Below are 56,394 nucleotides of genomic sequence, written 5' to 3' on the forward strand. Positions count from 1 at the left end.
GGGTGGGGTGGGGGCGGGGGCGTACGTCGCGGGTGCGGGGCGCCGTCGGCGGCGGCGCCGTCCGGTGGCGGGGAGGAGGAGGTCGAGCAGCAGAAGCAGGGGCAGCCAGGCCCGGCGGGCGGTACGGTGACGCACGTTCATCGGCTCCGTGAGGTCGGTCGGTGGCCATGCCCCCGGGCCGGTGCGACGGTCGCGGGGGTTCGCTTTGGGTAGCGAAGCCCTCACAGAGTGGAGTGGTCGCGGCTAGGCTCGCCAGAGGTACGGATGTGCCGGATGCCTTGTCACGTGGGAGTCGCACGGATGAACAACGTCTACGGCACCTGGCTCAAGCAGCAGCGTGAGGCGGCCGGGCTGACACAACAGCAGTTGGCCGACCTGGCTCTCATGTCGCGCACGCACATCGCCCATATCGAGGCGGGGCGCCGACTGCCGTCCCGCGAGGACGCGCGGCGCCTGGACGCGGCCCTGAACACGGGGAATGTACTGGTCAGTTTCCTGCCGGAGGAGGAGCCAGCGGTCGCCGACTATTTCGAGGCTGCACGGCTCCTGGAGCAGCAGGCGGTCATGATCCGCGAGTTCGCCATGTCATTCGTACCGGGCATCCTCCAAACGGAAGCGTACGCACGAGCGATCACGGCCACGTCATTCCCTCCCGTGAGCGAGAAGGAATGTGACGCGCTCGTTGTCACACGGCTGGAACGGGCAAGAATCCTGAACGATGCGGTCACTCCGGTCGTGTGGGCACTGATCGACGAAGCGGTACTACGACGTGTCGCGGGAGGGCGCGCGGTGATGGCGGAACAGGTCGCTCACCTCGTGCACCTGACGGACACGGGCAGGGTGCGTGTGCATGTCCTGCCGTTCGCCGCCGGCCGCCATCCCCTGATGGAGGGCATGCTCTCGCTGCTGGAGTTCGAAGACCAACCGTCCGTGGCCTATACGGAAGGGATTGGGATGGGGAAGCTCCACGACTCTCCGTCCATGGTTCGGACGCTGGAGAGTCGTTACGCTCTGGCTTTGAGCGACGCGTTGCCGCTGCGAGAGTCGCTGGCCCTGCTCAAGAGCATTGCGAGGGACCTGGAAGGTCATGGCTGATCACCTCATACCGAACGCTTCCGCCCTACGAGGCTGGCGACGGTCTTCCTACAGCAACGGCGAAGGCGGCAGCTGTCTGGAAATCGTCGACGGGTGGGCCTACGGCGTCCCCGTTCGAGACTCAAAGGTGGCCGACGGGCCCGCCCTGGTCTTCCGGCCGTCGGAGTGGACGGCGTTCGTCGGGGCCGTGAGGGACGGAGGGCTGCCCGCTCAGCAGTAAAGGCGGGTCAGCAGTTGATGCCCGCCCAGGCACAGGTAGGCCCGGTCGACCGCAAAGGAGCATGCACGCCATGACTGACAAGACGACGCGGAACGCAACGGCACTGAAGGGATGGCGGAAGTCCTCCTACAGCAATGATCAGGCCGGGAGTTGCCTCGAAATACTGGACGGCTGGGACGGCGGCGTCCCCGTTCGGGACTCCAAGGTGCCTGACGGGCCCGCCCTGGTGTTCCGGCCGTCGGAATGGACGGCGTTCGTCGGGGCCGTGACAAGCGGGAGGTTGCCCGGTCAGAACTATGGACAGGTGAGCAACTGAGGCTCACTCAGAGGATGCCTCACCCACGTGGTGGCTTTCGCGAGTCTCTTGTAGCCGATCGCCATCATGCCGCTCGAACCTCACGTCACGTGGAACAGACCTCCACGCTCTGGCCGATGCGGCCGATCTGGCGGCCTGCTCGATCTTCGCGTAGGAGGCGGTGCGGGCTTCCTCATCGATCTGCATCTCATGTTCGGGGCGCATCCCGGTTCGGCCGTCGACGCCTTCGCGCAGGATGTCGGCGTGCCCGGCATGCCGGTTGGTCTCGCCGAGGACGTGGACCATGACGGCGAACAGGTTCGTGTCGGAATGGGGATCCGGCCACCAGGGCACGTGGCCGGGGGCATCGAGGGGAAGCTCGTGGATCGTCGCGTCCGAGTGTTCCCAAGAGCGCCGGTAGAACTCGATGATCTGATCGCGGGTCTCGCCCTCAGTCGCCCACAGATCGCTGCCGTCGTGGTCCTGCCACCGGGGCAGTGGTTCCGGGAAAGGGCGGTCGAAGACCTCGCCGAAGTACCTGGCCTCGACGCCGGCCACGTGTTTGACCAGGCCGAGGAGGTTGCTCCCGGTCACTGTCAACGGTCGGCGGGCGTCGTATTCGGACAAGCCGTCGAGCTTCCAGAGCAGCGCCTCGCGGTCGCGCCGCAGTCTCCCGTGCAGGTTGCCCTTCGCGAATTCATCGATCATGCGGCATGAGGCTGTCATGGGCTACTCGCGGTCTCAAGATCCCGTGTGTGGACTGCAACGACCGGAACGGCCGAAGTCCGGCCATGGCCAGTGCCCTGAGCTGCCACTTGCCACGTGAGACAACGTCTCAGTTCCGTGCGGGACTCCAAGGTGGCTGACGGGCCCGCCCTGGTGTTCCGGCCGGCGGGGTGGACGGCGTGTGTCGGGGCCGTGACGGACGGGCGGTTGCCCAGGCCCCAGTAGGGCGCGTATCGGTGCCCTGCCGATGTCCGCCGCCCGAAGCGCCGCAGGCACCGGCATCAAGCGGATCGGAACCGGCGGGCAGCGACCTCGAAGACGAGTTCGCGGCCGTCCTCCTCGTCCCACTGCTCTCCGACTTCGGTGAAGCCGAAGCCCGCGATGGTGGCCAGGGAGGCCGTGTTGTCGGGGCTGATCGTCGCCCGTACGGTCGTCACCCTTGTCTCGGCCGCTGCTCTGCGGAGCAGTTCGAGCAGCGTGGAACGGGCGTAGCCCTGGCGGCGGAAGCGGGGGGCGACGGAGTAGCCGATCTCGACCATGCCGGTCTCGTCGGGCGGTCCGTGGAACCCGGCATGGCCCACGACGAGACCCCCGTCGCCGATGACCGCTTGCCGCACCATCCACCGCGCACGGGACGCGTCGGCGGCCATCTGGTCGAGCCGGTACCGCCACAGCCAGCGCGCCCTGTCGGTCAGGAAGTACTCGGTCAGCGGGACCCCGGCCAGTCTGCCCGCCTCGGACAGATCGCCGTCGAGCAGGGCGGACATCGCCTCGCCGGACAACTCCGCGAAGCGGACGTGCTTCGGGCTCCGCATGAGCGGGCCACGGTCATCTGCGTCATCTGTCACCTGCGGATGCTCGCCGACCGCCCCGTAGACCGTCCAACGATTTCGAGGCAGCAGCCCGGCAACCACCCCGCCCCGCCACAACACCCCTCACAAAAAACGTGAGCATTTCCCACCCCACCGTCCTCCCCCCGCTCATCCGAGCGCCCCCATGACACTCACCCCCCACCTGCTCACGTTTTCCCAGCGATGGGTACCTGACCACGGCAGCCCCTCGCACACCACGTCACTCGACGGCCGTCGTCGCCTGCCACGCCCCCGGGCGCATGCCTGTCGCCCTCTGGAAGAACACCGAGAAGTTGGACGCGTCGGGGAAGCCGAGCGCGTGGGCGCAGGCGGCGGCGGTGAGGCGGTCGTGTGCGAGGAGCCGTTTGGCCTCCAGGACGATCCGGTCGACGATGTACGCCTTCGCGCTGCGGCCGGTGGCCTGCTGCACCGCTCTGGAGAGGGTGCGGGGCGCGTATCCCAGTGTCCGGGCGTAGTAGCCGGCGTCGTGATGCTCCCGGAAGTGCGCTTCGACGCTGGACCGGAACAGTCGGAACACCGGATGGACCGGCCGTGCTTCGGCATGGGGAGGCCGAAGCCGGGCGATGAGCGCGGAGAGCAGGATCTCGGGCAGCTCCGTCGAGAAGTCCCCGGGTGGGGCGGACGCTTCGAGGAGAAGGTGGTCGCGCGCGGTGTCGACGAACGGCCAGTCGGCGTCGGGAATGCTCCAGTGGGCGACCAGGTCCGGGGACGCGACCAGCTCCCGGGTGGCGCGAGTGACCGGCGCGGTCGGCACGAACAGCACGACGTGCCCGGCCACACCGGCGATGTCGTCCCATCGGTGCACGGCTCCAGGCACGACCCACACCGCGGACCGCTGCTGGAGCGAGTGTCGGAGGAAGTCCACGGTGACGGAGCCGTGCCCGGCGTCGACGACGGCGAGGACATGGAAGTCCGCACGCTGTGTCCCGCCGTCGTTCAGCCCGCGAAGACGGTCGAACGTCATGGTTTCGACAGTGGCGGCACGGTGCCCGACGGGCTGGTAGGTCATGTGCCGGATCACGGTCATCAGTCCAGTTTCCACCATCAGGTGACCAGTCGCGCCAATGCCCCGGCGCGGCGGAAGAGATTCGATGAACGCACAGGACAACCGCCCCGGAACACTGCTCGGGAGAGTCACGATGAACACGACGCAGCAGCAGCCGCTGCCCGCTTACGACCACCGGACGGGGACCGGCCCGACTCTGGTGTTCCTGCACTACTGGGGTGGCTCAGCCCGCACGTGGGACCTCGTCGTCGACCGCCTCGCGGGACGCGACACGGTCACTGTCGACTTCCGCGGGTGGAGCCGCTCGCGCAACCTGGCCGGTCCCTACACCCTCCGCCGGCTCGCCGATGACACGCTCGCCGTGATCGCCGACGCGGGCGTCACCGACTACGTCCTCGTCGGACATTCCATGGGCGGCAAGGTCGCGCAGCTCGTAGCGGCGACCCGGCCCGCCGGCCTCCGCGGGCTCGTCCTCGTGGGTTCCGCGCCGGCGAAGCCCGCCGCGGGGACCACTCCCGAGTACCGGGAAACCCTCTCCCATGCCTACGACTCCGACGAGTCCGTCGCCGGCGCACGCGATCACATCCTCACCGCGACCGAGCTGCCCGAATCGATCAAGTCGCGGATCGTCACCGACTCGCGGGCCGGCACCGACGCCGCCCGCACGGAGTGGCCGCTGCGCGGCATCGCGGAGGACATCCGCGAGCACACCCGCATGATCAGCGTCCCCGCCCTCGTCGTCGCCGGAGAGAACGACCGTGTCGAGCCCGTCGACGTGCTCGTCGGCAACCTGGTGCCCTACCTGTCCCGAAACGACTTCACGGTGATTCCGGACACGGGTCATCTGATCCCGCTGGAAGCTCCGGCCGACCTCGTCGACGCCATCACGTCCTTCGCACCGGCAGTCTGACCATCTGCGCGGCCTGTAACTCGACTTCCTCCCCGATCACCCGCGAACGCCCCGCCGGTGACAACGCGAGGCCGAGGCCACGCACGAAAAACGTGAACAAATCCCTTCCCACCGTCCTCCCCTCACTCATTTGAGCGCCTTCCTGACATTCACCCCCCACCTGCTCACGCTTTTTCGACGATGGGTACATGACTCCGGCAGCCACCTGGGGGAGCAATCCCCACAGCACCCGCCATGTGATCGACGGCGTACGGGCCCTCATGCGGGCCGACGGCCTGAACGTGTCCCTCGCCGCCATCGCCCGCGAGTGCGGGACCTCGCGCAACTTCCTCTACAACAACTGGCGTTCCGCCTCCACGCTGCATCTGTTCGCACTGCGGGCCGAACTGGCGCACGCCTTCACCGTGGCGGACCACACCCACCCCAGCGACGGCACCGTCCCGAGTATCGCCGGGCAGCTGTCGCAGGTCGTACGGCTCGTCCGCCGGCATCCGACGACGGCGGCGGTCGCCCGGTCCTCCCCCGCCGCGTTCGCGCGGGCGCACACCGCGACCGACGGTCCGCTGGTCCACGCGGCGACGGGACTGGTCCGCGATCTGCTGTCTCCGCTGGTCCGGTACGGCGGGGTGGGCGGGGATCCCGCGCTGGAGTCCCGGGCCTGGAAGATTCTCTGGGTCGCGCGTCCCGCCGCCCTCAGCCCCGGAGCCGCGGGGGACGAGGAGGCGGAGAGCCTCTTGGACGGAGCCTTCGGCGCGCTGCTGCGCGACCTGCTCGCCCCGTGGGAGACCGCCCGGTGACGACCGCGATCACGACGCGATTCACAGACTGCTCCCAGGCGAGGGACAGTCCGCGCCCATCGCGTCTGTGGATGGTGTTCTGGTGACATCTGCCACCGATCCACTCCACCCGGCCCCCGCGCCCGCCGCGGCACCCGCCGCGCCGCCCGGCGACGGGCCCGCCGCGCCCCGTTGGTCGTTGCCCGCCCTCCTGGCGATCCTCGTCCTGGCGGCGGCGCTGTACTCCTGGAACCTGTCCTCCTCCGGCCTGAACAGCTTCTACAGCGCCGCCGTGCTCAGCGGCACGGAGAGCTGGAAGGCGTGGTTCTTCGGCTCGCTGGACGCGGGGAACTTCCTCACCGTCGACAAGCCGCCCCTGGCGCTGATGGTCATGGGCCTGTCGTGCCGCGTCTTCGGATACGGCACCTGGCAGATGATGGCGCCGATGATCGTGGCCGCGCTGGCGACGATCTGGATCCTGCACGCGTCCGTGAAGCGGGTGTGGGGCCACGGCGCGGCGACGGTCGCCGCGCTGGTGCTCGCCCTCACCCCGATCACCGTCGCCATCAACCGGGACAACAACCCGGACACACTGCTGGTGTTCCTGATGGTGAGCGGCGCGGCCCTCGGGCTGCGGGCGGCGCGTACCGACCGGCTGCTGCCCCTGCTGGGCTCCGCGGTCTGCTTCGGGCTCGCGTTCAACACCAAGATGCTCCAGGGCTACATCGCCCTGCCCGCCGTGTTCCTGGTGTACGTGTACGCCTCCCGGCTCGGCTGGGTGAAGCGGGCGCGGAACCTGGTGCTGGCCGCGGTCGCGCTCGCCGTCGCCAGTTTCTGGTGGGCGGCGGCCGTCTCGCTGGTGCCCGCCGACGACCGGCCGTACATCGGCGGTTCGACGGACGGCACGGCCTGGGACCTGATCATGGGCTACAACGGCCTCGGCCGGGTCTTCGGCGGCGAGGGCAACGGCGGAGGCGGCGGGGGCGGCGGCAGTTTCGCCGGGACCGCCGGGATCGGCCGGATGTTCAACGACGTGCTCGGCGGCCAGATCTCCTGGCTGCTGCCCTTCGCGGGTATCGCGCTCGTCGCCGGCCTGGTGCTGTGCGGACGGGCCCCGCGCACCGACCTGACGCGGGCCGCGCTGGTGCTGTGGGGCGGCTGGACGGTCCTGCACTTCCTGACCTTCAGCATGGCCGAGGGCACCATGCACCCGTACTACACGACCGCGCTCGCCCCCGGTATCGCGGCGCTGTGCGGGGGTGGCGGCGTGATGCTGCTGCGCGCCTTCCGCGCCGACCGGCGGTGGGTGTGGGTGCTGCCGCTGGCCCTCGGGGTCACCGGGGTCTGGGCGATCGTGCTGCTGCGCCGGGCCTCCGGCTGGAACACCTGGCTGTGGCCGACGATCGCGGTGGTGATGGCGCTGGCCATCGCCGGTCTGCTGGTCTTCCGCTCCGGCCGGCGGGTCCGGCTGCTGGCGGTCTCCGTCGCCGCGGCCGTGGTCGCCTCGGTGGCGGGTCCGGCGGCGTACGCCTGGTCCGTGCCGTCCGGTTCGGGCGGCGGCATGGGCGGCACCAACCCGACCGCCGGTCCGACGACGGGCAGCGGTACGGGCGGTCCGGGCGGCGGAGGCGGCGGTCAGGGCGGCGGCCCCGGCGGTCAGTTGCCGGGCGGCTCCGAGCAGGGCGGCCAAGCGGCCGGTGGTTTCCCCGGCGGCGGCGAGATGCCGGGCGGTGGCGAGATGCCGCAGGGCGGCGGTACGGCCACCGGCGGTACGGCGGAGGCGGGCGGCACACCCCCGACCGGAACCGGCGGCCAGACCGGCAGCGAGAGCGGCAGCGAGAGCGGCAGCGAGTCCGGCGAGGCGGCCGGCGGGCCCGGCGGGGGCACGGGCGGCGTAGGTATGGGCGGCGGCATGGGCGGCAGTGCCAGTACCGGGCTGATCTCCTACCTCAAGAAGCACCAGGACGGCGCCACATGGCTGCTCGCCGTCTCCAGCTCGCAGAGCGCCGCGCAGCTCATCCTCAGCAGCGGTGAGCCGGTCATCTCCATGTGGGGCTGGTCCGGCAGCGACAAGGCCATGACCCTCGCCAAGCTCAAGGAGCTGGTGAAGAGCGGGCAGTTGCACTACATCCAGATCTCCAGCGGCGGCATGGGCGGGGGCATGGGCGGCGACTCGTCGCTCAGCACCGAGGTCACGGAGTGGGTGCAGAAGAACGGCACCGAGGTCACGGCCGTCGACGACGCCTCGGGCGTCTACCGGCTGGACGCGTCCGACGTGAACTGACCGCCCCCGCGGAGCGGATGACCGTACGGCCCCCGACCCCCAGGTCGGGGGCCGTCGTCACGCGATCGACACGTCATGTACACCGCACGTCCTACATGTCCATGCCACTCTCAGGGTATCCATCCATGCAACCCGCGTAGATCGGACACCCGCCATGCTCGCGATACGCCTTCCCAGACGCCGCAAGGCCGTCGCCCTCGCCACGGCCGCCGTGCTCACCGCCCTCGCCGCCCCCGCCCTGACGGCGGCCGAGGCCACGGCCACGACGACGGACTACGACACGACGTACTACAAGAACGCGATCGGCAAGACGGGGACGAGTCTGAAGTCCTCGCTGCACACGATCATCAGCTCGCAGACGAAGATCTCGTACTCGGCGGTCTGGGACGCGCTGAAGGCCACCGACCAGGACCCCGCCAACAGCGGCAACGTGATCCTGCTCTACTCCGGGACCTCCCGCAGCAAGTCCCTCAACGGCGGGGACTCCGGCGACTGGAACCGCGAGCACGTGTGGGCCAAGTCCCACGGCGACTTCGGTACCGCCACCGGCCCCGGAACCGACCTGCACCACCTCCGCCCGGAGGACGTCCAGGTCAACAGCATTCGGGGCAACAAGGACTTCGACAACGGCGGCAGCACCGTCTCCAGCGGCGGCGGCAGCCTCACCGACTCCGACTCCTTCGAGCCCCGCGACGCCGTCAAGGGCGACGTGGCCCGCATGATCTTCTACATGGCGGTCCGCTACGAGGGCGACGACAGCTGGCCCGACCTGGAGGTCAACAGCAGCGTCAACAACGGGAGCAACCCGTACATCGGCAAGCTCTCCGTCCTGAAGGCATGGAGCGACGAGGACCCGCCGGACGCCTTCGAGGAGCGCCGCAACCAGGTCATCTACGACTCCTACCAGCACAACCGGAACCCCTTCATCGACCACCCGGAGTGGGTCGAGGCGATCTGGTAGGAGCCTGACCGGTCCGTTCAGGCCAGGTGGGCCGGCGCGAACATCCGCAGGGCCGCCGGGAGGACGACCACCGACGGTCCGGGCGTCGCCAGGGCCTCGGCGAGGTCGGCCTCCAGCGTCCCGGGCGAGGTCCGTACGCCCGGGACGCCGAACGACTCGGCCAGGGCCGCGTAGTCGGGGCCGGGCAGGTCCGTCGCCGTCGGCTGTCCGTACGCGTCGGTCGTGTACGCGCGCGGGATGCCGTGGCCGCCGTCGTCGACGATCAGCCAGGTGACGTCCAGGCCGTACTGCCGGGCCGTCGCCAGTTCGGCGAGGGAGTGGAGCGCGCCGTCGTCGCCCGACACCGCCAGCACCGGGCGGGTCGGGTCGGCCGCCGCCGCGCCGAGGGCGGCGGGGAAGGCGTAGCCGAGGCCGCCGGCACCCTGGGCGGAGTGCATGGCGCCCGCCTTGGCGTCGAAGGCCGACCAGGCCCAGTAGGTGAGGGCCGTCATGTCCCAGAAGGAGGGCGCGGCGGCGGGCAGGGCGCGGCGTACGGCGGCCAGGACGTCCTGTTCCAGGGTGAGTTCCTGGGCCGCGAGGCGGTCGTGGACGCGGTCGAGCAGGGCCCGTACCCGTTCGGGGGCGGTCGGGTCGGTGCGTTCGCCGGTCGTCTCCAGGAGGGCCTGGAGGGCGAGCCGGGCATCGGCGTGGATGCCGAGGGCGGGGTGGTTGGACTCCAGTGTGCCGAGGTCGGCCTCGATCTGGACGACCCGGCCGCGGGGGCGGAAGGTGTGGTGGCCGGAGGAGAGTCCGCCCAGGCCCGAGCCGACGACGAGCAGGACGTCGGCGTCCTCCAGGAAGTCGGTGGTGTGGCGGTCCTCCAGCCAGGACTGGAGGGACAGGGGGTGGGTCCAGGGGAAGGCGCCCTTGCCGCCGAAGGTGGTGACGACGGGGGCGTCGAGGCGTTCCGCGAGCTGGCGGAGCTTGCGCGCGGCGTCGGCGCGGACCACTCCCCCGCCCGCGATGACCGCCGGCCGCTCGGCGCGGGTCAGCAGGTCGGCGGCGACGGCCGTCAGCTCCACCCGGGGGACCAGTTCCTCGGGGGTGGCGTCGACGCCCGTCACCACCGGCAGCGGTGTCTCGGCACTCAGCACGTCCGCCGGGATCTCCACCCAGACGGGACCGTGCGGCGCGGTCAGCGCCGACCGCCAGGCCTCCGCGATCGCCGACGGGATCTGGGACTGGGTGCGCGCGGTGTGGACGGACTTCACCACGCCCCGGAAGGAGGCGGCCTGGTCGGGGAGTTCGCGCAGGTAGCCGTGGTGTCCGCCGCCCAGACCGGCTGTCGGGACCTGGGTGCCGATCGCCAGGACGGGCGCCGAGGCCGCCCGCGCCTCCTGGAGCGCGGCCAGCGACATCAGCGCGCCCGGTCCGGTGGGCAGCAGCAGCGGGGCGGCCTCGCCGGTGATCCGGCCGTAGGCGTCGGCGGCGAAACCGGCGTTGTTCTCCACCCGCAGGCCGAGGTAGCGCAGACCGGAGCGGCGCAGCGCGTCGAAGACGCCGGGCGCGGACCGGCCGGGCAGGCCGAAGACAGTGGTCGCGCCGAGCCCGGCGAGCGTCTCCAGGACCAGGTCCGAGCCGGTGCGGCCGGCGGGCGGGTGCAGCGCGGCCCGCGTCTGGGCGGCGGTCGGGCTGAGTACCACGTCGTGGTCGTGCGTCACTTGGAGCGGTCCTCCGCGATCCGGCGGGACATGAGCGTGGTCAGTTCGTAGGCGGTGTGGGAGGCCGCCACCGACGTGATCTCCGCGTGGTCGTACGCGGGGGCCACCTCGACGACGTCCGCCGACACCAGGTTGCAGGGCGCCAGGCCGCGCAGGATCTCCAGCAGTTCGCGGGAGGTCATGCCGCCGGCCTCGGGGGTGCCGGTGCCGGGCGCGTGGGCCGGGTCGAGGCAGTCGATGTCGACGGAGACGTAGAGCGGCCGGTCGCCGACGCGCCGGCGCAGCTGGTCGGCGACCTCGTCCACGCCGCGCCGCATGACGTCCGCCGACGTGACGATGCCGAAGCCCATCTTCTCGTCGTCGGTGAGGTCCTGCTTGCCGTAGAGCGGGCCGCGGGTGCCGACGTGGGAGAGGGCGGAGGTGTCGAGGATGCCCTCCTCGACAGCGCGGCGGAAGGGGGTGCCGTGGGTGTACTCGGCGCCGAAGTAGGTGTCCCAGGTGTCGAGGTGGGCGTCGAAGTGGAGCAGGGCGACGGGGCCGTGCTTCCGGGCGACCGCGCGCAGCAGGGGCAGCGCGATGGTGTGGTCGCCGCCGAGGGTCATCAGGCGGGCGCCGGTGGAGAGCAGGTCGTCGGCCGCCGCCTCGACGGTCTCCACGGCCTCGTGGATGTCGAACGGGTTGACGGCTATGTCACCGGCGTCCGCGACCTGGGCGAGGGCGAAGGGCGAGGCGTCCTGCGCCGGGTTGTAGGGGCGCAGCAGCCGGGACGCCTCGCGGATGGCGTTGCCGCCGAACCGGGCGCCGGGCCGGTAGGAGACGCCGGAGTCGAACGGCACGCCCACCACGGCGACGTCCGCGCGGCCGACCTCGTCCAGACGGGGCAGCCGGGCGAAGGTCGCGGGGCCCGCGTAGCGCGGGACGCGGGAGGAGTCGACGGGACCGCGAGGGGTGTCGTTGTTGCTCATACCCAGACTGTAAGTGGCCGGAAAGCGTCAGCGAAGTGCACGTCCCGTGGGCTCGGGTGCTCCGTCCCAGCGGGTGACATGGCGCAGACGCCCACAGACGGCTGCCCCACAATGGGAGTCATGCCGATACCCGGGACACCCAGCCGCGCCGAACTCGTCGATCACCTCGTCCGTACCCGTATCGCGGGCGACGTCGCCACCCCCCGCGAGAACAACCTCTCGCACTACCGGAAGCTCGCGAACGGCGACCGCCACTACTGGCTCGGCCTGGAGCTGGGCGACCGCTGGAGCGACGAGCAGGACGTGCTCGCGGTGATGGCGGAGCGGGTCGGCGTCGTCGACGACGCGGAGTTCCGCCACGGCCAGGACACCATCGACCCCGAGCTGACCGTGGCCGCGCTGGAGCGGCTGGCCGGGCGGCTGCGCAAGGCCGCCGACAGCGCGCAGCGGGTGCTGTTCGCCACCGGCCACCCCGGCGGCCTGCTGGACGTGCACCGGGCGACGGCCGCCGCGCTGCGCGCCGCCGGCTGCGAGATCGTCGTCATCCCGGAGGGGCTGCAGACGGACGAGGGGTACGTCGTGCAGTTCGCGGACGTGGCGGTCCTGGAGCACGGCGCCACGCTGTGGCACACCCACTCGGGCGAACCGATGAAGGCGATCCTCACCGGCCTGGAGCGCGCGGGCCGCCCGCTGCCCGACCTGGTCGTCGCCGACCACGGCTGGGCGGGCTACGCCGGGCAGCACGGCGTCGACTCCTGCGGATACGCCGACTGCAACGACCCGGCCCTGTTCCTCGCCGAGGCCGAGGGGACCGTGCAGGTCACCGTCCCGCTCGACGACCACGTCCTCAGCCCGCGCTACTACGACCCGATGACGGCGTATCTGCTGGCGGAGGCGGGGCTGGCCTGAGGCTGCCCCAGGGCTTTCCTAGGGCTTGCGTGCGCCGGGCGTCGGGTCCAGATAGACCCGGCGCACCATCGGCAGCTCGGCCCGCAGCCGCCGCTCGGCCCGTTCGCAGGTCCACTCGATCCGGTCGGCGGTCGCCCCGTCCCGGAAGTCGACCTTGGCGGCGACCAGGGCCTCCCGGGGGCCCTGGACGAGGGTGGTCAGTTCCAGGACGGCCTCGATGTCGTCCTCGGCCAGCAGTTCGGCCCGGATGCGTTCCCGCACGGCCGGGGGCAGCGGGCGGCCGATGAGGAACTCCGCGTTGGAGCGGCCGAGCACCCAGGCGACGTAGAGCAGCAGGGCGCCGATGCACAGGGACGCGACGCCGTCGAAGACGCCGGAGCCGGTGAGCTGTCCGCCGAGCAGTCCCCCGGCGGCGAGGACGAGACCGATCAGGGCGGCGGAGTCCTCCATGACGACGGCCTTCACGGCGGTGTCGGGGGTGCGGCGCAGATAGCGCCCGAACGGCACCCGGGCGCGGGCGGCCGCGCCGCGGGCCTGCCGGAGGCCGGTGCGCAGGGAGTAGCCCTCCAGCAGGAAGGCGAGGGCCAGGACGATGTACGCGATGAGCGGGTCGCCGGGTTCCTCGCCGTGGGTGAGGGTGTGCAGGCCGTCGTAGAAGGAGAAGACGGCGCCGCCGACGAAGGTGGCGACGGCGGCGAGCAGGGCCCAGATGTAGCGTTCGGGGCCGTGGCCGAGGGGGTGGTCCTCGTCGGCGGGGCGGACGCTGCGTTTCAGGGAGGTCAGCAGCAGCACCTCGGTGACGGTGTCGGCGAGCGAGTGCGCGGCCTCCGACAGCATCGCGCTGGAGCCGCTGATCACGCCGGCCACCGCCTTGGCGAGGGCGATGCCCAGATTGGCGAGGGCGGCGACGATCACCGTGAAGGTGCTCTCGCCGCCGCCCGTGGTCTCGTCCCGTTCCGGTCGCGCCATGCCTCTCAGTGTTCCCGAGGGACGCGGATCACGCCTTCCTGGATGACCGTCAGCGCGAGGTGCCCGTCCTGGGTGTGGATCCGGGCCTGGCCCAGGCCCCGGCCGCCGGAGGCCGACGGCGACTGCTGGTCGTAGAGCAGCCATTCGTCGGCGCGGAACGGGCGGTGGAACCACATGGCGTGGTCCAGGGAGGCGCCGACGACGTCACCGACGGCCCAGCCGCCCCGGCCGTGCGCGAGGAGCACGGAGTCGAGCAGGGTCATGTCGGAGACGTAGGTGGCGAGGACGACGTGCAGGAGGGGGTCGTCGGCCAGTTTGCCGTCGGTGCGGAACCAGACCTGCGAGTGCGGTTCGCGCGGGGTGCCGTAGTCGCCGTAGGGCGGGTCGTCGACGTACCGCAGGTCGACGGCGGCGCGGGCCTCCAGGAACCGTTCGACGGTCTCGGCGGGCAGGTGGGGGTAGGAGCGCAGCCGGTCGGCGTGGGTGGGCAGCGTCGCCGGGTCCGGGGCGGGCGGCATCGGCGCCTGGTGGTCGAGGCCGTCCTCGTACGTCTGGAAGGACGCCGACAGGGTGAAGATCGGCTTGCCGTGCTGGACGGCGACGACGCGGCGGGTGGTGAAGGAGCGGCCGTCGCGGAGCCGGTCGACCTCGTAGACGATGGGGGCGTCCGGGTCGCCGGGGCGCAGGAAGTACGCGTGCAGGGAGTGCGCGGGCCGGTCGGCGGGGACCGTGCGCCCGGCGGCGACCATCGCCTGGGCGGCCACCTGCCCGCCGAAGACCCGGGGGACGACGGCGGACCGGGACCGGCCGCGGAAGATGTCCTGCTCGATCCGCTCCAGGTCGAGCAGATCGAGCAGGTTGTCCAGTGCCTCGCTCATGCCGTGCGGGTCACAGGCCCATGTTCTTCGCGATGATCATCTTCATGACCTCGCTGGTGCCGCCGTAGATGCGGTTGACGCGGTTGTCGGCGTACAGGCGGGCGATCGGGTACTCGTTCATGTAGCCGTAGCCGCCGTGCAGCTGGAGGCAGCGGTCGATGACACGGTGGGCGACCTCGGTGCAGAACAGCTTGGCGCTGGCGGCCTCGGCGGCGGTCAGCTCACCGGCGTCCAGGGCCTCCAGGGCGCGGTCGGCGACCGCCTCGGCGGCGTCCACCTCGGCCTGGCAGGCGGCCAGTTCGAACTTGGTGTTCTGGAAGGACGCGACGGTCTTGCCGAAGACGGTCCGGTCCTGGACGTACTCCTTGGCGAACCGCACCGCCGCCTTGGCCTGCGCGTACGCGCCGTAGGCGATGCCCCAGCGCTCGGAGGGCAGGTTGGCGCCGAGGTAGTAGAAGCCCTTGTTCTCCTCGCCGAGGAGGTCTTCCACCGGCACCTTGACGTCGACGAAGGCCAGCTCGGCGGTGTCGGAGGTCTTCAGGCCGAGCTTGTCCAGCTTGCGGCCGACCGAGTAGCCCTCGGACTTGGTGTCGACGGCGAACAGGGAGATGCCGAACCGGCGGTCCTCCGCCGTGGGCGCGGCGGTGCGGGCGCAGACGATGACGCGGTCGGCGTGGACGCCGCCGGTGATGAAGGTCTTGGCGCCGTTGAGGACGTAGTGCGTGCCGTCCTCGCTCAGCTTGGCGGTGGACTTCATGCCCGCGAGGTCGGAGCCGGTGCCCGGCTCGGTCATCGCTATCGCCCACATCTCCTCGGCGGAGACGAACTTGGGCAGGAACCGCTTCTTCTGCTCCTCGGTGGCGAGCATCTTGATGTACGGCAGGGCGAGCAGGACGTGCACGCCGGAGCCGCCGAAGGTGACGCCGGCGCGGGCGGTCTCCTCGTACTGGACCGCCTCGAACTTGTGGCTCTCCAGCCCGGCGCCGCCGAACTCCTCCGGCACGTTGATGCCGAACAGGCCCAGCTCGGCGAGCTTGTAGTAGAACTCGCGGGGCACGATGCCCTCGGTGAACCACTTGTCGTACTCCGGCACGACCTCGGCCTCGATGAAGGCGCGCAGGGTCTCCCGGAACGCCTCGTGATCCTCGTTGAACACCGTACGGCGCACGGGCGCCCACCTCCACGGGTACGTATATCTAAGCGCTTGCTCAGATCCAACGGTACCGGCGGGTAGGGACAGGAGTCCAGAGCGGGCGCCTAGTAACGCGGGTCACGCGCAGGCGCCCCCCGCCGCGGCGAACGCCCCCCGCGCCATCCGGTGCAGCAGCCCCGCCGTCGCCGCCCGCGAGGGCCTCCCCAGGTGGGGCGTCGAGTTCAGCAGGCCGAACACCGCGTGCACCGCCGCCCGCGCGGCGGGCTCCGCGAGGGACGGGTACACCTCCCGCACCACCCCCACCCACAGCTCCACGTACTGCCGCTGCAACTGCCGCACCAGCTTGCGGTCGCTGTCCCGGAGGCGGTCCAGCTCGCGGTCGTGCAGGGTGATGAGCGGGCGGTCGTCGAGCGCGAAGTCGATGTGGCCCTCGATGAGCGAGTCGAGGACCGCCTCCGGGGCGCCGTCACCGGCCTCGGCCAGCCGCCGCTTCGCACCCGTCAGGAGCTGACCGCTGATGCCTACCAGCAGCTCGGCGAGCATCGCGTCCTTGCCGGCGAAGTGCCGGTACAGACCCGGCCCGCTGATGCCGACCGCCGCCCCTATCTCGTCCACGCCCACCCCGTGGAACCCGCGCTCGGCGAAGAGCCGCGCGGCCTCCTTGAGGATCTGCTCGCGTCGCGTCGGGGCGTCGGTTCTCGTGGCCATGAATCAATTCTAGACAGCGAGGTTAGCGCTCGTTAACCTGTGGAACATACGCGTTAACGGTCATTAACCAAGGGGGTGCGAGATGCACGACGAGGCGCCGGAGCTCACCACCGCGGCCGACCCCGCGTCGGAGGTGTTCCAGGCCAACGACGCGGCACAGCGCGCCCTCGTCGAGGAGCTGCGGAGCAGACTGGCGGCGGCCCGTCTGGGCGGCGGCGAGAAGGCCCGCGCCCGGCACACCGCCCGCGGCAAGCTGCTCCCGCGCGAGCGCGTGGACCGGCTCCTCGACCCAGGCTCCCCGTTCCTGGAGCTGGCGCCGCTGGCGGCGGAGGGGATGTACGACGGACAGGCCCCGGCCGCCGGGGTGATCGCCGGGATCGGCCGGGTCAGCGGCCGGGAGTGCGTGATCGTCGCCAACGACGCCACGGTCAAGGGCGGCACGTACTACCCGATGACCGTGAAGAAGCACCTGCGCGCCCAGGAGGTGGCCCTGGAGAACCGGCTGCCGTGTCTGTACCTGGTGGACTCGGGCGGCGCCTTCCTGCCGATGCAGGACGAGGTCTTCCCGGACCGGGACCACTTCGGGCGGATCTTCTACAACCAGGCCCGGATGTCCGGCGCGGGCATCCCGCAGATCGCCGCCGTCCTCGGGTCCTGCACGGCGGGCGGGGCGTACGTCCCGGCGATGAGCGACGAGGCGGTCATCGTGCGCGGCCAGGGCACGATCTTCCTGGGCGGTCCGCCGCTGGTGAAGGCGGCCACCGGTGAGGTGGTGACGGCGGAGGAACTGGGCGGCGGCGAGGTGCACGCGCGGGTGTCGGGCGTCGCCGACCACCTCGCGGAGGACGACGCGCACGCCCTGCGCATCGTGCGGACCATCGTGGACACGCTGCCGGCGCGCGGGGCGCCGCCCTGGGAGGTGCGCCCGGTGGCGGAGCCGAAAGTGGACCCGTACGGGCTGTACGGCGTCGTCCCGGCCGACTCGCGCACGCCCTACGACGTACGCGAGGTCATCGCGCGGGTGGTGGACGGCTCACGGTTCGCGGAGTTCAAGGCCGAGTTCGGGCAGACCCTGGTGACCGGGTTCGCCCACGTCCACGGCCATCCGGTCGGCATCGTCGCCAACAACGGCATCCTGTTCTCCGAGTCCGCCCAGAAGGGCGCCCACTTCGTCGAACTGTGCGACCAGCGCGGCATCCCGCTGGTGTTCCTGCAGAACATCTCGGGGTTCATGGTCGGCAAGGACTACGAGGCCGGGGGCATCGCCAAGCACGGCGCCAAGATGGTCACGGCGGTGGCGTGCACGCGGGTGCCGAAGCTGACGGTGGTGATCGGCGGGTCGTACGGCGCCGGGAACTACTCGATGTGCGGCCGGGCCTACTCGCCCCGGTTCCTGTGGATGTGGCCCGGCGCCAAGATCTCCGTGATGGGCGGCGAGCAGGCCGCCTCCGTGCTGGCGACCGTCAAGCGGGACCAGCTCCAGGCGCGCGGCGAGGAGTGGCCGGCCGAGGAGGAAGAGGCGTTCAAGGCGCCGGTGCGCGCGCAGTACGAGCGGCAGGGCAACGCCTACTACGCCACCGCCCGGCTGTGGGACGACGGGGTCATCGACCCGCTGGAGACCCGGCAGGTGCTGGGGCTGGCCCTGACCGCGTGTGCCCAGGCGCCGCTGGGTGAACCCCGGTTCGGCGTCTTCCGGATGTGAGGGGGAGAGCGACGATGTTCGACACCGTACTCGTGGCCAACCGGGGCGAGATCGCCGTCCGCGTGATCCGCACGCTGCGCGCGCTGGGCGTGCGCTCGGTGGCCGTCTTCTCCGACGCGGACGCGGGCGCCCGGCACGTCCGGGAGGCCGACGAGGCCGTACGGATCGGCCCGGCGCCGGCGGCGGAGAGCTATCTGTCCGCCGAGCGGCTGCTGGAGGCCGCCGAGCGGACGGGCGCGCAGGCCGTCCACCCGGGGTACGGCTTCCTGGCGGAGAACGCCGGTTTCGCCCGGGCCTGCACGGCGGCGGGGCTGGTCTTCATCGGGCCGCCCGCCGACGCGATCGCCCTGATGGGCGACAAGATCCGGGCCAAGGAGACGGTGGCGGCGGCCGGCGTCCCGGTGGTCCCGGGCGGACGGGACCCGGACCCCGGCGAACGCGACACCGGCCCCGGAGGCCCCGCCCCCGGCGGACACGGCCCCGGCGGACACGGCCCCGACGGACGCGACCCCGGCCTCGCCGAGGCCGCCCGCGCGCTCGGCGCACCCGTGCTGCTCAAGCCGTCGGCGGGCGGCGGCGGCAAGGGCATGCGGCTGGTGCGGGACCTCGCCGTCCTGGAGGAGGAGATCGCCGCGGCCCGCCGCGAGGCCCGCGCCTCCTTCGGGGACGACACGCTGCTGGTGGAGCGGTGGATCGACCGGCCCCGGCACATCGAGATCCAGGTGCTGGCCGACGGCCACGGCAACGTCGTCCACCTCGGCGAGCGCGAGTGCTCCCTCCAGCGCCGGCACCAGAAGATCGTCGAGGAGGCGCCCAGCGTGCTCCTCGACGAGGCGACGCGCGCCGCGATGGGCGAGGCGGCCGTGCGGGCGGCCCGTTCCTGCGGCTACCGGGGCGCGGGCACGGTGGAGTTCATCGTCCCCGGCGCCGACCCGTCCGCGTACTGCTTCATGGAGATGAACACCCGCCTCCAGGTGGAGCATCCGGTCACCGAGTACGTCACCGGCCTGGACCTGGTGGAGTGGCAGCTGAGGGTCGCGGCCGGGGAGAAGCTCGGCTTCGGCCAGGCCGAGGTCCGGCTCACCGGGCACGCGGTGGAGGCCCGGCTGAGCGCCGAGGACCCCGCGCGGGGCTTCCTGCCGACCGGCGGCACGGTGCTGCGGCTGCGCGAGCCGCGCGGCGACGGCGTGCGCACCGACTCCGGACTGAGCGAGGGCACCGAGGTCGGCAGCCGCTACGACCCGATGCTGGCCAAGGTGATCGCGTACGGCCCGGACCGGGAGACGGCCCTGCGCAAGCTGCGCGCCGCCCTCGCCGGGACGGTGACGCTGGGGGTGCCGACCAACGCCGGGTTCCTGCGGCGGCTGCTCGCGCACCCGGCGGTGGTGGCGGGCGAGCTGGACACCGGGCTGGTGGAGCGCGAGGCGGACGGCCTGACCCCCGACGGCGTACCGGAGGAGGTGTACGAGGCGGCGGCGGCCGTACGGCTGGACGCGCTGGCACCGAAGGGCGACGGCTGGACGGACCCGTTCTCGGTGCCGAGCGGGTGGCGGCTGGGCGGGGAGCCGAAGCCGCCCTCCTTCCACCTGCGGGTGACCGACCCCGTCGAGTACACCCCGCGCGGCACCCACACCGTCACCGACGACACCGTCACCGTCACCCTGGACGGCGCCCGGCACACCTTCCACCGGGCCGGCGACTGGCTCGGCCGCGACGGCGACGCCTGGCAGGTACGGGACCACGACCCGGTCGCCGCCTCCCTCACCCGGGCGGCGCACGCGGGTGCCGACTCGCTCACCGCGCCCATGCCGGGGACGGTGACGGTGGTGAAGGCCGCCGTCGGCGACGAGGTGGCCGCCGGACAGAGCCTGCTGGTGGTCGAGGCGATGAAGATGGAGCACGTCATCTCCGCCCCGCACGCCGGCACGGTCACCGAACTCGACGTCTCCCCCGGCACCACGGTCGCCATGGACCAGGTACTGGCGGTCATCGCCCCCGCGGAGGTGGCCCCATGACGCTCCCCATGACCGTCCCGGCGCCCGGTCTGCCCACCCGGGTCCGCATCCACGAGGTCGGCCCCCGCGACGGCCTCCAGAACGAGAAGGCGACCGTCCCGACGGAGGTCAAGGCCGAGTTCGTGCGCCGCCTGGCCGAGACCGGCCTGACGACCATCGAGGCGACGAGCTTCGTGCACCCGAAGTGGGTGCCCCAACTCGCGGACGCCGAGGCCCTGTTCCCGCAGATCTCCGCCCTCCCGGCCGCCCTCCCCGTCCTGGTCCCCAACGAACGCGGCCTGGACCGGGCCCTCGCCCTCGGCGCCCGCCGGGTCGCCGTCTTCGCCAGCGCCACCGAGTCCTTCGCCCAGGCCAACCTCAACCGCTCGGTGGACGAGTCACTGGCCATGTTCGCGCCGGTGGTGGCCCGCGCCAAGGCCGCCGGCGTGCACGTACGCGGCTATCTGTCCATGTGTTTCGGCGACCCCTGGGAGGGCGCGGTCCCCGTCCCGCGGGTCGTCCGGGTCTGCCGGGCCCTGCTGGACCTCGGCTGCGACGAGCTGAGCCTCGGCGACACCATCGGCGTCGCGACGCCCGGACACGTCACCGCCCTGCTGGACGAGCTGACCGGCCAGGGCGTCCCCGTGGAGGCGATCGGCGTCCACTTCCACGACACCTACGGCCAGGCACTGGCCAACACCCTCGCCGCGCTCCAACGGGGCGTCACCACCGTCGACGCCTCCGCCGGCGGCCTCGGCGGCTGCCCGTTCGCCAGGTCCGCCACCGGCAACCTGGCCACCGAGGACCTGGTGTGGATGCTGCGCGGCCTCGGCATCGACACCGGCGTCGACCTCGACCGCCTGGTCGCCACCAGCGTATGGATGGCCGCGCACCTCGACCGCCCCAGCCCGTCCCGCACCGTCCGCGCCCTCTCCCACAAGGACCAGTGATCAGGATGGACCACCGGCTCTCCCCCGAACTGGAAGAACTGCGCCGCACCGTCGAGGAGTTCGCCCACGACGTCGTGGCCCCCAAGATCGGCGACTTCTACGAGCGGCACGAGTTCCCGTACGAGATCGTCCGCGAGATGGCCCGGATGGGCCTGTTCGGCCTGCCCTTCCCCGAGGAGTACGGCGGGATGGGCGGCGACTACCTCGCCCTCGGCATCGCCCTGGAGGAACTGGCCCGGGTGGACTCCTCGGTGGCCATCACCCTGGAGGCCGGTGTCTCGCTGGGCGCGATGCCGGTCCACCTGTTCGGCACCGAGGAGCAGAAGCGGACCTGGCTGCCGAAGCTGTGCTCCGGCGAGATCCTCGGCGCCTTCGGGCTGACCGAGCCGGACGGCGGCTCGGACGCGGGGGCGACCCGGACGACGGCCCGGCTGGACGAGGCGTCCGGCGAGTGGGTGATCAACGGCACCAAGTGCTTCATCACCAACTCCGGCACCGACATCACCGGCCTGGTCACGGTCACGGCGGTCACCGGGCGCAAGCCGGACGGCTCCCCGCGCATCTCCGCGATCATCGTGCCGTCGGGCACCCCCGGCTTCACCGTCGCCCCGCCGTACTCCAAGGTCGGCTGGAACGCCTCCGACACCCGGGAGCTGTCCTTCGAGGGCGTCCGGGTGCCGGCCGGCAACCTGCTGGGCGAGGAGGGCCGGGGCTACGCCCAGTTCCTGCGCATCCTCGACGAGGGCCGGATCGCGATCGCCGCGCTGGCCACCGGTCTGGCCCAGGGCTGTGTGGACGAGTCGGTCAAGTACGCCAAGGAGCGGCACGCCTTCGGGCGGCCCATCGGGGCCAACCAGGCCATCCAGTTCAAGATCGCGGACATGGAGATGAAGGCGCACACCGCCCGGCTGGCCTGGCGGGACGCGGCGTCGCGGCTGGTGGCGGGCGAGCCGTTCAAGAAGGAGGCGGCGCTGGCGAAGCTGTACTCGTCGACCGTCGCGGTGGACAACGCCCGGGACGCCACGCAGATCCACGGCGGGTACGGGTTCATGAACGAGTACCCGGTCGCCCGGATGTGGCGGGACTCCAAGATCCTGGAGATCGGCGAGGGGACCAGCGAGGTGCAGCGGATGCTGATCGCGCGGGAGCTGGGCCTGGTGAGCTGAGGCCGGGGACGCGGAACCTGGAGCGGAACCCTGGAGCGGAACCCTGGACAAAATGATCTGAGGTTAGGCTAACCTACCTTCGAATTGTCCGGCGGACGCTCCGCCCCGTTCGAAACGAGCCACGCATGTCCAACGCCAGAGCCACCCACTTCACCCGTCGCGGCATCCTCGCGGCCGGCGGCGCCCTCGGCCTCGGTGCCGCGCTCACGGCCTGCGGCAGCGACGACGAGAACGGTGGCTCGGCGGACGGAAAAGCCTCCGCCGCGTCCGGCCCCTGGTCGTTCGAGGACGACCGCGGCACCACCGTGAAGCTGGACCAGGTCCCCACGAGCATCGTCGCCTTCACCGGCGTCGCCGCCGCGCTCTGGGACTACGGCGTCCAGGTCAAGGGCGTCTTCGGGCCGACGACGACGAAGGACGGCAAGGCCGATGTCCAGGCCGGCGACATGGACGTCAGCAAGGTGACCGTCCTCGGCAACGCCTGGGGCAAGTTCAACGTCGAGAAGTACGCCGCCCTCGCTCCCGAGGTGCTGATCACCACGACGTTCGACGACGCGGGCACCCTGTGGTCGGTCCCGGAGGAGTCCAAGGACAAGATCGCCAAACTGGCCCCGAGCGTCGCGGTCTCCGTCTTCGACCGGCAGCTCACCGAGCCGCTCCAGCGGATGTGGGAGCTGGCCGAGTCGCTGGGCGCCGACATGAAGGCGGACAAGACCGTCCAGGCGAAGAAGGACTTCGAGGCCGCCGCCGAGCGGCTGCGCACGGCGGCCAAGGCCCGCCCCGAGATCAAGGTGCTGGCGGGCTCCGCGAGCCCCGACCTGTTCTACGTCTCCGGCACCAACCTCTCGGTCGACCTGGAGTACTTCAAGGCCCTCGGCGTGAACTTCGTCGAGCCCTCGGAGGCCGCCAAGAAGGCGACCGGCGGCTGGTACGAGTCGCTGAGCTGGGAGAACGTCGACAAGTACGCGGCGGACGTCATCGTCATGGACGACCGCACCTCGGCGACCCAGCCGGCCGACATCACCGAGGGCACCTGGAAGAAGCTGCCCGCGGTCAAGGCCGGCCAGGTCATCTCCCGCTCCCCCGAGCCGATCCTGTCCTACGACAAGTGCACGCCGCTGCTGACGAATCTCGCGGAAGCCATCGAGAAGGCCAAGAAGGTCAGCTGACCCGCCCCCTCTCCCGTTCGAGCCGCCCGTCCTGCCTGGACGTGGCGGCTCGGCGCGTTCCGGACACCTGTTGCCACTTCCCCGAGTTTTAGTTAGGTTAGCCTTACCTAAGTACGTCGATTGGAGGAGACTCCCGTGACCTTCACCTTCCGCCCCCTGGACCCGCTGAAGGACGCCGCGCTGGTGCACCGGTGGGTCACGCACCCGCAGGCCGCCTTCTGGCTGGCACGGGACGCGAAACTGGTGGACGTCGAGCGCGCCTGCATGCGGATCGCCGCCGACGAGCGCCACCACGCCCTGCTGGGCCTGCGCTGCGGCGTGCCCGTCTTCCTCATGGAGACCTACGACCCGGCCGTGCTGCACGAGTCCGAGCCCGGCGACATCGGCCTGCACCTCCTCGCCTCCCCGGCCTACAACCCCGTACCCGGTCTCCTGCTCAGGGCCGCCCTGACCCACCTCTTCGCGGACCCGGCCGTCCGCCGCGTCGTCCTCGCCCCGGACGCGGCCGGCGCGGCGACGGAGCACAAAGCCCCCCTCGCCTTCCGCACCCGGGAGGAGTTCTACGCGACGACCGCGACGGCCATGAAGACGCCGACGACCACGAAGACGCCGACGACCGCGATGGCCGCGTGAGCGGGCCCCCTCCCCCGCGGGGACCGCACCGGGGGACAATCCCCGCATGGCGGAAATCATCCAGAAGGACGGCACCTGGGCCTTCGACGGGGACGCCCTGCGCCTGACGCCCGGCCGGGACCGGAGCGTCGGCCTGCTCCGCAGGGAACTGGGCGAACTCGTCGTGCCGCTGGGCGCGTTGGCGGGGATCTCCTTCGAGCAGGGCAGGAAGGCCGGGCGGCTGCGGCTGAGACTGCGCGACGGCGCCGACCCGCTGCTGCACGCCACCGGCGGCCGGCTCACCGAGCCGCACGACCCGTACCAGCTGATCGTCGAGGCCGACCGCTACGGCGTGGCCGAGTACTTCACCGACGAGATCCGCAACGCGCTGCTCCTGGACGAGGTGCCGGCCGACCCGGTCCGTGAGTACCTGCTGCCGGGCCCGCCCGTCCCCCTCTCCGTCTCCGCCGGGGACGGCACCGCCGCCTTCGACGGCGAGCGGGTGCGCCTGGAGTGGAACTGGAAGACGGAGGACGCCAAGGCCGCCGCCGGCTCCCGCGTCCTGCCGCTGGCCGACATCACCGCCGTCGAGTGGCTGCCGTCGGTCGGCCTGGACAACGGGCACCTGCGGTTCACCGTGCGCGGGGCGCCGACCAAGGCCCCGCCCAAGTACGACCCGAACGCCGTCGAGTTGTGGGGGTTCAAGAAGGACCCGCTGATGGCCCTGGTCGCCGCGGCCGTGCAGGCCCGCCTCCCGCACCCCTCCGGCCTCCCGCACCCCTCCGGCCGCCCGGCCGAGGCCGCGCCCGGCACCCCCGCCCTCACCGCCGCGGCGGCCGCCGCGGCCGCCCTCACCGCCGCGGCGGCCGCCGCCCCCGTCGAGGACGACCACGACGCGCTGCTGCGGCGGCTGCGCGAACTGGGCGAACTGCACCGCGACGGGGTCCTGACCGACGACGAGTTCGCCCTGGCCAAGGCGGCCCTGCTCAAACGGATGTGACGCTCACCGGGACCGGCGGGCCACCGTGAAGTGGTCGACCTGCTCGCCGGTCTCGGCGATGCCCCGCACCTTCAGCGTGGCCGTGCGGCCCTTGGCGGCCGGGGTGACGTCGACGCGCAGGAAGGAGTAGTCGAGGTAGCGCACCCGCGACCAGGCGACGGTCTCGCTCCGCTTGCCGCCGTCGACGCAGACGAACGACGAGACGGACTCGTCGTCCTTGACGTCGCCCTCGTAGGACTCGTCGGCGCTGAAGGCGTACAGGCTCTTGCCGGCCGCGCCCGCGGTGACATAGACGACGCCCTCGGTCTCGGGGTAGGCGGTGCCGCCGATGGGCAGTTCCTTGGCGACCTCGCCGCCCTTGATGACGTCGGTGCGCTCGTAGACGTGGTTGTGGCCGTTGATGACCAGGTCGACGGTGTACTTCTCGAAGAGCGGCACCCACTCGTCGCGCACGCCGCCCTCGGAGGCGTGGGCGGTGGCGGTGCAGTAGGCGCAGTGGTGGAAGAAGACGACGATGAAGTCGATGTCCTTGTCGGCCCGGTAGGCCTTGAGCGTCCGCTCCAGCCAGGTCGTCTGGGTGCCGCCGGAGATGCCGAGGTTGGCCGGGATCTCGAAGGAGATGTCGTTGGCGTCCAGCGAGACGACCGCCGTGTTGCCGTGCGTGAAGGAGTAGACGCCGGGGAGGTTGGTCTTGTCCGGGCCGTTGTCCGGCAGCTCCCAGCGGGCCTCCTCGCCGCCGTAGCCGTTGGGCGAGTACCAGGCCTCCATGTCGTGGTTGCCGTACGCGACCATCCACGGGACCGACTTGGCGACCGACTCGGTCTGGTGCAGGAACTGGTCCCACACCCGGGAGTCGAAGCCGGTGTCGGAGGTCTTGCCCTGCCCGGCCGGGTCGCCGTAGGCGATGTCGCCGGCGTGCAGGTGGAAGGCGGGGTTCTGGGCGAGGATCAGGGCGTCGTTGGCGAGGCCGTGGTAGCTGACGCCCTGGTCGCCGAAGGCGGTGAAGGTGAACGGCTCCGCCTTGGCGGGGGCCGTGGTGAAGGTGCCGAGGGTGCCGGCGAGGTGGGCCTCGGCCGGGTCGAAACCGGCGTGGCCGACACCGTAGTAGTAGGTCCGGCCCGGCTTGAGCCGGCTGAGCCTGGCGTGCACGTAGTACTGGGTGTGGTCGCCGCTCGCGCCGACCCCGGCGGGGGTGTGCAGGGTGCGGATCTCGGCGTCGATCTTGCGGGAGAGGTCCCAGGGGTGGGCGCCGATCCGGATGAACGGCTTCTTGACGGCGACCGGGACCTGCCAGGAGACGGTCATCTCGGTGCGCGGGTCGTTGCCGTAGGCGAGGTGGCGGCCGAAGGGGGCGACCAGGGCGCCGTCGACGCTCTCGGTGGCCGGAGCCGTGCGCTGGGTCGGTACGGCGGCCTGGGCGGTGCCGCCCGCCACGAACGCGCCGCCGGCCACGGCACCGAGCGTGACCGCTCCGCCCCGCACCAGCGTGCGGCGCGAGAACCTGGCCCGCAGGTACTCGTGCTGCTCGGCCATGCTCATCCGCGCGGCCAGCCGCTCGGGAACGCCCATACGAGGAATGTCCATGGCGTCTGAAACTCGTCTCCCGAGGCAACGAATTTTCGGCCACAGGATGGACAGCCGGCAAACAGCCTCTCATGAGAGTTTCAACAGGTACGTGCCCGAAATCGGGCAGGATTCTTGCGCGGGCGCCGACTGTCCCCCAGGATCTACCGGGTGCACGACGAACTCGTTGATCATCTGACGCGGTCCACGCCCCTCAACCGGGGCGAGGCGCTGCGCGTGGTCCAGGACGTGCTCGCCTACTTCGACGAGACGACCGAGGAATTCGTCCGTCGCCGCCACCGCGAACTCCAGGCCCAGGGCCTGGTGAACGCGACGATCTTCGAACGGATCAAGGCGGAACTCACATACCGGGCGGTCGCACCGCCGGAGCTGACGCTCCGCCAGCTGCGCCGCATCGTCTACGGCTGAGGGACAGCGTTTCTATGTGCGGAATCGTCGGATACATCGGGAAGCGCGACGTGGCGCCCCTGCTCCTGGAGGGCCTCCAGCGCCTGGAGTACCGGGGCTACGACTCGGCGGGCATCGTCGTGACCTCGCCGAAGGCGGCCGGCCTGAAGACGGTCAAGGCCAAGGGCCGGGTCCGTGACCTGGAGGCCAAGGTCCCGGCGCGCTTCAAGGGCACCACCGGCATCGCCCACACCCGCTGGGCCACCCACGGCGCCCCCTCCGACGTCAACGCCCACCCGCACATGTCGGCCGACGACCGGGTCGCCGTCGTCCACAACGGCATCATCGACAACGCCGCCGAGCTGCGCCGCAAGCTGGAGGCGGAGGGCGTCGAGTTCCTCTCCGAGACCGACACCGAGGTCCTCGTCCACCTCATCGCCCGTTCGGGCGCCGAGAAGCTGGAGGACCGCGTCCGCGAGACCCTCCGCCTGATCGAGGGCACCTACGGCATCGCGGTGATGCACGCCGACTTCCCCGACCGCATCGTGGTCGCCCGCAACGGCTCCCCGGTCGTCCTCGGCATCGGCGAGAAGGAGATGTTCGTCGCCTCCGACATCGCCGCGCTGGTCACCCACACCCGGCAGATAGTCACCCTCGACGACGGCGAGATGGCCACCCTCAAGGCCGACGACTTCCGCACGTACACCACCGAGGGCACCCGCACCACCGCCGAGCCGACCACCGTGGAGTGGGAGGCGGCCTCCTACGACATGGGCGGCCACGACACCTACATGCACAAGGAGATCCACGAGCAGGCCGAGGCGGTCGACCGCGTCCTGCGCGGCCGGATCGACGACCGCTTCTCCACGGTGCACCTCGGCGGCCTCAACCTGGACGCCCGCGAGGCCCGCCGCATCCGGCGCGTGAAGATCCTCGGCTGCGGCACCTCGTACCACGCGGGCATGATCGGCGCCCAGATGATCGAGGAGCTGGCCCGCATCCCCGCCGACGCCGAGCCCGCCTCCGAGTTCCGCTACCGCAACGCCGTCGTCGACCCCGACACCCTCTACGTCGCCGTGTCCCAGTCCGGTGAGACGTACGACGTACTGGCCGCCGTACAGGAGCTGAAGCGCAAGGGCGCGCGGGTGCTCGGCATCGTCAACGTCGTCGGCTCGGCGATCGCCCGCGAGGCGGACGGCGGCATGTACGTGCACGCCGGGCCGGAGGTCTGCGTCGTCTCCACCAAGTGCTTCACCAACACCACGGTCGCCTTCGCGCTGCTCGCCCTGCACCTGGGCCGCACCCGCGACCTGTCCGTCCGGGACGGCAAGCGGATCATCGAGGGGCTGCGCAAGCTGCCCGCGCAGATCTCCGAGATGCTGGAGCAGGAGGAGGACATCAAGAAGCTGGCCGCGCAGTACGCCGACGCCCGCTCGATGCTCTTCATCGGCCGGGTGCGGGGCTACCCGGTGGCCCGCGAGGCGTCGTTGAAGCTCAAGGAGGTCTCGTACATCCACGCCGAGGCGTACCCGGCCTCCGAGCTGAAGCACGGCCCGCTCGCGCTGATCGAGCCGGCCCTGCCCACGGTGGCGATCGTCCCCGACGACGACCTGCTGGAGAAGAACCGCGCCGCGATGGAGGAGATCAAGGCCCGCAGCGGCCAGATCCTCGCGGTCGCCCACCAGGAGCAGGAGAAGGCCGACCACACGATCGTCGTCCCGAAGAACGAGGACGAACTCGACCCCATCCTGATGGGCATCCCCCTTCAACTCCTCGCCTACCACACGGCGTTGGCCCTGGGCCGGGACATCGACAAGCCGCGCAACCTGGCCAAGTCGGTGACGGTGGAGTAGGCCCCCCCTACGAATCCTCACGCGAGGATTTCCCCACAGCAGACGGCCCCTCACGTGTGCCAACAGCACGCGGGGGGCCGTTCCGGGTCGCCGGGAAGCCGCCCGACTCCCCGGCCGACGCTGCCGACCGGCGGCCGTCACTCCCCGGTCGATGCCCCCTTCATGCCCTTCACAAGAGCACGAACACCTCTACGCGGCGGTAGGTTCCGGCGGACTGCCGGGCCGTCAGGGAATGACCACCACGGGCCGCTGGGCCCGCTTGGCGAGCCGCCCGGCGACCGAGCCGAAGAGGCGCCCCACCAGACCGTGGGTGGACCCCACGACGATGGCGTCGGCCTCGTACTCCCGCCCCACCTCTTCGAGTTCGTGGCAGATGTCACCGCCGCGCTCGACCAGGATCCAGGGGACCTCGGTGAGATAGTCCGCGCAGGCCAGTTCCAGCCCGAGGACCTCGGTGCGGTGGTCGGGCACGTCCACGAAGACGGGCGGCTCGCAGCCCGCCCACACGGTCGTGGGCAGCCGGTTGGCCACATGGACGATGATCAGGCCCTGTGCCTGCCGCCGGGCCATGCCGATGGCGTAGGCGAGGGCGCGTTCACTGGACGTGGAGCCGTCGAAGCCCACGACGACCCCGTGCTTGAAGGCGGGGTCGCACGCGTGGCGCGGCTCGGGCTCCGCCAGGGGATCGGCCGCCGTCGGATCGGCGACCGGCCGCTTGCGGTCCGCGGGTTCGAAGAATTCGTGACCGGCCATGGCTGTCTCGGCGTTTTGATCCTTTATGGGTGGACCGACAGGGTGCGGCGGAGCTGTGTCCGAATCAGTGTCCGGGAATCATCTTCCCAACCCCATACCCCCAAGGGTACGGCGGCACGCCTCCTTCGCCCAGTTCCCGACGGGCTCCCCGCCGGGGTTCCCCGGAGCATGCACGAGGGGGCGCCCGTTACGCAATGGTTGCTGCGCTGTACAGGCGGTTCGCACAGGATTCACGCGCGCGTACGCCTCTCGTACCGAAGCCCGGTACGCCGGACCGACCTGGGGCGCCCGTGCGCCCGGGCCGACATCGGACCCCGGTGAACCACCCTCAGGGAGCACGCACGCCCGAGCCGGACCACCCCTCCCCCGCACCGGACACCCGGCCTCCCTCGGCCTCCCCGGGGGCCTCCGGCCCCCGTGGCGCCGAAGCTCTCTCGCGGGCGCCGGCGACGGGACCGGGGCGCGCGGGGGCGGACGGAGCGCCGAAGGAGGCACACCGGTCGCCTGACCGGTTTCCGTACACGCGCCCGTTCCTTTTCGGCCAACTTCGGCGCATGGCGCATCCCTACCGGGAACCACCCCCCAATCCCCGTTCCACCTGCACGGAAAGGGTCTCGAGGGCCCTGCGCACCCTACGGGGATTGGCCACTGCCACAAGGCGTACTTCCCTGCGGCGTCCCGGAGTGCAACGCTTCGTGATCGAATGCTTCACGCCAAGTTGCCATGTCGACAATGTCCCAAGTGCCGAACCGGCCACCCCGGCACGACGGGACGCAGTAGATTCGATCTTGATTGTCTACGGCGGGGGACAAGTGCAGGACCGAGGGGAAACGTGCTGGAGCGACAGGCCCGACAAGTTAGGGGCGCCGCGACCACCGAGGGGGGCTTAGCAGTATGAGCCACGACTCCGCTGCCGCGCCGGAAGCCGCGACCCGGAAGCTCTCCGGGCGACGCCGCAAGGAGATCGTCGCGGTGCTGCTGTTCAGCGGCGGTCCCATCTTCGAGAGTTCCATACCGCTGTCGGTGTTCGGTATCGACCGGCAGGACGCCGGCGTGCCGCGCTACCGGCTGCTGGTCTGCGCCGGGGAAGACGGCCCGCTCAGGACCACGGGAGGTCTGGAGCTGACCGCGCCGCAGGGGCTGGAGGCGATCTCCCGGGCCGGCACCGTGGTGGTGCCCGCCTGGCGGTCGATCACCTCACCACCCCCGGAGGAGGCGCTGGACGCGCTGCGCCGGGCGCACGAGGAGGGCGCGCGCATCGTCGGCCTGTGCACCGGCGCGTTCGTGCTGGCCGCGGCGGGGCTGCTGGACGGCCGCCCGGCCACCACCCACTGGATGTACGCGCCGACGCTCGCCAAGCGCTACCCGTCGGTCCACGTCGACCCGCGGGAGCTGTTCGTCGACGACGGCGACGTGCTGACCTCGGCGGGCACCGCGGCCGGGATCGATCTCTGCCTGCACATCGTGCGCACGGACCACGGCAACGAGGCGGCCGGCGCGCTGGCCCGGCGCCTGGTGGTCCCACCGCGCCGCAGCGGCGGCCAGGAGCGCTACCTGGACCGCTCTTTACCGGAGGAGATCGGCGCCGACCCGCTCGCCGAGGTCGTCGCCTGGGCGCTGGAGCACCTCCACGAGCAGTTCGACGTGGAGACGCTCGCCGCGCGCGCGTACATGTCGCGCCGGACCTTCGACCGGCGCTTCCGCTCGCTGACGGGCTCGGCACCGCTCCAGTGGCTGATCACCCAGCGGGTGCTCCAGGCGCAGCGTCTGCTGGAGACGTCGGACTACTCGGTGGACGAGGTCGCCGGCCGCTGCGGCTTCCGCTCGCCGGTGGCGCTGCGCGGCCACTTCCGCCGCCAGCTCGGGTCCTCCCCGGCCGCGTACCGCGCCGCCTACCGCGCCCGCCGGCCGCAGGGCGACCGCCCGGCGGAGAGCGGTGAGCGGGCCCCGGCACCGGCCGAGGCGGCCGGTCAGCACCCGGTCCCGCTGCACCCGGAGGGCGGCGTCCCGTTCCAGACCCGCCGCCCCGCCCCGCACCTCGCCCCCGCGGAACCCGACCGCGAGGCCTACGCGGGCCCCCGCCCCAGCCTCCCGGGCCAGCGCAGCGCACCCTGACGTCCCCCGCGTGCCGGGCATGCCGGGCGGCTCCCAGGGCCCGCCCGGCCGACGCCGGGGGCCGACGCGGCGGACGTCGCCCCTCCAGCCCGTCCGGCGCTTGAGGACGAGGTCGTCCAGGCCGCAGGCGGGGTCCAGGGGCGGCGGCCCCCGGTGAGGCCCACACCGACGCCGGGGGCCTGAACGGGCGACGTCAGCCGTAGGGTGTTCGCATGAACGATCGCATGGTGTGGATCGACTGCGAGATGACCGGCCTCTCGCTGTCCGACGACGCGCTCATCGAGGTGGCCGCCCTCGTCACCGATTCCGAGCTGAACATCCTCGGCGACGGCGTGGACATCGTCATCCGTCCGCCGGAGCAGGCCCTGGAGACCATGCCGGACGTGGTGCGCCAGATGCACACCGCCTCCGGCCTCCTCGCCGAGCTGGAGCACGGCACGACGCTGGCCGACGCCGAGGAGCGGGTCCTGGCGTACGTGAAGGAGCACGTCAAGGAGCCCGGCAAGGCTCCGCTGTGCGGCAACTCCGTCGGCACCGACCGCGGCTTCCTGCTCCGTGACATGCCGGCCCTGGAGGACTACCTCCACTACCGGATCGTCGACGTGTCCTCGATCAAGGAGCTGGCCCGCCGCTGGTACCCGAGGGCCTACTTCAACAGTCCCGAGAAGAACGGCAACCACCGCGCGCTCGCCGACATCCGCGAGTCCATCGCCGAGCTGCGCTACTACCGCGAAGCCGTCTTCGTACCGCAGCCCGGCCCCGACTCCGAGACCGCCAAGACCATCGCGGCGAAGCACATCGTGCGCGCCGAACAGGGACGCCACTGAAGCGTGGCGCGAGCACCCCTTCGGACCCTGTACACTTTTTCTCGGCCGGTCGGGGAAACCACACGGAATCCCAGCACCGGTCATGGTGGGTGTAGCTCAGCTGGTAGAGCACCTGGTTGTGGTCCAGGAAGTCGCGGGTTCAAGTCCCGTCACTCACCCTGACAGGAAGCCCCTGGTACGCGGATGACGCGGACCAGGGGCTTCGTCGTCGTTCCCGCCCCGGCCGCCCGGCCGCCCTCCCGGTCCTTTTCCCGCCAACCCCGCGGTCGAGAAGAGCAGTTCACCGGTTCGCATCTCGTACGCAACGAGTAATGTCCAGAGTTGATCGAGTGGAATGACCATCCTGGTGGGACTGGAATGGGGTTCGGGTGCGTCGGACGGATCTGATGGGTGAGGCCTCGTGAGCCTCTGGAACGGCCGCCGAGCCAGACGGCGGCCCGCCGAGCCGGCGCCGGACCGGCGGACCGGGCACCCCCTCGGCCCCGGGAACGGGGAGCCCTCCGGACCGCGCGTGCTCGTCGAGGACCACGACGGCCTGCTCCTGCTCCGCCCGCCCACGGACGACACCCTGCTCGCCGCCGACGTCGCCGACCTCGCCCGCGCCCTGCGCGCCGCGGACCAGGACACCGTCACGATCGTCGCCGTCGCCGGGGAGGACGCGGCGGCGTCGCTCTGGCCCCGGCTGAGCGAGACGCTCGACTCGCTGCGGGAGTCCGGCACCCGGTCCGTGCGGCTGGTGATGTCCGGCGCCGGACTCGACCGCCCGGACCGGCCCGCCCCGGCCCGCCGGATCGCCGACGCCTGGGGCCTGACGGTCGAGGCCCCCGACGGACCGGTGCTCGTGGTGCCGGGCGGCTCGGTCTTCGTACCGCCCGGCGACGGCGGCTGGTGGCGCTTCGCCCCCGGTGAACGTCCCGAGGCGCTCGGGCCGCTCACCCCCGCCCCGCGCTGGCAGGCGGCGATGCGCCGGGTGCCGGAGCGTACGTCGGACGGCTGCGTCGTGGACCGAATACCGGCGGGCCTGCTGATCCGCCCCGCCGAGGCCACCGCGCCCAGGCCCGGTGACCTGTTCCACGCCGTCCCCGTGGACCCCCGGCGTCCCGCCGTGGTCGTCGGCGTGCCGTGGGGCGAGGACGTCCTGGCGAGCGAGGTCGCCGACGTGCTCGCCGCGCTGCCGGTCACCGTCCGCTCCGGCGTCCGGCTCTCCCCGGGCGGGCGGCGCGACCTGCTGCCGCTGGGCCGCGCCGTGGCCGCGCGGCTGAAGACGGAGGTGGAGGTCACCACCGGGCTCCCGCTCTTCGCCGCCGACAGCCCGCTGGGCACGTACGGCGTACGGTCCGTGCTGGCCGGTCCGGACGGGGCGCCGCGCTGGCTGCCCTTCGTGGACGCCGTGATGTGCCTGCCCCCGGAAGAGACCCGGCCCGCACCGGGGCCCGACGGCCCGACCGCCGCCACGCCGGAACCCACCGCCCCGGCCCCCCGGCTGCTCCGCTGGACCTCACCGCTGCCGGACCCCCGGGGCCCCGAGGACGGCGTCCTCCTCCTCTCCGACACCTGGCGGGCCACGGTCACCCGGGCCGGGCTGTGGGTGGACCGCCGGGACGGTCCCCCGCCGCCCTGGAGCGCCCGCCCGGTGAGCATCGACGGCCCGACCATCGAGATCGGTCTCTCCGGCGACCGGCTCGACGCCTCGCTCTGGCCGGTGCTGTCCCGCCTCCTCGACCGCCTCCCGGCCGACCTGCGCACCCGCACCGCCCTCCACGTCCACGCCACCCCGCCCGACGGCGGCCTCGCCCTGCGCACCCTGGCGGCGGACCACGCCCTGCGCGTCATCCGCTTCACCACGGCGTCACGGACGCGACCGGGGCCCCGGAGCGGCACCGCCGGCGCGGCGAACGCCACGCGTGTCGCAGGTGTCACGCGCGCCTCCGGCGGTGTGCCCACGGAGTCGAAGCCCCGGCCGTCGACCGCGACCGGGCCGACGACCCCGGCCGCCGTGCCGCGACCGGCACCGGTGAACAGCGTCTCCGGGGCCACCCCGGCGGCCACCCCGGCGACCGGTCCCGCCGCACCCGAGCCGACGCCCGCCGCCGCCACCGCCACCGCCTCCGCCGCGTCGGCCACCGCCGCCACGGCGTCGGCCGTACCGAGCGCGCCCCGCGGGCCGGACGTACCGAAGGACCGCTCACGACCCGCCTCCCCGGCCGCCGCCCCGCGGGCACCGCTCCCGGACGTACCGGTCTCCCCCCGGCACCGGAGCACCGTCCCGGAACGCACCGCCTTCCGGGCGCTGGCCGCACCCGTGTGGGAGGGGCAGAGCGCGGCGGTGGACCGGGCGCTGGCGGGCATGCCCGTGCCGCGCGGGGAGGAGCAGGACGCGGCGCGTGCCGACCTGATCGCGTTGCGGCTGTACCTCCGGGACGACGACGGGCCGCTGGGCCACGAGGAGCTGGCGAAGTCCCTGCGGTCGGGCGAGGAGCGCCTCGTCCCGTACGCCCGCTGTCTGGCGTCCGGGCTCGCGCGGCTGCCGTCGTACCGCGGTGCCGTACTGCGCGGACGAGGCGGCGCGGCCGGGCTCGACGGGCTGCGGCCGGGGCAGGTGCTGCGGGACCCGGCGCCGTTGAGCGGGCTGCCGTTCGATCCGGACGGGAAGGAGCGGGTCGCGGGCGTGGGCTTCGCGATCTGGTCCCTCACCGGCCGCCGGGTCCGGCAGTTGCTGGACGCGGACGGCGACGAGGTCGTCTTCGCCCCGGGCACCGCCTTCAAGGTCCTCGGCGTACGGGCGGCCGACGACTCGCCTCCCCTGGTCCTGCTGCGCCAGCTGCCCGACATCCCCACCGCGTCCACCGTGCTGGAGGACGCGGACGAGACCGCGCTCACCCGCCTGGACCACGCCCTGGCGGACCGCACGTCGCCCGGTGCGGGCGACTGGCCGGGCCGCTGTGCCGGGCCCGTCGGCGACCACTGAACCGCACTTCCCACACCTCGACAAGGAGCAGCGTTCATGCCACGTCAGAACGAACCGCCCTCCTCCGAGACGGCGCCCCCCGTCACCGTCCGGCGGGCGGTGGCCGTCCCGGGGCCGGCCCAGGACCCCGGCGCCGCCCTCGGCCCACGCGTCCCCGCCCCGGAACCCACGCCCGCTCCCGTGGCCCCCGCACCGACCGCCTCCGCCCCGGATCCCGGACCGGAACTCGAACCGGCGCCCGCCGCCACGTCCGCCCCCGCTGGGAAACGTTTCGGCAAGCCCCGCTGGGCGGAACAGGAGCAGCGGCCCGAGACGAAGTCCCCGGCGGAGCCCGAGACGGAACCGGAGGTGAAGTCCGGGACGAAACCCGGGACGCGGCCCGGGACGGCGTCCAAGGCAGAACGCAAGACGGCGTCCGAAGCGCAGCCCGGGGCAAAGCCCGAAGCGGAAGCGAAGGCGGAGCCCGAAGCCGCCCCCAGCCCGCTCGCCGCAGCCGCAACCGCCGCCGAAGCCGAAGCCACCGCCGCCGGCGCGTCCCAGCCCGCCGATCAGCACCCCTCCCGCCCCCGGCGCCCCCTGCTCGCCGCCGCCGGCATCGCGGGCGCGTTGCTGATCTCCGTACCGTTCCTGGTGCTGGCCGCGATCGGGGACGACGACGACCGGTCGATCGCCACGGCGCCCGTCGGCGGTACGACGCTCGGCCCCGGCACGTCGGACGACGAGCTGCCCGCCGACTACGCGGCCGAGTCCCCGTCTCCCTCGCCGAGCGCGTCGAAGGCCTCCCCCTCGGCGAAGTCCCCCTCTCCCGCCGAGGTGAAGGCCGCGCCGCAGGGCACGGAGGAGAAGACGGCGGCGGAGGAGGAGAAGAAGACGAAGGAGCCGGCCGCCGGGAAGACGACCAAGGCCGCGCGGACCGAGAAGAAGGCCACGACGAAGAAGACGCCCGAGCCCACCGCCCGTGAGCTGGCCAACGCCGCCTCCAGTCAGTCGGCCGTCCTGCTGAAGAACACCGCGACGGGCAAGTGCGCCGATGTGCCCGGTTACGGGACCGGGTCCGTCGACGGTCCGGTGCGGCAGTACATCTGCCGGGACGGCAGCTCCGACAACCAGCAGTGGGACCTGAACGTCGTATCGGCGTCGGGCGGGCCCGGCGGGGCGAGCCTGTTCGTCATCAAGAACGTCAAGGACGGGCTCTGCTTCGACCTGCCCAAGTACGGCAGTGTCGGGAAGGGGACCCAGGTCACCGAGTTCCCCTGCAACACCACCCGGTCGGACAACCACCTCTGGTACCTGGAACCCCGCGCGGGCGGCACGTACGCGCTGCGCAATCTCGTCGCCAACCTGTGCCTGGGCGTGAACGGCGGCAAGACCGCCGGCGACGACGCCGAACTCCAGGTGATGACCTGCGGGGAGAACCAGTACACCGCCCAGCGCTGGGTCTTCTCCTGACCCTTCCGTGACGGTCCTGGCCCCGGCGGGCCGTGCCACGCCGGGGTCAGGAGGACTTCCGCTCCACCAGCTGTGTCGCCAGCACCGCCTGCTGCCGCGCCGGCCCCCGGGACGCGGCCGGGCGGCGGTCGGCGATCTCGGTGAGCAGCAGGTCGATCATCGCGCGGCCCATCTCCACGATGGGCTGGCGGACGCTGGTCAGCGGCGGGTCCATGTGGCGGGCGATGGCCGAGTCGTCGTAACCGACCAGCGCCACGTCCTCCGGGATGCGCAGGCCGGCCTCGCGCAGGACCTGGCGGGCGCCGGCCGCCATCACGTCGGAGCCGCAGAACACCGCGTCCAGGTCGGGGCGGCGGCGCAGCAGCTCGGCCATCGCGCGGCGCCCGCCCTCCTCGGTGAAGTCGCCCGGTTCGACGAGCCGTTCGTCCCCCTCCAGGCCGGCTTCCCGCAGGGCGTCGCGGTAGCCGTCGACGCGGCGCTGGGCGCCGTAGACGTCCAGGCGGCCGGTGATGTGGGCGATCCGGCGCCGGCCCCGGGAGAGCAGGTGTTCGACGGCCGAGCGGGCGCCGCCGTAGTTGTCGGAGTCGACGGAGGCCAGGGCCTCGGTGGCGGAGCGCGGGCCGCTGATCACCGCGGGGATCTCCAGCTGGGCGAGCAGGTCGGGCAGCGGGTCGTCGGCGTGCACGGAGACCAGCAGGACGCCGTCCACCCGGTGGGCGGCGAGGTACTGGGCGAGGCGCTGCCGCTCCCGGTCACTGCCCGCGAAGATCAGCAGCAGCTGCATCTCGGTGTCGGCCAGCTCGGCGCCGACGCCGCGCAGGATGGCGGAGAAGTACGGTTCCGAGAAGAACCGGGTCTCCGGCTCGGGGACGACCAGGGCGATGGCGTCGGTGCGGTTGGCGGCCAGGGCGCGGGCGGCCGTGTTCGGCACGTAGCCGAGTTCGGCGACCGCCGCCTCGACGGCCGCGCGGGTCGCGTCGCTCACCCGGGGCGATCCGTTGATCACCCGGGAGACGGTGCCGCGGCCGACCCCGGCGCGGGCGGCGACCTCCTCCAGGGTCGGGCGCCGGACGCCCCGGCTCCGCCCACCGCTGACCACCATGGTCGCCGCCTTCCCTTTCGCCGCTGTCAGGCCAGGAATGTAACAGCCGCGGCCATGGTGGAAGCCCGAGGTGTTATCCCTGCTCGCCGGCGGCCGGCAGGGCGTTGCGCCGGATCACGTCGGCGTACCAGTGGGCGCTCGCCTTGGGGATGCGGCGCTGGGTGGCGTAGTCGACGTACACGGCGCCGAAGCGCTTCGAGTAGCCGTAGGCCCATTCGAAGTTGTCCAGCAGGGACCACAGGAAGTAGCCCCGGACGTCCGCGCCGTCGGCGACGGCCCGCCGGACCGCCCCCAGGTGGGCGTGCAGGTAGGTGATCCGCTCCGGGTCGTTCACCACGCCCTCGGGGGAGACGTAGTCGTCGAAGGCGGCGCCGTTCTCGGTGACCATCAGCGGCAGGCCGGGGTGTGCCTTGGCCAGGTCGGTCAGCAGGGTGTGCAGCCCGTCCGGGTCGATGGCCCAGTTCATCGCCGTGAGGTTGTCGTTGGCGAGGTGGAAGGAGACGTGGCCGGAGCCCGTCCACGGGGAGTGGTCGCTGGCGCCGTGGCCGTCGTTGCCGGTGCTGCCGGTGCCGTCGGCGGGCAGCGAGACCACGGTCGGCGCGTAGTAGTTGACGCCGAGCACGTCGATGGGGCGGGAGATCTCGGCCAGGTCGCCGTCGCGCACCAGCTGCCCCCAGTCGACGATGTGCGCGGTGTCGGCGAGCAGGTCCTCGGGGTAGGCGCCGTCGAGGAGGGGGCCGGTGAAGACGCGGTTGCCGACCGCGTCGATGCGGCGGGCCGCCTCGGCGTCCTCGGGGCTGTCGGTGAGGGGGCGCACCTGGTGGAGGTTGAGGGTGATGGAGGCCTGTGCGGTCGTCGGCAGGGACGCGCGCAGCGCGCCGATCGCCCTGCCGTGCGCCAGGTTGAGGTGGTGGGCGGCGCGCAGGGTGGCGGCCGGGTCGGTGCGGCCCGGGGCGTGCACGCCGGAGCCGTAGCCGAGGAAGGCGCTGCACCAGGGCTCGTTGAGGGTGGTCCACACGCCGACGCGGTCGCCCAGGGCACGGGCCATGATGTCGGCGTACTCGGCGAAGCGGTCGGCGGTGTCGCGCTGCGGCCAGCCGCCCGCGTCCTCCAGCTCCTGGGGCAGGTCCCAGTGGTAGAGGGTGGCGACGGGGGTGATGCCCGCCTCCAGCAGTTCGTCGGTGAGCCGGCGGTAGAAGTCCAGGCCGCGTTCGACGGCGGGCCCGCGGCCGGTGGGCTGGACCCGGGACCAGGAGACCGAGAAGCGGTACGCCTTGAGACCGAGGTCCTTCATCAGGGCCACGTCGTCGCGGTACCGGTGGTAGTGGTCGGCGGCGATGTCACCGGTGTCCCCGTTGCGGACCTTGCCGGGGGTGTGGCTGAAGGTGTCCCAGATGGAGGGCGTGCGGCCGTCCTCGGCGGCGGCACCCTCCACCTGGTACGCGGCGGTGGCGGTGCCCCAGACGAAGCCCGCCGGGAAGGAGGCGTCGGAGGCCGACCGGGCAGTGGTCTCGGGTCGTACGGCGGTCATGTGAGAGCGCTCCCAAGGGCGTGAGAAGGAGTGGGGCGGGGAGGTCCGGCGGTGCGGGCGGACGGGTACGGGAAGCGAGCGCGGCGGGCGAGGGCCGAGGGCAGGGAGGAGGGCCGGGGCCGACGGGTGTGTACGGAGCCAGGGCCGGGGGGCCGGCAGGGCCCGCGTGCGGGGCGGGCCCTGCCGGCGGGTGACCGGCGGGGTGGCGCGTCGGTGGTTCGACGGCCGGTGGTTCGACGGCCGGTGGTTCGACGGCCGATGGTTCGACGGCCGATGGTTCGACGGCCGGTGGTTCGGTGAACCGGTGCCGCGGTGGGCCGCGGTGGGCCGCGGTGGGCCGCGGTGGGCCGCGGTGGGTCAGCCCTTGACCGCGCCCGCCATGATGCCTCCGACGATCTGCTTGCCGAAGACCACGAAGACCACCAGCAGCGGCAGCGTGCTGATCAGCGCTCCGGCCATGACGATGCTCTGGTCGGGGGTGTAGGAGGCGCTGAGCTGGCCGAGCGCCACCTGGAGCGTCGGGTTCTCCGCGGACAGGGAGAGGAAGGGCCAGAAGAAGTCGTTCCAGGCCTGGACGAAGGTGAGCATGCCGAGCACCATCATCGCGGGCCGGGCCGCGGGCAGGACGATGCTCCACACGATGCGGAGGTTGTTCGCCCCGTCCACCTTGGCCGCCTCGATGAGTTCGTAGGGCAGGGCCTCCAGCAGGTACTGGCGCATGAAGAAGACACCGAAGGCGCCGACCAGGGTCGGGAAGATCACCGACTCCAGCTTCCCGCCCCAGCCGATGTCCGCCATCATCATGAACAGCGGCACGACGCTGAGCTGCGGCGGGATCGTCAGCGTGGCGACGACCGCGGTCATCAGCACGCCCCGGCCGCGGAAGCGCATCTTGGCGAAGGCGTAGCCGGCCAGGGTGCAGAAGAACAGCGTGGCGACGGTGATGCTGCCGGACACGATGACGCTGTTGACGATGGCCTTGCCGAGGTTGGCCTGTTCCCAGGCCGCCTCCAGGTTGTTCCACAGCCGCCCGCCGGGGATGAACGGCGGTGGGCTGTCGAGGACCCGCTGCTGGTCGTGCGAGGCGGCGACCAGCGTCCAGTACAAGGGGAAGACGGACCCCAGACCGACGATGATCAGCGCGAGATAGGTGTACGGGCCGCCCTTGAGCTGCTCGCCGGCGCCGAGCCTGAGGCGGCGGCCCTTGCCGGCGGGGGCGGGGAGCGGAGCCGGGGGCACGCCCGGCGCGGTCTTGGTGGGACTACTGGTCGTGGTCATCGAAGTCGCTCCCGTCAGGCCGCGCTCTTGCGCACGAACCGGCTGACGATCCAGTTGATCAGGGCGATGAGCAGCAGCAGGACGAGCATGGCCCAGGCCACCGCCGCGGCCGGGCCGAGGTGTTGCAGCTTCCAGCCGTAGTTGTAGAGGTAGATGCTGAGCGTCTCGTACTGGTGCTCGCTGCCGCCGACGGCGCCGAGCGTGCCGCCCTGGAGCAGCAGCGGCTCACCGAACAGCTGCATGGAGCCGATCGTCGAGATGACGATGGTGAACAGGATCGTCGGCCGCAGCGAGGGGATGGTCACCTTGCGGAACTGCTGCCAGCGCGAGGCCCCGTCGATCGACGCCGCCTCGTACAGGTCGGACGGCACGGCCTGCATGGCCGCCAGGTAGATCAGGGCGTTGTAGCCGGTCCAGCGCCAGATCACGATGACCGAGATCGCGATCTTGGACGACCACTCGCCGTTGCCCCAGTTGATGTTGTCGACGCCGACGAAGCTCAGCACCCAGTTGAGGAGGCCGCCGTCGGCCCGGAACACCAGGGCGAAGACGAGGGCGGCGGTCGCCACCGAGGTGGCGTACGGGGTGAGGATCACCGTGCGCCAGAAGGTGCTGGCGCGCAGCTTGTAGTTGAGCAGGTGGGCCAGGCCCAGCGCGACCAGCAGCTGCGGGACGGTCGACAGGACGCCGATGATGAAGGTGTTGGAGACGGCCGTCCAGAACTCGGAGTCCTGGAGGATCGTGGAGAAGTTCTCGAAGCCCACCCACTCGGACTGGTCGAGACTCGTCATCTCCACCCGGTGCAGGGCGATCCAGCCGGTGTAGAGGAGCGGGTAGAGCCCGAAGGCACCGAAGATGAGGAAGAAGGGAGCGATGTACGCGTACGGCGACGCCTTGTCGTCGAAGCGCCACAGCCGCGTGCGCCACGCGCTGGGTGCCTTCGACGCGGCGCCGGGGCCGCCGGCGGACGGCTTGTCGGCACCCCGTGTGGGGGTTGTGGTTGCCACGGAGGGAGTCCTTCCCTGGGAGGTCTGGCCGGGTGGGGCGGGAGGCGGGTCGCCGGGCCGGGCCACCGTCCCGTCGTTCCCTCCCCGCGCGGACCGGCCCGGCGTCGGGCGGCCCGCGCGGCGGTCCTGAGGAGCGTGTGCCGGTCCCGCTGTGCAGCGGGTGCCGGTCCGAGGAGCGGGTGGCGGTCCGTGAGGGGTCGGTTCGAGGAACGTGCGCCGGTCCGAGAGGGTCCGGTTGGGTGAACGTGCGCCGGTCCGAGACGGTGCGGTTCGAGGAACGTGTACCGGTCCGTCAGGAGCCGGTTCGAGGAACGGTCCGAGAGGTCCGGTCGGAGGAGCGTGTGCCGGTCCGAGAGGTCCGGTCGGAGGAACGTGCGCCGGTCCGTCAGGAGCCGGGCGGAGGAGCGTGTGCCGGACGCCACGGAGCAGACCCGCCGCGCACGGCCGGATCTGCTGACCCGCCGCGCACGGCCGGATCTGCTGACCCGCCGCGCACGGCCGGATCTGCTGCGGACGCCCCCACGCCGACGGGCCCCGGCCGCCGTACGGCTGCGGTGCGGTCCCGGCGTGGAAGGGGCGCGGGCGGCCGGTGGGGCCGCCCGCACCGCCGGGTCAGCCGATGGCCTTGTCGATCGTCTCGGTGGCCGCGTCCCACGCCTCGTCGGGCTTGGTGCCGCGCTGTTCCATGTTGTTGATCTGCGTGGAGATGGTGTCCTTGATCACGCCGTCCTTCGGGCCGAGCACGGCGACGGGGATGCTCTTGGCCTCCTCGGCGTACAGCTGGCCGATGGGAGCGTTGTTGAAGTACGGGAGCTTCGCGTTCTTCACCTCGGGCAGGTCATAGGCACCCTGGTTGGACGGGAAGATACCGACCGCCTTGAACACGGCCGCCTGCTGCTCGGGCGCGGTCAGCCACTTGACCAGCTCCTGGGCCTCCTTGACGTGCTTGCCGGTCTTGGGCACGGTCAGGAAGGAGCCGCCCCAGTTCGCCGCGGTCTCACCGGGCGCGCTGGTGATGTCCCACTTGCCCTTGTAGTCGTCACCGGAGTAGAGCGAGATCTGGTTGGCCATCCAGGCGGGGCACACCACGGTGGCCACGGTGCCCTTGCGCAGCGCCGCCTTCCAGGGGTCCTGGAACTGGGGCAGACCCTGGGTCAGCTTCTTGGACGCGGCCTCGGCGGCCAGGTTCCAGGCCTTCTGCACCGCCGGGTTGTCCTTGTAGATGGCGTTGCCGTCGGCGTCGTAGTACTGGTTCTCGGAGGAGCTGACGACACCGTTGAACATCGCGCTCGCGGAGTCCATGAAGAAGGTGCCGTCGGGCGCCTTCTTCTGGTACTGCTCGGCGAGCTTGAGGTAGTCCTCCCAGCCGCCCGAGACCGCGTCGGCGACGGCCTCGCGGTCGGTCGGCAGGCCCGCCTTCTCGAAGAGGTCGCGGCGGTAGCACAGCGACATCGGGCCGATGTCGGTGCCGGCGCCGATGACCTTGCCGTCCTCGGCGGTGGCCTGCTTGGCCTTCCAGTCGACCCACTGGCTGACGTCGATCGTGTCCTTCAGGTCGACGAACTTGTCCGCCTGGGTGTCGACGACCTCCTTGATGCGGGCGATCTCGACACCGACGACGTCACCCAGCCCACTGCCCGTGTTCAGCTGCTGAAGGAGCTTGGGGTAGTAGTCCTGCTCGTTGGAGGTGGTCTCTTCCTCCACGTTGATGTTCGGGTGCAGCTTCTCGTACTTCGCGAACAGGTCGGCCTCCTTGTAGCCGAACTGTCCGTAGTCGGCCACCTTGAGGGTGATCTTCCCGTCGGAGTCCGCGGCGTCCGAGTCGCTGTCGCTGCTGCATCCGGTCAACAGCAGGGCCGAGGCTGTCAGGACCGACGTGGTCAGGGCCGCTGCTCCGCGGCCGCGGCCGCCGACGGTACGGGTGATGCGCATTCCACTACTCCTTGTTCCAGTGGGAACGGGGACCTCAGGAATCAGACCGCCGGGTTCGACGGTCCCGACCTGCCCTCTCGGTTCGAGCAGCGGCCAGCCCCGGCAACGCGGTGTGCGGTGCGAAGTTGCTGGTCAGAGGTGTGCCATGCCAAGCGGAGGGAAGGGCCGATGGTGCGTTGGTCCGCACGGGAGGCGTCCCGGCTTTCCCGTGGGACCGCTCCCACGCGGCTTGCCCCGAAGACTCCTCGGTGCCGGGCCCAAGTGTCAAGAGTTGAAAACGGCGTTGTTGCTCAAGCGTGTTCCGGACGTCACGTGAATGTGTCGCGCCGGGGTCGCCGTCCGGCCACGGCCGTGTCGGCTTCGCGGGGGTTTCCACCCTGTTTCCAACCGGTTTCATGCCAGTTCTTCCCCCATCTCCCCTGCGGTGACGCCCACTTGGGCCGTCCGCGGGGCCTCGCGGAACGACGGTCCGGCTTTCTGAGCCAGAATGAAGCAGCCCCCCACCGAACGCCGGAAGGTGAACGATGAGCCCTGCCGAGCCGCCCAGGACCGCGGACGTCCGGCGTCCGACCCTGAACGCCGTGGCCGCCCGCGCCGGCGTCGGCCGCGGCACGGTCTCCCGGGTCATCAACGGTTCGCCCAAGGTGAGTCCCCATTCCCGCGCGGCGGTCGAGCAGGCGATCGCCGAGCTCGGCTACGTACCCAACCGGGCCGCCCGCTCCTTGGTCACCCGGCGCACCGACTCCGTGGCACTGGTCGTCCCCGAGGCCGAGACCCGGCTGTTCAGCGAGCCGTACTTCTCGGAGATCATCCGGGGCGTGTCCGCCGGACTGGCGAGCGCGGGAATGCAGTTGCTGCTGGTCCTGGTCCGCGACGAGAAGGAGTACGCGCGGCTCGCCCCGTACCTGGCGGCGCACCGCGTGGACGGGGTGCTGATGATCGCGGTGCACAGCGAGGACACGCTCCCCGACCAACTGGACGAACTCGCCATCCCGACCGTGCTGGCCGGCCGGCGCGGCGACAAGGAGACGCTCGGGCACGTCCGCGCGGACAACAGCGGCGGCGCCGAGAGCGCGGTGCGGCACCTGCTGGCGCGGGGCCGCCGGACCATCGGCACCATCACCGGACCGCTGGACATGGAGGCCGCGCAGGACCGGCTCGACGGCTACCGCGCGGCCCTCCGGGAGGCGTGCGTCCCCCTCGACGAGGAACTGGTCGCGTACGGCGACTTCACGGAGGAGGGGGGCCGTGCGGCCATGCGGGACCTGCTGCGCCGGCGTCCCGCCCTGGACGCCGTCTTCGTCGCGTCGGACGTGATGGCCGCCGGCGCCCTGCTGGAACTGCGCGCCGCGGAGAGGCGGATACCCGACGACGTGGCCGTCATCGGCTTCGACGACTCGATCGTGGCCCGGCACACCGATCCGCCGCTGACCAGCGTCCGGCAGCCGCTGGAGGAGATGGGCCGCACCATGGCGCGTCTCCTGCTCGACGAGATCGCCGACCGCGGCACCGGCCACCGCGAGGTGGTCCTGCCCACGGAACTGGTGATCCGGGCGTCGGCCTGAACGGCGGTACTTCTTCGGGCGGGCGTCGGCCTGAACGGCAGTGTTCCTTCGGGCAAGTGTCGGCCTGAACGGCAGCGCTCCTTCGGGCAGGCGTCGGCCTGAACGGCGGTACTCCTTCGGGCGGGCGTCCGCCTGAACGGCGGTACCCCTTCGGGCAGGCGTCGGCCTGAAGCGCGGCGCACCTTCGGGCGGCCTCTGCCGTCGGCGGCGTACCGGTCGCGGCCCAGCCGCCCCCGGGCTCAGTCCAGCCGCCCTCGGACTCCCGCTATGGGAGCGCTCCCATGCATAATGAGGTCCCCGACCCGTGGGAGCGTTTTCATGCCGGAACCGACATCCGCCGCCTTCCCCCCTGCCTTCCTCTGGGGCGCCGCCACCTCCGCCTACCAGATCGAAGGCGCGGTACGGGAGGACGGCCGTACCCCCTCCATCTGGGACACCTTCAGCCATACGCCGGGAAAGACCGCCGGCGGCGACACCGGTGACATCGCGGTCGACCACTACCACCGCTACCGCGACGACGTGGCGCTCATGGCGGACCTGGGCCTGAACGCCTACCGCTTCTCCGTCTCCTGGTCCCGCGTGCAGCCCACCGGCCGCGGCCCGGCCGTCCAGCGCGGTCTGGACTTCTACCGGCGCCTGGTCGACGAGCTGCTGGACAAGGGCATCAAGCCGGCCCTCACCCTCTACCACTGGGACCTGCCGCAGGAGCTGGAGGACGCGGGCGGCTGGCCCGAGCGGGAGACGGCCTACCGGTTCGCCGAGTACGCGCAGATCGTCGGCGAGGCGCTCGGGGACCGCGTGGAGCAGTGGATGACGCTCAACGAGCCCTGGTGCAGCGCCTTCCTGGGCTACGGCTCCGGCGTGCACGCCCCGGGCCGCACCGACCACGTGGCCGTCCTGCGCGCGGCCCACCACCTCAACCTGGCGCACGGCCTGGCCACGACCGCCCTGCGTTCGGTGATGCCGGCCCGCAACTCGATCGCGCTGAGCCTGAACACCTCCGTCGTCCGGCCGCTCTCCCGGCGCCCGGAGGACCTGCTGGCGGCCCGCAAGATCGACGACCTGTCCGGCGGGATCTTCCACGGCCCGGTGCTGCACGGCGCCTACCCCGAGCACCTCTTCGAGGCGACGGCGTCGGTCACCGACTGGTCCTACGTCCAGGACGGCGACCTCGCCCTGATCCACCAGCCGCTGGACGCGCTGGGCCTCAACTACTACACGCCGACCCTGGTGTCGGCCGCCGACCCGGACGCCCCCGGCCCGCGCGCCGACGGGCACGGGGGCGGCGACGTCTCGCCGTGGCCGGCCGCCGACGACGTGGCCTTCCACCAGTCGCCGGGCGAGCAGACGGAGATGGGCTGGACCGTCGACCCGACCGGTCTGTACGACCTGATCATGCGCTACTCCCGCGAGGCGCCCGGCCTCCAGCTGTTCATCACCGAGAACGGCGCCGCCTACGACGACAAGCCCGGCGCCGACGGCACGGTCCACGACCCCGAGCGCGTCGCCTACCTGCACGGGCACCTGTCGGCGGTCCGCCGGGCCATCGCCGACGGCGCCGACGTGCGCGGCTACTACCTGTGGTCCCTGCTGGACAACTTCGAGTGGGCGTACGGCTACGAGAAGCGGTTCGGCGGGGTCTACGTCGACTACGTGACCCTGGAGCGCACGCCGAAGTCGAGCGCCCTGTGGTACGGCGAGGCGGCGCGCACGGGCACGCTCCCGCCGGTGGGGACGGCCGAGTAGACCACCTGTCCGGGGGAGCGGGGAAGCGGGGCGCGGCATCCGACGGGGGTGCCGCGCCCCACCGGTCCGCTACTGCTGGTACCGGGCGAACTCCTCGGCGAAGGCGCCGTCCGTCTGCTCGATGGAGCTGCACGTGGCGTCGGCCTGCCGCTTGGGGCCGCCGGGGCAGGCCTTGTCGCGGGTCGCGGACCACATGGAGAGGCTCCCGAGCCCCTTGGCCTCGGCGAACTCGACCAGCTGACCGGCGTCGGCCACGGTGAACACCTCGGTGACGACGTCGTTGACGCCGATCATCGGCGTGACCCCGACCGCCTTCCACGCCGCGCTGTCGTCGAGGCCGAGGACGCCCTTGACCTGCGCCTGGGTGGCGGTGGCGGCCTGTTCGGCGTAGGTGCCCATGTCACCGCTGTAGGAGGCGCCGTAGTCCATCGCCATGATGTTGACGGTGTCGACCGTGACCCCGTTCTCCTTGGCGTTGGCCAGCAGGTCGACACCGGGCTGGGTCAGACCCTCCGGCATCACCGGGAGGGTGAAGGAGACGTCCAGGTCGGGGTGGTCCGCCTGGAGCCGGGCGATGGCCTGGGCGCGGCGCGTGTTGGCGGCCGTGTCGGGCAGCGCGCCGCCCTCCACGTCGAAGTCGACCTTGGTGAGGTCGTAGGCGGCCACGACCTTCTCGTACGCCGCCGCCAGCGCGTCGGCCGAGGAGCAGGTGGTGGCCAGCTCGGAGCCGGCCGCGCCGCCGAAGGAGACCCGGACGTCACCGCCGGCCGCGCGCAGGTCGCCTATCTGCGCGGCCACGGCGTCGCTCGCCAGGTCGGTGACGCCGCCCCACTTGGGGATGCAGCTCCCGCCGTCGGTGACGAAGGCGAGGTTGTACTCCTTGACGCCCGTCGCCTCGGCGTTGGCCAGCAGGTCGTAGGCCGGGTAGAGCGAGGTGTCGACGTACGGGGCGAACCCGGCGCTGCCGGTGGTCCCGCTGCCGGTGTCCTCGGTCGCGGTGACCGTGGGCGTGGGGGTGGGCGTGGCCGTCGGGGTGGTGGTCGGGGTGTCGGTGGGCCGGCCGCTGGGCTCGGGGGTGGCGCCCTCGTCCGTGGAACAGGCGGCACCGTCGACGCGGCAGCCGTCCGGGTCGCCGGTGCCCTGGACGACGAAGCCGACGGTGACCGACTCACCGGCCGCCAGCCCGTCGGTGTCCCACTTCGGCGCGGTCACGGTCACGTGCTGTCCGCTCACCCGGGACTCGCCGTTCCACAGGGAGCCGAGCTTCGTCCCCGAGGGCAGGTCGAACTCCAGTGTCCAGTCCGCCTTCTTCTCCGCGCTGTCGTTGGTGACGACGTACTGCGCGGTGTATCCCGTCTCCCAGGTGCTGGTCCTGGTGTAGGCGGCGCCGACTCCCGCCGCGTGGGCCGCGCTGGTGAACAGCAGCGCGCCGCCGCCCGCGACGGCCGCTGCCACGACCGCGCCGATCGCCTTGTTCCTGCCGCTGATCCTGCGCCGGTGCGTACTCATGGCGTGCCTGCTTTCCCTGCTTGCCGGAGGTGGGGTGCGGCAGCACGCTAGCGACGCCGGAACGGGCAAAAAGCCTGATCCGGGCGGCAGTTGGCGATCTTAGGGTGCGCTTAAGGAAGGGATCGGGACCGGTTAAAGGTGCGGACGGTCCGGACGGCACCGCGCAGCCTGCGCCTGCGTACGGCCCCCCGGTGCCCGCGCCGCACGGGCGCCGCCCGGCCGTCCAGCTGGAGCCAGATCCGCACCTCGGTCCCGCCGAGCACGGAGGAGCCGATCCGTACGTCCCCGCCCGTGGACTCCGCGAGCCGGCGCACGATGTCCAGCCCCAGGCCGGTCGACCCGTCGCTGCCCGACCCCCGGCCGCGCGCCATCGCCGCGCCGGGGTCGGGTATGCCGGGGCCCGCGTCCGAGACCAGCACGATCACCGCGTCCTCGGCGTTGTGCACGTCGACCGCGAAGGCGGTGCCCTCCGGGGTGTGCCGGAAGACGTTGCCGAGCAGCGCGTCGAGGGCGGCGGCCAGGTCGGCGCGGGCCACGGGTATCCGCACCGGCCGGTCGGCGCCGGCCACCCGCCACTTGCGTCCCTCGTCCTCGGCCAGCGCCGACCAGAACCCCATCCGCTCGCGCACCACCTCGGCGGCGTCGCACCCCGCGCCGGGTCCGGCGACCGCCGTCTGCGGTCTGGCGTCGCGGGCGGTACGGATGATGGTGTCGACCTCGCGCTCCAACTGCTCGACGGCGGCCCGGGTCTGCTCGGCGGCCGGCCCCTCGCCGAGCGAGGCCGCGTTGAGGCGGAGCACGGTCAGCGGGGTGCGCAGCCGGTGGGAGAGGTCGGCGGCCAGTTCCCGTTCGTTGGCGAGGAGCTGGACGACCTGGTCGGCCATGGAGTTGAACGCGACGGCGGCGGAGCGCAGTTCCGGCGGGCCCTCCTCCGGCACCCGGGCACCGAGCTTGCCCTCGCCCAGTTCCTGGGCCCCTTCGGCCAGGCGCTGCGCGGGCTGCACCATGCGTACGCCGAGCCGGTCGGCGACGGCGACCGAGCCGACGATCAGCGCGGCGCCGACGGCGGCGAGCACCGCCCAGGCCGTGCCCACGCCGTTGCTGACCTCGGACTCGGGGACGTAGACCTCGACGACGGCGATCGCGCCGGAGCTGAGCGCGACCGGCTGGAGCAGCACGGAGCCGTCGGGCACCTGGGTGGTGGAGGCGCGCCCCAGTCTCCGTACGGCGGCGATGTCCTCGGCGGCGGCCCGCTCGGGCCCGATGTCGAAGCCGCCGGTCGCGCCACCGGCCTCACCGACCGTTGCGGCACCGGCCCCGTCACCCTCCGTACCGCCCCCGCCGTCCCCGCCGTCCGTACGGTCCGTACGGTCCGTACGGTCGGTACGGTCGGTACGGTCGGTACGGTCGGTACGGTCGGTACCGTCCGCCGCGTCCGTGCCGTCCCCGTCGTCCGTGCCGTCACCGGTCGCCGGTATGTGCACGGCGATCGCCGCGTCGTCCGAGCCGGCGGAGGCGACGACGCGCTCCAGTTGCTCGCGGTCGGTGGTGATGGACAGCGCGGGGGCGACCGCCGCGGCCTCCCGTTCGGCGTTGGAGAACGCCCGGTCGCGGGCCATCTCCCGGACGACCAGTCCGAGCGGGACGGCGAAGGCGACCACGACCATCGCGGTCACCGCCAGCGACACCTTGACCAGCGCCCACCTCATCGCGGCGGCTCCGGGTCGGCGGGCGGCTCCAGCTTCACACCGACCCCGCGCAGGGTGTGCAGATAGCGGGGCCGGGCGGCGGTCTCCCCCAACTTCCGCCTCAGCCAGGACAGATGGACGTCGATGGTCTGGTCGTCGCCGTAGGACTGCTGCCAGACCTCGGCGAGGAGTTCCTTGCGGGGGACGACCACGCCGGGCCGGGCGGCGAGGAAGGCGAGCAGGTCGAACTCGCGCCGGGTCAGGTCGAGCCGCACGCCGTCCAGTTCGGCTTGGCGGCGCAGCGGGTCGACGGTGAGGCCGCCGACCCGGAGCACCGTGGACGGCGGTGCCTCCCCGGCGCCGGTGCGGGCGCGGCGCAGTACGGCGGCCATCCGGGCCGACAGGTGCTCCACGGAGAACGGCTTGGTGAGGTAGTCGTCCGCCCCGGCGTTGAGCAGTCGGACGATCTCCGCCTCGTCGTCCCGGGCGGTGGCGACGATCACCGGGACGTCCGTGATGCCGCGCAGCATCTTCAGGGCCTCGGACCCGTCGAGGTCGGGGAGCCCGAGGTCCAGTATCACCACGTCGAACGGGAGTTGGGCGACCTCGCGCAGCGCCTCCAGCGCGGTGCCCACGCTGCGCACCGTGTGGGCGGCGTCGGTCAGATGCCGGATGAGCGCCGAGCGTACGAACTGGTCGTCCTCGACCACGAGCACACTTGCCATGGGCGGCACCGTACGCCATACGGACGAGGCCGGTTCGGGCCTGTGGATAACTTTCTGTGCGCGACACCCGTGGGGCGGGTGGGGCAGTATGGCCGCGATGCGCAGAGGACTCGTACACGTACTGGCCTGGCTGCTCGCCACGGGCGCGGCGGTCACCCTGTCGTGGTGGGGCGTGCACACGGTCATGGCGGGCACGGCGTACGACCCGCCCCGCGCCCTGCCCATCACGGCGGTCGAGGAGACGGCTCAGGCGTCGCAGTCGCTGGCGTCCTCGACCAGCCGGCCCGCGCCGTCGGACAGCCCGTCACCGTCCCCCGAGCCCACCGAGACGGCCCGGACCTCCCGGGAACCGAGCACGGAACCCCCCGGAACACCGGCCTCCACCGCCCCGAAGTCCCCCGCCTCGTCCCCCACTTCCGCCGGTGCCTCCTCCGGGCAGGTCAAGAGCTACGACACCAAGGGCGGCCGTGCGGTGTTCGACCTGGGGCCCGCCTCGGCGTCGCTGGTGTCGGCGACTCCGGGCGCGGGCTGGTCGATGCAGGTGTGGAAGACGGAGTCGTGGATCCGGGTGGAGTTCACCTCGGGCGCGGACCGGGTGTCGGTGTTCTGCACCTGGCACGACGGACCGCCACGGGTGGAGATCGGGACCTACTGAGCAGCGGACCCGCTGACCCGCCGAGCGGCGGCCGGACAGGCCGGACAGGCCGGTCAGCCGAAGACCGAGGGCGGTGGCGCCGGGGAGGCCACCGCCGCGGCGTCCGTGACGGGGGCGGCGCCGCCGGTGAAGTCGGTGAGCGCCTTGCCCTGTTCGACCCGGGCGGGCTGGGGGTCGGAGGCGGCCCGGCGGGTCAGCTCGGCGAGCGGCAGCGGCCGGTCGGCGGCGACCAGGACGGCGTTGCCGAACCGTTTGCCGCGCAGTACGGCCGGGTCGGCGATGACGGCGAGGTGCGCGAACCGGGTGGCGGCGGTGGCGATCTGGCCGCGCAGGTGGGCCAGGGGCGGACCGTCGGCGAGGTTGGCGGTGTAGATCCCGTCGGGCGCGAGGGCGAGGCGGACCTCGTCCAGGAACTCGGCCGAGGTCAGGTGGGCGGGGGTGCGGGCGCCGCTGAAGACGTCGGCGACGACCAGGTCGGCCTTGCCGTGCGGCATCCTGGCGAGTCCGGCGCGGGCGTCGGCGGACCGGACGCGGATGCGGGCGCCGGGGTCCAGTGGCAGTTCCCGCCGGACCAGTTGGACGAGGGCCGCGTCCCGCTCGACGACCTGCTGGGTGGAACGGGGCCGGGTGGCGGCGACGTAACGGGCGAGGGTGAGGGCTCCGCCCCCGAGGTGCACGGCGTTCAGGGGCCGTCCCGGCGGTGCGGCGAGGTCGACGACGTGTCCGAAGCGGCGCTGGTACTCGAAGGAGAGGTGGGCCGGGTCGTCCAGGTCGACGTGTGACTGCGGGGCGCCGTCGATCAGCAGGGTCCAGGCGCGGGGCCGCTCGCGGTCGGGGACCAGTTCGGCGCGTCCGCCGTCGACGTCCTCGACGACGGCTTCCGTGCCGGCCCGTCCGCGGCGGGGGTTCCTGGACTTTCCCATGGGGCCATTATCGCCGCAGGGACCGCCTGACCTGCGCCACTGCGCTACGGCACCCCTGCGCTACGGCACCACCGCACCACCGCACGCCGGAGTCCACGTGCGGACGCCGAAGCTCAACAGCAGCTGTCCGCCGCCTCGATCAGCCGGGCCGCCTCGCCGAGCGCGGCGCGCAGGACGGCCGGGTCGGTCGCGGGGTCCGTCTCCTCGGGCGGCAGCAGCCAGCCGGGACCGCGCGCCGGGGTCCGCGGGACCACTGGCGCGCCCCGCTCCTCCGTCCCCGTACAGGTGCTCCCCGGTACGTCCCAGGCGGCGGCGGTGCCCGGCGGCACCAGGAAGCCGAGGGTGTCGCGACCGTCGTCGTGCAGAACCGGACCCACCGCCTCCGCGGCTCCCCGTCTGAGGATGTCGACGGCTTCCAGTCCTTGCCGGGTCGGCACGGTCACGACGTCACAGGCGCCGCTCGGGCCCTGGGAGTCGCTGATCCGACCGGTCTCCCTCCCGGTCTCCATCCCGGCCTCCACCACGGAACACTCCACACACTCCACGGAACACTCCTCGGACGAGCAGACGGACCGGGAGGCAGACCCCGGTCCACGGGGTTCAACGCGCCGGACCGGTATGGGCTACGGCGTGATCGCGCCACAAAGAATGGCACTTCATGGCAGATCGTGGAGGGCTTATCCGCTTTTGTACTCAAACGGTGCGTGGCGATGTCGTGACAGACGGTACGTTCATCTTGCCGGACGCGGGGTGAACAAAGGGAAAATTCCCGACAAGTCACCCTGCGCGCGGCAGGGTTCGACGGTTCGTACGGGAGGACCGGCCATGGCGTCGTCGACGGTGACCCCACCCCAGCCCGACCGGCCACCGCGGCCGAACCTGGTCTTCCGCCAGTTGCGCGGGCGGCGCTCGCCGGCCGAGTTCGCGGCGGCGGTGCGGCGGGCCGCGCGCGAGATCGGCGAGCGGGTCAGCTGTGACGCGCGGTACGTCGGCCGCGTGGAGACGGGCGAGATCCGCTGCCCCAACTACGCGTACGAGCGGGTGTTCCTGCACATGTTCCCCGGCCGCACGCTCACCGACCTGGGGTTCGCGCCCCGTTCGTCGGTCCGCGGCCGGCACGCGCGGACCGGTGCGGCCACGGCTCCGGCGGACCCGGCTCGGACAGCCGCGGCTCAGGCCGGGCGGGCGGACGCGGGCCGTGCGGCGGCGGCGCCCGTCCGGCCGTACGACCCGGGAAACCCGTACACCCACGACGACCACGAGGAGAGCGACGTGCTGCGTCGCGCATTCATGAGGGGCGGGACCGTCACGGTGGCCGCCGCCTCGCTGGGCCCGCTGGGGCTCGCCCTGGACGCCGCGGCGGCCGAACACCCGGTGCGCCGCTGCGGGGCGAGCGACGCCGGCGCCCTGGAGGAAGCCGTCCGCCAGATCCGGCTGCTCGACGACCGGCACGGCGCCGACGGACTCTACCGGCGCGCGGCGGCCCCGCTGCGTGCCGCGTACGCGCTGCTGGACGCCGGTGCGATGCGGCAGGCGACGGCGGACCGGCTCTACGCGGGCGCCGGCGAACTGGCGCTCTCCGTGGGCTGGCTGGCCCACGACTCCGGGCGCTTCGACGACGCGCGCTCCCACTACGCGGAGGCGCTGGCCACCGCCCGGATGACCGGGGACGCGGCCCTGGAGGCGCACGCCTTCTGCAACACGGCGTTCCTCGCGCGCGACGCGGGCCGGCCCCGGGAGGCGGTCCGGGCCGCCCAGGCCGCGCAGCGCGCCGCACGGGGGCTGGGCTCCACCCGGCTGATGTCGCTGCTGGCCCTGCGGGAGGCGGGCGGCTGGGCGGGGCTGGCCGACCGGGTCGGCTGCGAGCAGGCGCTGGCCCGGGCGCAGGCCCTGTTCGACCGGGGCCCGTCCGACGCCGACCCCGACTGGATGAGCTTCTACGGCGAGGCCGAAGCGGAGGGGCTGGAGGCGCAGTGCTGGTCCTCGCTGGGCGACTGGCCGCGGGCCGCCCGGCACGCGCGCCGGGCGGTCGAGCTGCAGGATCCGCACTTCACCCGGAACATCGCCCTGTACTCGGCGGAACTCGCCGACGACCACGCCCGCGGCGGCCGGCCGGACGCGGCGGCCGCGGCCGGACTGCGGGTACTGGACCTGCTCGGGGAGGTCCAGTCCACCCGGGTCCAGCGGATGCTGGCGGGCACGGCCCGGGTCCTGCTGCCGCATCGCCGGACGAGAGGAGTCGCCGCGTTCCTGGAGCGCCACGCGGCGCTGCCCCGCACCGCGTGATCCGGCCGGCCCCGGGACCCGGCGGTCCCTCCCGTCACCTGGCCAGGTGACTGATGCCGTTCCACTTCTCGGACACGGCGGACCCCGTCACCCCGCCAGGTAGCGGATGCCGTTCCACTTCTCGGACACGGCGGATCCGGTCACCCCGCCAGGTGGCCGATGTCGTTCCAGTTCTCGACGGCCGGTTCGCCGTAGGCCCAGCCGAGTACGGACAGGGACGTCGGGTTCAGGCGTATGCGGGCCCCGAAGTCCAGCGGCAGGCCGAGCCAGCGGGCGCCGATCGACCGCAGGATGTGGCCGTGGGCGAAGACCAGGACGTCACGGTCGGCCTCCCGGGCCCAGGCGACGACCTCGTCCGCGCGCGCGGTGACGTCCGCCGTGCTCTCCCCCTCCGGGACACCGTCCCGCCAGATCAGCCAGCCCGGCCGGACCGCCTGGATCTCGGCCGGCGTCATCCCCTCGTAGGCCCCGTAGTCCCACTCCATGAGCGCGTCCCAGTGCTCCGCCCGGTCGCCGAAGCCGGCCAGTTCGCACGTCTCACGCGCGCGTACCAGCGGGCTGGTGCGCACCTCGGCCGCGGGCAGGCCGTCGAGGGGCGCCCGGTGCAGCCGCTCGCCGAGCAGCTTGGCGCCGCGCCGGCCCTCCTCCAGGAGGGGCACATCGGTCCGGCCCGTGTGTCTGCCGGACAGCGACCACTCCGTCTGTCCGTGCCGGGCGAGCAGGATGCGCGGTGCCATGAAACGGCCTTTCGGGGTGAATGGCGGGTAAATGCGAGGTGCAGCCCTTCCATCATCGCGTACGCCCCGCACGGGCAACCCGGGGGGCGACCGTGACGTCTTCCAGGGCCGGGGGCGCCCCGCGCCGCGGGTCCCCACCGCCGTAGAGTGACACGCCCTGAACCAGCGGGTGTCCGGGGCGGGACGCGAGGAAGAAGAAGAGGACGAAGGGGAGGGCGATCGGATGCCGCGCGCCGACGCACCAGGCACCGAGGCGGCCTCCCGGGTCCGTCCGCGCTGGTGGACGGAGCTGCCGCTGATCCTCCTCGTCTACGCCTGCTACTCGGCCGGCCGGCTGCTGGTGCGGGGCGACGTCTCCGACGCCGTCGGCCACGGCCTGGCCGTGCTGCGCGTAGAGAAGGTGCTCCACCTCAACGCGGAGCACCCGCTGAACCGTCTCTTCACCAGCGAACCGTGGCTCGGCGTGCCCGCCGACTTCTGGTACGCGTCCCTGCACTACCTGGTGACGCCCCTGGTGCTGGTGTGGGTCTTCCGCTCCCGCGCGGTGCGCTACCGCGCCGCCCGGACCTGGCTGCTGACGTCCACGTTCATCGGTCTGATCGGCTTCACGGTGCTGCCGACCTGTCCGCCCCGGCTGCTCGCCCCGGCCCACGGTTTCGTCGACACGATGGCCCACTACAGCGCGTACGGCTGGTGGGGCGGTGAGGCGAGCGCGCCGCGCGGCCTGGGCGGGATGACCAACCAGTACGCCGCC

Annotated in this window: 49 protein-coding genes and 1 tRNA gene (1 of these 50 only partly in view); 28 read left to right on the forward strand and 22 right to left on the reverse strand. The window is 72.3% G+C overall.

What is annotated here, in order from left to right:
- Positions 1-300 precede the first annotated feature (300 nt).
- From J7I94_RS15605 to J7I94_RS15615, 3 genes are all read left to right on the forward strand, one after another.
- Positions 301-1,095, forward strand: a complete 795-nt coding sequence (locus J7I94_RS15605; protein ID WP_215167696.1) for a helix-turn-helix transcriptional regulator — start codon at positions 301-303, stop codon at positions 1,093-1,095.
- Positions 1,088-1,315: a DUF397 domain-containing protein gene (locus tag J7I94_RS15610; RefSeq protein WP_215167697.1), complete on the forward strand. Its 228-nt coding sequence runs from the start codon at positions 1,088-1,090 to the stop codon at positions 1,313-1,315. Before J7I94_RS15605 ends, J7I94_RS15610 begins: the two co-directional genes overlap by 8 nt.
- A 70-nt stretch (positions 1,316-1,385) precedes the next feature.
- The gene (locus J7I94_RS15615) at positions 1,386-1,631 is read left to right on the forward strand and encodes a DUF397 domain-containing protein (protein WP_215167698.1); all 246 of its coding nucleotides are present in this window, start codon (positions 1,386-1,388) and stop codon (positions 1,629-1,631) included.
- A 3-nt stretch (positions 1,632-1,634) separates the two neighbouring features.
- Here the strand turns inward: J7I94_RS15615 and J7I94_RS15620 are convergent, their stop codons facing one another.
- Entirely contained in the window at positions 1,635-2,318 is a 684-nt protein-coding gene (locus J7I94_RS15620; protein ID WP_215167699.1) for a DinB family protein, read from the reverse strand.
- Between the two features lie 135 nt (positions 2,319-2,453).
- Between J7I94_RS15620 and J7I94_RS38370 the strand changes: the two genes are divergently transcribed.
- Positions 2,454-2,561, forward strand: coding sequence for a DUF397 domain-containing protein (locus J7I94_RS38370; protein WP_308114583.1), 108 nt, complete (start codon positions 2,454-2,456; stop codon positions 2,559-2,561).
- A 56-nt stretch (positions 2,562-2,617) separates the two neighbouring features.
- On the opposite strand, the gene J7I94_RS15630 is transcribed toward J7I94_RS38370, so the two are convergent.
- The gene (locus J7I94_RS15630) at positions 2,618-3,151 is read right to left on the reverse strand and encodes a GNAT family N-acetyltransferase (protein WP_251075214.1); all 534 of its coding nucleotides are present in this window, start codon (positions 3,149-3,151) and stop codon (positions 2,618-2,620) included.
- Between the two features lie 256 nt (positions 3,152-3,407).
- Complete coding sequence (locus J7I94_RS15635) at positions 3,408-4,235, reverse strand: AraC family transcriptional regulator (RefSeq protein ID WP_215167701.1); 828 nt, start codon at positions 4,233-4,235, stop codon at positions 3,408-3,410.
- 112 nt (positions 4,236-4,347) lie between these two features.
- Between J7I94_RS15635 and J7I94_RS15640 the strand changes: the two genes are divergently transcribed.
- The 4 genes from J7I94_RS15640 to J7I94_RS15655 all read left to right on the forward strand — a co-directional run bounded on the left by J7I94_RS15640 (position 4,348) and on the right by J7I94_RS15655 (position 9,145).
- The gene (locus J7I94_RS15640) at positions 4,348-5,124 is read left to right on the forward strand and encodes an alpha/beta fold hydrolase (protein ID WP_215167702.1); all 777 of its coding nucleotides are present in this window, start codon (positions 4,348-4,350) and stop codon (positions 5,122-5,124) included.
- A 188-nt stretch (positions 5,125-5,312) separates the two neighbouring features.
- A complete protein-coding gene (locus tag J7I94_RS15645; protein WP_215167703.1) occupies positions 5,313-5,921 on the forward strand; it encodes a hypothetical protein in 609 nt (202 codons plus the stop codon).
- Positions 5,922-6,003: 82 nt separating this feature from the next.
- The gene (locus tag J7I94_RS15650) at positions 6,004-8,184 is read left to right on the forward strand and encodes a glycosyltransferase family 39 protein (RefSeq protein ID WP_215167704.1); all 2,181 of its coding nucleotides are present in this window, start codon (positions 6,004-6,006) and stop codon (positions 8,182-8,184) included.
- A 154-nt stretch (positions 8,185-8,338) separates the two neighbouring features.
- Positions 8,339-9,145, forward strand: a complete 807-nt coding sequence (locus tag J7I94_RS15655; protein ID WP_215167705.1) for an endonuclease I family protein — start codon at positions 8,339-8,341, stop codon at positions 9,143-9,145.
- 17 nt (positions 9,146-9,162) lie between these two features.
- On the opposite strand, the gene J7I94_RS15660 is transcribed toward J7I94_RS15655, so the two are convergent.
- Both J7I94_RS15660 and speB read right to left on the reverse strand, forming a co-directional pair.
- Complete coding sequence (locus J7I94_RS15660) at positions 9,163-10,845, reverse strand: thiamine pyrophosphate-binding protein (protein ID WP_215167706.1); 1,683 nt, start codon at positions 10,843-10,845, stop codon at positions 9,163-9,165.
- Entirely contained in the window at positions 10,842-11,810 is a 969-nt protein-coding gene (gene speB, locus J7I94_RS15665; protein ID WP_215167707.1) for an agmatinase, read from the reverse strand. Before speB ends, J7I94_RS15660 begins: the two co-directional genes overlap by 4 nt.
- A 120-nt stretch (positions 11,811-11,930) precedes the next feature.
- On the opposite strand from speB, the gene J7I94_RS15670 reads away from it, so the two are divergent.
- Positions 11,931-12,719 carry a phosphatase gene (locus tag J7I94_RS15670; RefSeq protein WP_215167708.1) on the forward strand — a complete coding sequence of 263 codons (789 nt, stop codon included), beginning with the start codon at positions 11,931-11,933 and terminating at the stop codon, positions 12,717-12,719.
- 18 nt (positions 12,720-12,737) lie between these two features.
- Here the strand turns inward: J7I94_RS15670 and J7I94_RS15675 are convergent, their stop codons facing one another.
- From J7I94_RS15675 to J7I94_RS15690, 4 genes are all read right to left on the reverse strand, one after another.
- Entirely contained in the window at positions 12,738-13,688 is a 951-nt protein-coding gene (locus J7I94_RS15675; RefSeq protein WP_215167709.1) for a cation diffusion facilitator family transporter, read from the reverse strand.
- Positions 13,689-13,693: 5 nt separating this feature from the next.
- Positions 13,694-14,566, reverse strand: coding sequence for an acyl-CoA thioesterase II (locus J7I94_RS15680; protein ID WP_215167710.1), 873 nt, complete (start codon positions 14,564-14,566; stop codon positions 13,694-13,696).
- 10 nt (positions 14,567-14,576) lie between these two features.
- The gene (locus tag J7I94_RS15685; protein ID WP_215167711.1) at positions 14,577-15,734 is read right to left on the reverse strand and encodes an acyl-CoA dehydrogenase family protein; all 1,158 of its coding nucleotides are present in this window, start codon (positions 15,732-15,734) and stop codon (positions 14,577-14,579) included.
- Positions 15,735-15,836: 102 nt separating this feature from the next.
- Positions 15,837-16,427: a TetR/AcrR family transcriptional regulator gene (locus J7I94_RS15690; RefSeq protein WP_215167712.1), complete on the reverse strand. Its 591-nt coding sequence runs from the start codon at positions 16,425-16,427 to the stop codon at positions 15,837-15,839.
- Positions 16,428-16,509: 82 nt separating this feature from the next.
- Between J7I94_RS15690 and J7I94_RS15695 the strand changes: the two genes are divergently transcribed.
- From J7I94_RS15695 to J7I94_RS15725, 7 genes are all read left to right on the forward strand, one after another.
- Complete coding sequence (locus J7I94_RS15695) at positions 16,510-18,129, forward strand: carboxyl transferase domain-containing protein (protein ID WP_215167713.1); 1,620 nt, start codon at positions 16,510-16,512, stop codon at positions 18,127-18,129.
- Between the two features lie 14 nt (positions 18,130-18,143).
- The gene (locus J7I94_RS15700; protein WP_215167714.1) at positions 18,144-20,144 is read left to right on the forward strand and encodes a biotin carboxylase N-terminal domain-containing protein; all 2,001 of its coding nucleotides are present in this window, start codon (positions 18,144-18,146) and stop codon (positions 20,142-20,144) included.
- Positions 20,141-21,073, forward strand: a complete 933-nt coding sequence (locus J7I94_RS15705; protein ID WP_215167715.1) for a hydroxymethylglutaryl-CoA lyase — start codon at positions 20,141-20,143, stop codon at positions 21,071-21,073. Before J7I94_RS15700 ends, J7I94_RS15705 begins: the two co-directional genes overlap by 4 nt.
- Before the next feature lie 5 nt (positions 21,074-21,078).
- Positions 21,079-22,239 carry an acyl-CoA dehydrogenase family protein gene (locus J7I94_RS15710; protein WP_215167716.1) on the forward strand — a complete coding sequence of 387 codons (1,161 nt, stop codon included), beginning with the start codon at positions 21,079-21,081 and terminating at the stop codon, positions 22,237-22,239.
- A gap of 125 nt (positions 22,240-22,364) precedes the next feature.
- Positions 22,365-23,408, forward strand: a complete 1,044-nt coding sequence (locus J7I94_RS15715; protein WP_215167717.1) for an ABC transporter substrate-binding protein — start codon at positions 22,365-22,367, stop codon at positions 23,406-23,408.
- Between the two features lie 135 nt (positions 23,409-23,543).
- Positions 23,544-24,041, forward strand: a complete 498-nt coding sequence (locus J7I94_RS15720) for a GNAT family N-acetyltransferase (RefSeq protein ID WP_215167718.1) — start codon at positions 23,544-23,546, stop codon at positions 24,039-24,041.
- Positions 24,042-24,087: 46 nt separating this feature from the next.
- On the forward strand, positions 24,088-25,020 hold the full coding sequence (locus J7I94_RS15725; protein WP_215167719.1) for a DUF4429 domain-containing protein: 933 nt from the start codon (positions 24,088-24,090) through the stop codon (positions 25,018-25,020).
- A gap of 3 nt (positions 25,021-25,023) precedes the next feature.
- Here J7I94_RS15725 and J7I94_RS15730 read toward each other — a convergent pair whose 3' ends face one another.
- Positions 25,024-26,589, reverse strand: a complete 1,566-nt coding sequence (locus J7I94_RS15730; RefSeq protein WP_215167720.1) for a metallophosphoesterase family protein — start codon at positions 26,587-26,589, stop codon at positions 25,024-25,026.
- A 165-nt stretch (positions 26,590-26,754) separates the two neighbouring features.
- Here J7I94_RS15730 and J7I94_RS15735 point away from each other — a divergent pair, with 165 nt between their 5' ends.
- Together J7I94_RS15735 and glmS are read left to right on the forward strand one after the other, a co-directional pair.
- Positions 26,755-27,012: a hypothetical protein gene (locus tag J7I94_RS15735; RefSeq protein ID WP_215167748.1), complete on the forward strand. Its 258-nt coding sequence runs from the start codon at positions 26,755-26,757 to the stop codon at positions 27,010-27,012.
- A gap of 14 nt (positions 27,013-27,026) precedes the next feature.
- Positions 27,027-28,844 (forward strand): glutamine--fructose-6-phosphate transaminase (isomerizing), encoded by a 1,818-nt coding sequence (gene glmS / locus J7I94_RS15740; RefSeq protein ID WP_215167721.1) that lies wholly within the window; start codon positions 27,027-27,029, stop codon positions 28,842-28,844.
- A gap of 225 nt (positions 28,845-29,069) precedes the next feature.
- Here glmS and J7I94_RS15745 read toward each other — a convergent pair whose 3' ends face one another.
- Positions 29,070-29,597 carry a universal stress protein gene (locus J7I94_RS15745; protein ID WP_215167722.1) on the reverse strand — a complete coding sequence of 176 codons (528 nt, stop codon included), beginning with the start codon at positions 29,595-29,597 and terminating at the stop codon, positions 29,070-29,072.
- Between the two features lie 894 nt (positions 29,598-30,491).
- Between J7I94_RS15745 and J7I94_RS15750 the strand changes: the two genes are divergently transcribed.
- From J7I94_RS15750 to J7I94_RS15770, 5 genes are all read left to right on the forward strand, one after another.
- Positions 30,492-31,712 (forward strand): helix-turn-helix domain-containing protein, encoded by a 1,221-nt coding sequence (locus J7I94_RS15750; protein WP_215167723.1) that lies wholly within the window; start codon positions 30,492-30,494, stop codon positions 31,710-31,712.
- A gap of 212 nt (positions 31,713-31,924) precedes the next feature.
- Positions 31,925-32,539 (forward strand): oligoribonuclease, encoded by a 615-nt coding sequence (orn, locus tag J7I94_RS15755; RefSeq protein WP_215167724.1) that lies wholly within the window; start codon positions 31,925-31,927, stop codon positions 32,537-32,539.
- 85 nt (positions 32,540-32,624) lie between these two features.
- Positions 32,625-32,697, forward strand: a tRNA-His gene (locus tag J7I94_RS15760).
- A gap of 242 nt (positions 32,698-32,939) precedes the next feature.
- Positions 32,940-35,507, forward strand: a complete 2,568-nt coding sequence (locus J7I94_RS15765; RefSeq protein ID WP_215167725.1) for a hypothetical protein — start codon at positions 32,940-32,942, stop codon at positions 35,505-35,507.
- A 36-nt stretch (positions 35,508-35,543) separates the two neighbouring features.
- Positions 35,544-36,956 (forward strand): RICIN domain-containing protein, encoded by a 1,413-nt coding sequence (locus tag J7I94_RS15770; RefSeq protein WP_215167726.1) that lies wholly within the window; start codon positions 35,544-35,546, stop codon positions 36,954-36,956.
- Positions 36,957-37,002: 46 nt separating this feature from the next.
- On the opposite strand, the gene J7I94_RS15775 is transcribed toward J7I94_RS15770, so the two are convergent.
- From J7I94_RS15775 to J7I94_RS15795, 5 genes are all read right to left on the reverse strand, one after another.
- A complete protein-coding gene (locus J7I94_RS15775) occupies positions 37,003-38,058 on the reverse strand; it encodes a LacI family DNA-binding transcriptional regulator (RefSeq protein ID WP_215167727.1) in 1,056 nt (351 codons plus the stop codon).
- A 73-nt stretch (positions 38,059-38,131) separates the two neighbouring features.
- A complete protein-coding gene (locus J7I94_RS15780; protein WP_215167728.1) occupies positions 38,132-39,589 on the reverse strand; it encodes a GH1 family beta-glucosidase in 1,458 nt (485 codons plus the stop codon).
- 357 nt (positions 39,590-39,946) lie between these two features.
- Positions 39,947-40,867, reverse strand: coding sequence for a carbohydrate ABC transporter permease (locus J7I94_RS15785; protein ID WP_215167729.1), 921 nt, complete (start codon positions 40,865-40,867; stop codon positions 39,947-39,949).
- A 14-nt stretch (positions 40,868-40,881) separates the two neighbouring features.
- Complete coding sequence (locus tag J7I94_RS15790) at positions 40,882-41,874, reverse strand: carbohydrate ABC transporter permease (protein ID WP_215167730.1); 993 nt, start codon at positions 41,872-41,874, stop codon at positions 40,882-40,884.
- Positions 41,875-42,486: 612 nt separating this feature from the next.
- Positions 42,487-43,806, reverse strand: coding sequence for an ABC transporter substrate-binding protein (locus tag J7I94_RS15795; protein WP_215167731.1), 1,320 nt, complete (start codon positions 43,804-43,806; stop codon positions 42,487-42,489).
- A gap of 524 nt (positions 43,807-44,330) precedes the next feature.
- Here J7I94_RS15795 and J7I94_RS15800 point away from each other — a divergent pair.
- Together J7I94_RS15800 and J7I94_RS15805 are read left to right on the forward strand one after the other, a co-directional pair.
- On the forward strand, positions 44,331-45,371 hold the full coding sequence (locus J7I94_RS15800) for a LacI family DNA-binding transcriptional regulator (RefSeq protein WP_215167732.1): 1,041 nt from the start codon (positions 44,331-44,333) through the stop codon (positions 45,369-45,371).
- Between the two features lie 318 nt (positions 45,372-45,689).
- Complete coding sequence (locus J7I94_RS15805; protein ID WP_215167733.1) at positions 45,690-47,117, forward strand: GH1 family beta-glucosidase; 1,428 nt, start codon at positions 45,690-45,692, stop codon at positions 47,115-47,117.
- Between the two features lie 69 nt (positions 47,118-47,186).
- Here the strand turns inward: J7I94_RS15805 and J7I94_RS15810 are convergent, their stop codons facing one another.
- From J7I94_RS15810 to J7I94_RS15825, 3 genes are all read right to left on the reverse strand, one after another.
- The gene (locus J7I94_RS15810) at positions 47,187-48,626 is read right to left on the reverse strand and encodes a cellulose binding domain-containing protein (RefSeq protein WP_215167734.1); all 1,440 of its coding nucleotides are present in this window, start codon (positions 48,624-48,626) and stop codon (positions 47,187-47,189) included.
- 110 nt (positions 48,627-48,736) lie between these two features.
- A complete protein-coding gene (locus tag J7I94_RS15815) occupies positions 48,737-50,335 on the reverse strand; it encodes a HAMP domain-containing sensor histidine kinase (protein WP_251075217.1) in 1,599 nt (532 codons plus the stop codon).
- Positions 50,332-51,039, reverse strand: coding sequence for a response regulator transcription factor (locus J7I94_RS15825; protein WP_215167735.1), 708 nt, complete (start codon positions 51,037-51,039; stop codon positions 50,332-50,334). Before J7I94_RS15825 ends, J7I94_RS15815 begins: the two co-directional genes overlap by 4 nt.
- Positions 51,040-51,136: 97 nt before the next feature.
- Between J7I94_RS15825 and J7I94_RS15830 the strand changes: the two genes are divergently transcribed.
- Complete coding sequence (locus tag J7I94_RS15830) at positions 51,137-51,694, forward strand: hypothetical protein (RefSeq protein WP_215167736.1); 558 nt, start codon at positions 51,137-51,139, stop codon at positions 51,692-51,694.
- A gap of 53 nt (positions 51,695-51,747) precedes the next feature.
- Here the strand turns inward: J7I94_RS15830 and J7I94_RS15835 are convergent, their stop codons facing one another.
- Together J7I94_RS15835 and J7I94_RS15840 are read right to left on the reverse strand one after the other, a co-directional pair.
- Positions 51,748-52,617: a spermidine synthase gene (locus tag J7I94_RS15835; RefSeq protein WP_215167737.1), complete on the reverse strand. Its 870-nt coding sequence runs from the start codon at positions 52,615-52,617 to the stop codon at positions 51,748-51,750.
- Positions 52,618-52,730: 113 nt separating this feature from the next.
- The gene (locus J7I94_RS15840; RefSeq protein ID WP_215167749.1) at positions 52,731-53,126 is read right to left on the reverse strand and encodes a hypothetical protein; all 396 of its coding nucleotides are present in this window, start codon (positions 53,124-53,126) and stop codon (positions 52,731-52,733) included.
- Positions 53,127-53,442: 316 nt separating this feature from the next.
- On the opposite strand from J7I94_RS15840, the gene J7I94_RS15845 reads away from it, so the two are divergent.
- A complete protein-coding gene (locus J7I94_RS15845) occupies positions 53,443-54,903 on the forward strand; it encodes a hypothetical protein (protein WP_215167738.1) in 1,461 nt (486 codons plus the stop codon).
- Between the two features lie 140 nt (positions 54,904-55,043).
- On the opposite strand, the gene J7I94_RS15850 is transcribed toward J7I94_RS15845, so the two are convergent.
- Complete coding sequence (locus tag J7I94_RS15850; protein ID WP_215167739.1) at positions 55,044-55,640, reverse strand: histidine phosphatase family protein; 597 nt, start codon at positions 55,638-55,640, stop codon at positions 55,044-55,046.
- A gap of 223 nt (positions 55,641-55,863) precedes the next feature.
- On the opposite strand from J7I94_RS15850, the gene J7I94_RS15855 reads away from it, so the two are divergent.
- Positions 55,864-56,394, forward strand: the 5' portion of a protein-coding gene (locus tag J7I94_RS15855) for a phosphatase PAP2 family protein (protein WP_215167740.1). It continues 435 nt past the right edge of the window; 531 of the gene's 966 nt are visible here — the first part of the coding sequence; it begins with the start codon at positions 55,864-55,866; its stop codon lies beyond the right edge, outside the window.

Origin of the sequence: Streptomyces sp. ISL-12, assembly GCF_018614415.1 — a bacterium.
Taxonomy (GTDB): Bacteria; Actinomycetota; Actinomycetes; order Streptomycetales; family Streptomycetaceae; genus Streptomyces.

Bases quoted from the DNA above. Each gene is read 5' to 3' on its own strand.
- J7I94_RS15605 (WP_215167696.1), top strand. From the start codon at position 301: ATGAACAACGTCTACGGCACCTGGCTCAAGCAGCAGCGTGAGGCGGCC.
- J7I94_RS15610 (WP_215167697.1), top strand. From the start codon at position 1,088: ATGGCTGATCACCTCATACCGAACGCTTCCGCCCTACGAGGCTGGCGA.
- J7I94_RS15615 (WP_215167698.1), top strand. From the start codon at position 1,386: ATGACTGACAAGACGACGCGGAACGCAACGGCACTGAAGGGATGGCGG.
- J7I94_RS15620 (WP_215167699.1), bottom strand. From the start codon at position 2,318: ATGATCGATGAATTCGCGAAGGGCAACCTGCACGGGAGACTGCGGCGC.
- J7I94_RS15630 (WP_251075214.1), bottom strand. From the start codon at position 3,151: ATGCGGAGCCCGAAGCACGTCCGCTTCGCGGAGTTGTCCGGCGAGGCG.
- J7I94_RS15635 (WP_215167701.1), bottom strand. From the start codon at position 4,235: ATGACCGTGATCCGGCACATGACCTACCAGCCCGTCGGGCACCGTGCC.
- J7I94_RS15640 (WP_215167702.1), top strand. From the start codon at position 4,348: ATGAACACGACGCAGCAGCAGCCGCTGCCCGCTTACGACCACCGGACG.
- J7I94_RS15645 (WP_215167703.1), top strand. From the start codon at position 5,313: ATGACTCCGGCAGCCACCTGGGGGAGCAATCCCCACAGCACCCGCCAT.
- J7I94_RS15655 (WP_215167705.1), top strand. From the start codon at position 8,339: ATGCTCGCGATACGCCTTCCCAGACGCCGCAAGGCCGTCGCCCTCGCC.
- speB (WP_215167707.1), bottom strand. From the start codon at position 11,810: ATGAGCAACAACGACACCCCTCGCGGTCCCGTCGACTCCTCCCGCGTC.
- J7I94_RS15670 (WP_215167708.1), top strand. From the start codon at position 11,931: ATGCCGATACCCGGGACACCCAGCCGCGCCGAACTCGTCGATCACCTC.
- J7I94_RS15675 (WP_215167709.1), bottom strand. From the start codon at position 13,688: ATGGCGCGACCGGAACGGGACGAGACCACGGGCGGCGGCGAGAGCACC.
- J7I94_RS15680 (WP_215167710.1), bottom strand. From the start codon at position 14,566: ATGAGCGAGGCACTGGACAACCTGCTCGATCTGCTCGACCTGGAGCGG.
- J7I94_RS15690 (WP_215167712.1), bottom strand. From the start codon at position 16,427: ATGGCCACGAGAACCGACGCCCCGACGCGACGCGAGCAGATCCTCAAG.
- J7I94_RS15695 (WP_215167713.1), top strand. From the start codon at position 16,510: ATGCACGACGAGGCGCCGGAGCTCACCACCGCGGCCGACCCCGCGTCG.
- J7I94_RS15700 (WP_215167714.1), top strand. From the start codon at position 18,144: ATGTTCGACACCGTACTCGTGGCCAACCGGGGCGAGATCGCCGTCCGC.
- J7I94_RS15705 (WP_215167715.1), top strand. From the start codon at position 20,141: ATGACGCTCCCCATGACCGTCCCGGCGCCCGGTCTGCCCACCCGGGTC.
- J7I94_RS15710 (WP_215167716.1), top strand. From the start codon at position 21,079: ATGGACCACCGGCTCTCCCCCGAACTGGAAGAACTGCGCCGCACCGTC.
- J7I94_RS15715 (WP_215167717.1), top strand. From the start codon at position 22,365: ATGTCCAACGCCAGAGCCACCCACTTCACCCGTCGCGGCATCCTCGCG.
- J7I94_RS15725 (WP_215167719.1), top strand. From the start codon at position 24,088: ATGGCGGAAATCATCCAGAAGGACGGCACCTGGGCCTTCGACGGGGAC.
- J7I94_RS15730 (WP_215167720.1), bottom strand. From the start codon at position 26,589: ATGGGCGTTCCCGAGCGGCTGGCCGCGCGGATGAGCATGGCCGAGCAG.
- glmS (WP_215167721.1), top strand. From the start codon at position 27,027: ATGTGCGGAATCGTCGGATACATCGGGAAGCGCGACGTGGCGCCCCTG.
- J7I94_RS15745 (WP_215167722.1), bottom strand. From the start codon at position 29,597: ATGGCCGGTCACGAATTCTTCGAACCCGCGGACCGCAAGCGGCCGGTC.
- J7I94_RS15750 (WP_215167723.1), top strand. From the start codon at position 30,492: ATGAGCCACGACTCCGCTGCCGCGCCGGAAGCCGCGACCCGGAAGCTC.
- orn (WP_215167724.1), top strand. From the start codon at position 31,925: ATGAACGATCGCATGGTGTGGATCGACTGCGAGATGACCGGCCTCTCG.
- J7I94_RS15770 (WP_215167726.1), top strand. From the start codon at position 35,544: ATGCCACGTCAGAACGAACCGCCCTCCTCCGAGACGGCGCCCCCCGTC.
- J7I94_RS15775 (WP_215167727.1), bottom strand. From the start codon at position 38,058: ATGGTGGTCAGCGGTGGGCGGAGCCGGGGCGTCCGGCGCCCGACCCTG.
- J7I94_RS15780 (WP_215167728.1), bottom strand. From the start codon at position 39,589: ATGACCGCCGTACGACCCGAGACCACTGCCCGGTCGGCCTCCGACGCC.
- J7I94_RS15785 (WP_215167729.1), bottom strand. From the start codon at position 40,867: ATGACCACGACCAGTAGTCCCACCAAGACCGCGCCGGGCGTGCCCCCG.
- J7I94_RS15795 (WP_215167731.1), bottom strand. From the start codon at position 43,806: ATGCGCATCACCCGTACCGTCGGCGGCCGCGGCCGCGGAGCAGCGGCC.
- J7I94_RS15800 (WP_215167732.1), top strand. From the start codon at position 44,331: ATGAGCCCTGCCGAGCCGCCCAGGACCGCGGACGTCCGGCGTCCGACC.
- J7I94_RS15805 (WP_215167733.1), top strand. From the start codon at position 45,690: ATGCCGGAACCGACATCCGCCGCCTTCCCCCCTGCCTTCCTCTGGGGC.
- J7I94_RS15810 (WP_215167734.1), bottom strand. From the start codon at position 48,626: ATGAGTACGCACCGGCGCAGGATCAGCGGCAGGAACAAGGCGATCGGC.
- J7I94_RS15815 (WP_251075217.1), bottom strand. From the start codon at position 50,335: ATGAGGTGGGCGCTGGTCAAGGTGTCGCTGGCGGTGACCGCGATGGTC.
- J7I94_RS15825 (WP_215167735.1), bottom strand. From the start codon at position 51,039: ATGGCAAGTGTGCTCGTGGTCGAGGACGACCAGTTCGTACGCTCGGCG.
- J7I94_RS15830 (WP_215167736.1), top strand. From the start codon at position 51,137: ATGCGCAGAGGACTCGTACACGTACTGGCCTGGCTGCTCGCCACGGGC.
- J7I94_RS15835 (WP_215167737.1), bottom strand. From the start codon at position 52,617: ATGGGAAAGTCCAGGAACCCCCGCCGCGGACGGGCCGGCACGGAAGCC.
- J7I94_RS15840 (WP_215167749.1), bottom strand. From the start codon at position 53,126: ATGGAGACCGGGAGGGAGACCGGTCGGATCAGCGACTCCCAGGGCCCG.
- J7I94_RS15845 (WP_215167738.1), top strand. From the start codon at position 53,443: ATGGCGTCGTCGACGGTGACCCCACCCCAGCCCGACCGGCCACCGCGG.
- J7I94_RS15850 (WP_215167739.1), bottom strand. From the start codon at position 55,640: ATGGCACCGCGCATCCTGCTCGCCCGGCACGGACAGACGGAGTGGTCG.